At 63.3% G+C, this 55438-nt stretch carries 43 protein-coding genes and 1 tRNA gene (1 of these 44 cut by a window edge); 25 read left to right on the top strand and 19 right to left on the bottom strand.

From position 1 onward, the window contains the following. Positions 1-1704 carry the 3' portion of a PhoX family phosphatase gene (locus tag BTW08_RS03365; protein WP_075561103.1) on the top strand. The gene continues 426 nt to the left of window position 1, outside the view, so the window shows 1704 of its 2130 coding nt (coding positions 427-2130); the start codon falls outside the window, past its left edge; the stop codon is at positions 1702-1704. A 119-nt stretch (positions 1705-1823) separates the two neighbouring features. Here the strand turns inward: BTW08_RS03365 and ppk1 are convergent, their stop codons facing one another. From ppk1 to BTW08_RS03445, 15 genes are all read right to left on the bottom strand, one after another. Beyond that, positions 1824-4034 (bottom strand): polyphosphate kinase 1, encoded by a 2211-nt coding sequence (gene ppk1, locus BTW08_RS03370; protein ID WP_075561104.1) that lies wholly within the window; start codon positions 4032-4034, stop codon positions 1824-1826. Between the two features lie 38 nt (positions 4035-4072). Beyond that, on the bottom strand, positions 4073-5080 hold the full coding sequence (gene hemB, locus BTW08_RS03375) for a porphobilinogen synthase (RefSeq protein WP_075561105.1): 1008 nt from the start codon (positions 5078-5080) through the stop codon (positions 4073-4075). A gap of 183 nt (positions 5081-5263) precedes the next feature. Continuing rightward, positions 5264-6037 (bottom strand): twin-arginine translocase subunit TatC, encoded by a 774-nt coding sequence (tatC, locus tag BTW08_RS03380; protein ID WP_075561106.1) that lies wholly within the window; start codon positions 6035-6037, stop codon positions 5264-5266. Beyond that, positions 6034-6513 (bottom strand): Sec-independent protein translocase protein TatB, encoded by a 480-nt coding sequence (gene tatB, locus BTW08_RS03385; protein ID WP_075561107.1) that lies wholly within the window; start codon positions 6511-6513, stop codon positions 6034-6036. The genes tatC and tatB overlap by 4 nt, the downstream gene beginning before the upstream one ends. Positions 6514-6518: 5 nt before the next feature. Then, positions 6519-6797 carry a Sec-independent protein translocase subunit TatA gene (gene tatA, locus BTW08_RS03390; protein ID WP_075561108.1) on the bottom strand — a complete coding sequence of 93 codons (279 nt, stop codon included), beginning with the start codon at positions 6795-6797 and terminating at the stop codon, positions 6519-6521. 39 nt (positions 6798-6836) lie between these two features. After that, the gene (locus tag BTW08_RS03395) at positions 6837-7178 is read right to left on the bottom strand and encodes a phosphoribosyl-ATP diphosphatase (RefSeq protein WP_075561109.1); all 342 of its coding nucleotides are present in this window, start codon (positions 7176-7178) and stop codon (positions 6837-6839) included. A gap of 108 nt (positions 7179-7286) precedes the next feature. Next, on the bottom strand, positions 7287-8909 hold the full coding sequence (gene ubiB, locus BTW08_RS03400; protein ID WP_075561110.1) for a ubiquinone biosynthesis regulatory protein kinase UbiB: 1623 nt from the start codon (positions 8907-8909) through the stop codon (positions 7287-7289). Beyond that, complete coding sequence (locus tag BTW08_RS03405) at positions 8906-9529, bottom strand: SCP2 sterol-binding domain-containing protein (protein ID WP_075561111.1); 624 nt, start codon at positions 9527-9529, stop codon at positions 8906-8908. Before BTW08_RS03405 ends, ubiB begins: the two co-directional genes overlap by 4 nt. A gap of 13 nt (positions 9530-9542) precedes the next feature. Next, complete coding sequence (gene ubiE / locus BTW08_RS03410; protein ID WP_075561112.1) at positions 9543-10289, bottom strand: bifunctional demethylmenaquinone methyltransferase/2-methoxy-6-polyprenyl-1,4-benzoquinol methylase UbiE; 747 nt, start codon at positions 10287-10289, stop codon at positions 9543-9545. Positions 10290-10595: 306 nt separating this feature from the next. After that, positions 10596-10979 (bottom strand): DUF971 domain-containing protein, encoded by a 384-nt coding sequence (locus tag BTW08_RS03415; RefSeq protein WP_075561113.1) that lies wholly within the window; start codon positions 10977-10979, stop codon positions 10596-10598. 106 nt (positions 10980-11085) lie between these two features. Beyond that, positions 11086-12402, bottom strand: a complete 1317-nt coding sequence (gene hslU, locus BTW08_RS03420) for an ATP-dependent protease ATPase subunit HslU (RefSeq protein ID WP_075561160.1) — start codon at positions 12400-12402, stop codon at positions 11086-11088. Positions 12403-12520: 118 nt separating this feature from the next. Further along, positions 12521-13039, bottom strand: a complete 519-nt coding sequence (gene hslV, locus BTW08_RS03425) for an ATP-dependent protease subunit HslV (RefSeq protein ID WP_075561114.1) — start codon at positions 13037-13039, stop codon at positions 12521-12523. A 400-nt stretch (positions 13040-13439) separates the two neighbouring features. After that, positions 13440-14147, bottom strand: coding sequence for an SPOR domain-containing protein (locus BTW08_RS03435; protein ID WP_075561116.1), 708 nt, complete (start codon positions 14145-14147; stop codon positions 13440-13442). 3 nt (positions 14148-14150) lie between these two features. After that, entirely contained in the window at positions 14151-15836 is a 1686-nt protein-coding gene (gene argS / locus BTW08_RS03440) for an arginine--tRNA ligase (RefSeq protein WP_075561117.1), read from the bottom strand. Positions 15837-16085: 249 nt separating this feature from the next. Next, positions 16086-18329, bottom strand: coding sequence for a primosomal protein N' (locus BTW08_RS03445; protein WP_075561161.1), 2244 nt, complete (start codon positions 18327-18329; stop codon positions 16086-16088). A gap of 247 nt (positions 18330-18576) precedes the next feature. Between BTW08_RS03445 and rpmE the strand changes: the two genes are divergently transcribed. Both rpmE and BTW08_RS03455 read left to right on the top strand, forming a co-directional pair. Continuing rightward, positions 18577-18801 carry a 50S ribosomal protein L31 gene (gene rpmE, locus BTW08_RS03450; RefSeq protein WP_075561118.1) on the top strand — a complete coding sequence of 75 codons (225 nt, stop codon included), beginning with the start codon at positions 18577-18579 and terminating at the stop codon, positions 18799-18801. Between the two features lie 320 nt (positions 18802-19121). Then, a complete protein-coding gene (locus BTW08_RS03455) occupies positions 19122-20393 on the top strand; it encodes a malic enzyme-like NAD(P)-binding protein (RefSeq protein WP_075561119.1) in 1272 nt (423 codons plus the stop codon). A 151-nt stretch (positions 20394-20544) separates the two neighbouring features. Here BTW08_RS03455 and BTW08_RS03460 read toward each other — a convergent pair whose 3' ends face one another. Both BTW08_RS03460 and BTW08_RS03465 read right to left on the bottom strand, forming a co-directional pair. Further along, positions 20545-21327 (bottom strand): DUF481 domain-containing protein, encoded by a 783-nt coding sequence (locus tag BTW08_RS03460; protein WP_075561120.1) that lies wholly within the window; start codon positions 21325-21327, stop codon positions 20545-20547. Positions 21328-21487: 160 nt separating this feature from the next. Further along, positions 21488-24010, bottom strand: coding sequence for a penicillin-binding protein 1A (locus BTW08_RS03465; protein WP_075561121.1), 2523 nt, complete (start codon positions 24008-24010; stop codon positions 21488-21490). 271 nt (positions 24011-24281) lie between these two features. Between BTW08_RS03465 and pilM the strand changes: the two genes are divergently transcribed. From pilM to eno, 14 genes are all read left to right on the top strand, one after another. Continuing rightward, the gene (gene pilM / locus BTW08_RS03470; protein WP_246837630.1) at positions 24282-25310 is read left to right on the top strand and encodes a type IV pilus assembly protein PilM; all 1029 of its coding nucleotides are present in this window, start codon (positions 24282-24284) and stop codon (positions 25308-25310) included. Then, on the top strand, positions 25307-25876 hold the full coding sequence (locus BTW08_RS03475) for a PilN domain-containing protein (protein WP_075561123.1): 570 nt from the start codon (positions 25307-25309) through the stop codon (positions 25874-25876). Before pilM ends, BTW08_RS03475 begins: the two co-directional genes overlap by 4 nt. Next, complete coding sequence (locus BTW08_RS03480) at positions 25873-26559, top strand: type 4a pilus biogenesis protein PilO (protein ID WP_075561124.1); 687 nt, start codon at positions 25873-25875, stop codon at positions 26557-26559. Before BTW08_RS03475 ends, BTW08_RS03480 begins: the two co-directional genes overlap by 4 nt. Then, positions 26556-27128 carry a pilus assembly protein PilP gene (locus tag BTW08_RS03485; RefSeq protein ID WP_075561125.1) on the top strand — a complete coding sequence of 191 codons (573 nt, stop codon included), beginning with the start codon at positions 26556-26558 and terminating at the stop codon, positions 27126-27128. The genes BTW08_RS03480 and BTW08_RS03485 overlap by 4 nt, the downstream gene beginning before the upstream one ends. Next, on the top strand, positions 27125-29236 hold the full coding sequence (pilQ, locus tag BTW08_RS03490; protein ID WP_348638908.1) for a type IV pilus secretin PilQ: 2112 nt from the start codon (positions 27125-27127) through the stop codon (positions 29234-29236). Before BTW08_RS03485 ends, pilQ begins: the two co-directional genes overlap by 4 nt. Next, positions 29236-29796, top strand: coding sequence for a shikimate kinase AroK (gene aroK / locus BTW08_RS03495; protein WP_075561127.1), 561 nt, complete (start codon positions 29236-29238; stop codon positions 29794-29796). The genes pilQ and aroK overlap by 1 nt, the downstream gene beginning before the upstream one ends. A 29-nt stretch (positions 29797-29825) precedes the next feature. Further along, entirely contained in the window at positions 29826-30974 is a 1149-nt protein-coding gene (aroB, locus tag BTW08_RS03500) for a 3-dehydroquinate synthase (RefSeq protein ID WP_075561128.1), read from the top strand. 706 nt (positions 30975-31680) lie between these two features. Beyond that, positions 31681-36132: a glutamate synthase large subunit gene (gene gltB, locus BTW08_RS03510; protein WP_075561130.1), complete on the top strand. Its 4452-nt coding sequence runs from the start codon at positions 31681-31683 to the stop codon at positions 36130-36132. 76 nt (positions 36133-36208) lie between these two features. Further along, a complete protein-coding gene (locus tag BTW08_RS03515) occupies positions 36209-37639 on the top strand; it encodes an FAD-dependent oxidoreductase (protein WP_075561131.1) in 1431 nt (476 codons plus the stop codon). Positions 37640-37830: 191 nt separating this feature from the next. After that, entirely contained in the window at positions 37831-38070 is a 240-nt protein-coding gene (locus BTW08_RS03520; RefSeq protein WP_075561132.1) for a hypothetical protein, read from the top strand. A gap of 271 nt (positions 38071-38341) precedes the next feature. Then, positions 38342-39649 (top strand): solute carrier family 23 protein, encoded by a 1308-nt coding sequence (locus tag BTW08_RS03525; RefSeq protein WP_075561133.1) that lies wholly within the window; start codon positions 38342-38344, stop codon positions 39647-39649. A gap of 144 nt (positions 39650-39793) precedes the next feature. After that, on the top strand, positions 39794-40516 hold the full coding sequence (locus BTW08_RS03530) for a gamma-glutamylcyclotransferase (RefSeq protein WP_083627655.1): 723 nt from the start codon (positions 39794-39796) through the stop codon (positions 40514-40516). 139 nt (positions 40517-40655) lie between these two features. Next, a complete protein-coding gene (locus BTW08_RS03535) occupies positions 40656-42314 on the top strand; it encodes a CTP synthase (protein WP_075561134.1) in 1659 nt (552 codons plus the stop codon). A 201-nt stretch (positions 42315-42515) separates the two neighbouring features. Next, a complete protein-coding gene (eno, locus tag BTW08_RS03540) occupies positions 42516-43808 on the top strand; it encodes a phosphopyruvate hydratase (RefSeq protein WP_075561135.1) in 1293 nt (430 codons plus the stop codon). A 315-nt stretch (positions 43809-44123) separates the two neighbouring features. On the opposite strand, the gene fdxA is transcribed toward eno, so the two are convergent. Further along, a complete protein-coding gene (gene fdxA / locus BTW08_RS03545; protein ID WP_075561136.1) occupies positions 44124-44447 on the bottom strand; it encodes a ferredoxin FdxA in 324 nt (107 codons plus the stop codon). Between the two features lie 277 nt (positions 44448-44724). After that, on the bottom strand, positions 44725-47307 hold the full coding sequence (gene mutS / locus BTW08_RS03550; RefSeq protein WP_075561137.1) for a DNA mismatch repair protein MutS: 2583 nt from the start codon (positions 47305-47307) through the stop codon (positions 44725-44727). A gap of 299 nt (positions 47308-47606) precedes the next feature. On the opposite strand from mutS, the gene BTW08_RS03555 reads away from it, so the two are divergent. The 8 genes from BTW08_RS03555 to BTW08_RS03590 all read left to right on the top strand — a co-directional run bounded on the left by BTW08_RS03555 (position 47607) and on the right by BTW08_RS03590 (position 55403). Continuing rightward, positions 47607-47795 carry a hypothetical protein gene (locus tag BTW08_RS03555; RefSeq protein WP_075561138.1) on the top strand — a complete coding sequence of 63 codons (189 nt, stop codon included), beginning with the start codon at positions 47607-47609 and terminating at the stop codon, positions 47793-47795. A gap of 332 nt (positions 47796-48127) precedes the next feature. Then, complete coding sequence (locus BTW08_RS03560; RefSeq protein WP_075561139.1) at positions 48128-48655, top strand: CinA family protein; 528 nt, start codon at positions 48128-48130, stop codon at positions 48653-48655. A gap of 206 nt (positions 48656-48861) precedes the next feature. Further along, a complete protein-coding gene (gene recA / locus BTW08_RS03565) occupies positions 48862-49926 on the top strand; it encodes a recombinase RecA (RefSeq protein WP_075561140.1) in 1065 nt (354 codons plus the stop codon). 21 nt (positions 49927-49947) lie between these two features. Further along, on the top strand, positions 49948-50457 hold the full coding sequence (locus BTW08_RS03570; RefSeq protein WP_075561141.1) for a regulatory protein RecX: 510 nt from the start codon (positions 49948-49950) through the stop codon (positions 50455-50457). 282 nt (positions 50458-50739) lie between these two features. Continuing rightward, complete coding sequence (alaS, locus tag BTW08_RS03575) at positions 50740-53349, top strand: alanine--tRNA ligase (RefSeq protein WP_075561142.1); 2610 nt, start codon at positions 50740-50742, stop codon at positions 53347-53349. 72 nt (positions 53350-53421) lie between these two features. After that, on the top strand, positions 53422-54666 hold the full coding sequence (locus BTW08_RS03580) for an aspartate kinase (RefSeq protein WP_075561143.1): 1245 nt from the start codon (positions 53422-53424) through the stop codon (positions 54664-54666). A gap of 230 nt (positions 54667-54896) precedes the next feature. Further along, positions 54897-55094 carry a carbon storage regulator CsrA gene (csrA, locus tag BTW08_RS03585; protein WP_075561144.1) on the top strand — a complete coding sequence of 66 codons (198 nt, stop codon included), beginning with the start codon at positions 54897-54899 and terminating at the stop codon, positions 55092-55094. Between the two features lie 216 nt (positions 55095-55310). Beyond that, a tRNA-Ser gene (locus BTW08_RS03590) sits at positions 55311-55403 on the top strand. The last annotated feature ends 35 nt before the right edge of the window (positions 55404-55438 follow it).

Below are 55438 nucleotides of genomic sequence, written 5' to 3' on the forward strand. Positions count from 1 at the left end.
GCGCTCAATAACGAATACATCGATCAGGATGCGCTATGGGCACCGCAAGGTGGCCCGACCCGGCCTGACGGCGTTCGACCGGCCGATGAAGTGCGCACCGAGATCAACGCCCACGGCGTCACCATCGTCGAGATCCAGCGCCAGGACGACGGTGGCTGGGCGCACGTGGTCGATTCCCCCTACAACCGCCGAATCACCACCGCCACGCCGATACATCTGTCCGGACCGGTGGCGGGCAGCGACTATGTCAGGACGCGCTACTCCGCCGACGGGACTCGAACGCGCGGCACCAACAACAACTGCGCCAATGGCTATACCCCCTGGGGCACCTATCTGACCTGCGAGGAGAACTGGCCGGAAGTGTTCGTCAACACCGGCGAGCGTTTCAGCGACGACGCCCGGCTGGGGCTGCCGACCGACCGCGGCCGCTATGGCTGGGAGACGGCGGCCGGCGACGGCGAGCAGGACGACGAATTTGCGCGATTCGACATCACGCCCGGCTCGGGAGAGGCGACCGAAGACTACCGTAACGAGGCTCGGACCTTCGGCTACGTGGTCGAGATCGATCCCTATACCCAGGCCACGGCGATGAAACGCACGGCGTTGGGGCGTTTTCGCCACGAGGGCTGCTGGCCGGGGCCGGTGCGCGCCGGAGAGCCGCTGACGTTCTACACCGGTCATGACTCGCGCAACGAGTACATCTACAAGTTCGTCAGCGCCGCCAAGTGGGACCCCGCCGATGAGCCCGAGCCGGGCAGCGAGACGGATCGTCTGACGATCGGCAGCAAGTACCTCGACGAGGGCACGCTCTATGCGGCGCGCTTCGACGAGGATGGGCGGGGCGAGTGGCTGGCGCTGACGCCGGAGGCCCTGACACCTTCAGGGCGCACACTGGCCGCCGCATTGGGGCTGGAGGCGGACGACGCTGCCGGGATCATCATTCATACTTGCGACGCCGCCGACCTGATGGGGGCGACACCGATGGATCGTCCGGAGTGGTCGAGCGTCGATCCCGTGTCCGGCGAGGTCTATTTCACGCTGACCAACAACTCGAAACGCACCGCGGACGGCACCGAGCCCACTTTCACCAACGACGGCGAGGCGCTCGAGGCCTCAGGCGTGGGCTATGCGACGGCGCCGACCAACGCTGCCAACCCGCGAGCCAGCAACGAGAGCGGCCATATCATTCGCTGGCGCGAGCAGCCGGACAACCGCTTTGCCTGGGAGATATTCCTGTTCGGCAGCGATGCTGACGCCCAGACGAATCGGTCCGGCCTGACACAAAGCAATCAGTTCGCGAGCCCCGATGGCCTATGGTACGACGAGCGTGGCGATGGCCAGGGCATTCTGTGGTTCCAGACCGACAACAGCGATAACGCGGTCGCCGAATACACCAACGATCAGCTGCTGGCGGTAGTGCCAGGAGCACTGGCTATCGGTGATGGATCGGGCTCGGTCCTCGATGCGCGCAACCAGAACCAGCTCAAGCGTTTTGCCGTGGGTCCGAATGGCTGCGAGGTGACCGGCATCTTCGCCACGCCGGACCGCACCGCGTTGTTCATCAACATCCAGCATCCCGGCAACTGGCCGGCAGATGGCGATGCGCTGAGTCAGGATGCGACGAAGATTGCCGACGGCAAGGTGCGCCCGCGCGCGGCGACGGTGGCGATCTGGAAAGAGGATGGCGGCCAGGTCGGAGTCTGAGTCGGGCTGGCCCGCAAGCGACAGCCACGAGAAGGCCGGAGGCGCTAGCCTCCGGCCTTCTCGTATCGGTTGAACACTACCCGCCAACCACCACTACCGGTCGATGACCGGGGATGCGCTCAGGTCTGGCTGGCGTAGGCGTAAAGCAGCGTCTCCTGCGCGCTGATCGGTTCGGCCTCGCCCGGATCGCGGAGATGGTACTGCCCCTCGGTGTCGAGCTCCCAGCTCTGGCAGTTGTCGAGCAGATAGGTGTCGAGATCCTTGCGTACCTGCTGCGCGAGCTTCTTGTCCAGCAGCGGGAAGCAGGTCTCCACGCGATGGAACATGTTGCGTTCCATGGCGTCAGCACTGGAGCACCACACTTCGTGCTTGCCGTCATTATTGAAATAGTAGACGCGGGTATGCTCGAGGAAGCGACCGATGATCGAACGCACCCGGATATTGTCGGAAATACCCGGTATGCCGGGGCGCAGGCAGCACATCCCGCGAATGATCAGATCGCAGGTCACGCCTGCCTGCGAAGCGCGATAGAGCGCACGAATCAGCTTGGGCTCGGTGATCGCGTTGCACTTGATGACGAGTCTGGCCTTCTTGCCGCTCTGGGCCAGCTTGGCCTCACGATCGATCATCTCGACCAACGTCTTGTGCAGCGTGAAGGGGGCGTGCAGCAGCGTATGTATCTTGCGTGGTTTGCCCATGCCAGAGAGCTGCTGGAACACCTTGTGGACGTCGTCGCATATCTCGTCGTTGGCAGTCATCAGGCTGTAGTCGGTATACAGCTTGGCGGTCTTGGCGTGGTAGTTGCCGGTGCCGAGATGGACGTAATGGCTGAGCGCGCCTTTCTCGCGGCGCACAATATGCATCATCTTGGCATGGGTCTTGTAGGCCATCACTCCGTAGATGACGATGGCGCCCGCTTCCTGCAGGCGGGAGGCCAGCGCCAGGTTGTCGGCCTCGTCGAAGCGCGCCCGCAGCTCGATGACCACGGTCACTTCCTTGCCGCCACGTGCGGCTTCCACCAGGGCGCCCACGATCGAGGAATCGGCACCGGTGCGATAGAGCGTCTGCTTGATCGCCATCACGTCAGGGTCGCGTGCGGCCTGGCGCAGCAGATCCTCTACCGGGCTGAATGACTGAAACGGGTGATGCAGCAGGATATCGCCCTGGCGAATGGCGGTGAACAGATTGACCTCGCCGCGCACCGGCCTGGGCAGGCCAGCCGTGAACGGCCGGTAGCGCAGATCGGGGCGCTGGACATCTCCCAGCACCGCCATCATCCGGGTCAAGTTGACCGGACCATTGACCCGATAGAGATCGTCTTCGCCCAGTTCGAACTGCTTGAGCAAAAAATCGATCAGGCTGTCGGGGCAGTTGTCGGCGACTTCGAGCCGAACCCCGCTACCGTAGCGCCTCGCCAGTAGTTCGCCGCGCAGCGCCGAGGCCAGATCGGAGACCTCCTCGGGATCGACCGACAGATCGGCATTGCGGGTCAGCCGGAACTGATAGCAGCCCTCCACCTCCATGCCGGGAAAGACCTCGTGAGCATGGGCGTGGATCATCGATGACAGGAATACGTAATCGGTGAAGCCATCTTCACATAGCGCCTCCGGCAGGCGGATCAGCCGGGGCAATGAACGCGGTGCCGGCAGGATCGCCATGCCGCCCTCGCGACCGAAGGCATCGGTGCCATCGAGCTCGACGATGAAGTTGAGGCTCTTGTTGACCAGTCGCGGAAACGGATGCGAGGGGTCGAGCCCGATCGGACTGATGACCGGCGCGATCTCCTCCTCGAAATAGTCGGCCACCCACGAGGCCTGCTCGGGAGTCCATTGAGCACGCCGGCGAAACCGGATCTTCTGCTCTTCCAGCGCGGGCACCAGCACATCGTTGAGGATCCGATACTGACGCTCGACCTGTTCGTGACCGATGCGCGAGACCTCCGCCAGCACCCGTGCGGGCGTCATGCCGTCGGCGCCGGTTTCGTCATGGAACGATGCCAGCTGATGTTTGAGCCCGGCAACCCGGATCTCGAAGAACTCATCGAGATTGGAAGAGACGATCAGCAGGAACATCAACCTGTCGAGCAGCGGATGCGACGGATCCAGGGACTGTTCGAGCACGCGAATGTTGAACTGCAGATGCGACAGTTCGCGGTTGAAGTAGAGCGTAGGGTCGTCGAGATCCGCCTGAGAGGAGGGCGTCGCCTTGGCATGAATGCCCTTGCGCGTACGATTGACGCGCAACGGCGCGGCGTTGATCTCTTCACCGCTGACCGACAGCAGCGTGTCGGCAGAAGCGTTGGGCGTGTCTGGCGTGCCTGAGTCTGTCATCACGAATCTCCGGTACCGGGGCAGACACGCCCGGCACCTCAGGTTTTGAGCAATTGCGCGGCGCGTTTGGCGAAATAGGTCAGGATGCCGTCGGCGCCGGCGCGTTTGAAGCAGGTCAGCGATTCCAGAATCACGCTGTCCGCATCCAGCCAGCCTTTCTCGAAGGCGGCCATGTGCATGGCGTACTCACCGCTGACCTGATAGGCGAAGGTGGGCACCCCGAACGACTCCTTCACCCGCTGGATCACGTCCAGATATGGCATGCCCGGCTTGACCATCACCATGTCGGCGCCTTCCTGAATGTCCAGGGCGGTTTCGTGCAGCGCCTCGTCGGTGTTGGCCGGATCCATCTGGTAGCTGAACTTGTCGGCCTTGCCCAGATTGCCACTGGAACCGATGGCATCGCGAAACGGGCCGTAATATTTCGAGGCGTACTTGGCCGAATAGGCCATGATCTGCGTCTCGTGCAGCCCCTCGCGCTCGAAGGTGTCGCGAATCAGACCGATCCGGCCATCCATCATGTCGGAAGGTGAGATCACGTCCGCGCCGGCCTCGGCGTGGGAGAGTGCCTGCTTGATCAGCGCCTCAATGGTGCGGTCGTTGATCAGGTAGCCGTTCTCGTCGGGTACCCCGTCCTGGCCGTGGGTGGTGTAGGGGTCGAGTGCCACGTCGGTGATGATGCCGAGATCCGGGAAGCGCTCGCGCAGCGCCCGAATCGCACGCTGAATCACGCCATCCGGATTCCAGGCTTCGGCGCCATCGACGGTCTTCTTTTCCGGCGGGATGAACGGGAACAGGTCGATCGCCGGGATGCCGAGCGCGACCAGCTCTTCGGTCTCGCGCAGCAGTTCGTCGATGGACAGGCGTTCGACGCCGGGCATGGAAGCGACCGGCTCGCGCCGGTTCTCCCCCTCGAGCACGAATACGGGAAGAATCAGATCGTCCGTCGTCAGTGCCGTTTCTCGGGCCAGACGGCGGGAAAAGTCGTTCTTGCGCAGGCGCCTCAGGCGGGTGGCCGGGTACTGACGTGACAGGGAATAACGCATGAATCTCTCCACAAAAGCGGCGAACGCGCCTTTCGACACGCTCGCGGCGCCGACAGCTACGCTATCAGCGACGAATGACAAGACGATGACAGTGGGTTTGAAGCCCCAGTATAGCAACCGCCATGGCGGGTCGTGTGGGGGCGATTGTCGCAGCGGCTGGCATGGAAATGCCGCGCAGAGGCGTCAATCCGCGGGATCGGGCTCGTCGTGCCGGCGGCGCTGGACGATGCGCCCGAAGATGATCCCGACTTCGAACAGCAGCCACATGGGCACGGCCAGCAAGCTCTGCGAAATGATGTCCGGCGGGGTGAGCAGCATGCCGATGATGAAGCAGATCAGGATCACGTAGGGCCGTTTCTTGCTCAGGCTCGCGACATCGGTGATCCCGGTCCAGATGACCAGGAAAGTGGCGATGGGAATTTCGAACGCCACGCCGAAGGCGAAGAACATCTTCAACACGAAATTGAGATAGGCGTTGATATCGGTCATCACCGTGACGTCCTGCGGCCCGGTATGCACGAAGAAGCTGAACAGCAGCGGGAACACCACGTAGTAGGCGAATGCCGCTCCGCCGTAGAACAGCAGGATACTCGAGGCGAGTAGCGGAAACGCCAACGCTTTCTCGTGCTTGTAGAGCCCCGGCGCGATGAACGCCCAGGCCTGGTAGAGAATGAACGGAATTGCCGCGAAGACGGCAACCACCATGGTCAACTTGAACGGCGCCAGAAAGGGCGAGGTGACCTCGGTGGCGATCATCTTCGACCCCACCGGCAGCAGAGCCACCAGCGGGTCGGCAACGAAACGGTAGATGTCGTTGGAAAAGGCGTAGAGACCGATGAAGATCACCACGACGATGATCACCGCCTTGAGCAGGCGCGAGCGCAACTCGATCAGATGCTCGATCAAGGGGGCCTGCGACTGCTGTTCTTCTGGCGGTGGTGTGGAGGCGTCGCTCATCGAGAAGCCGAATCCTTGTCCGCGGGAGAAGAGGTGGCGTCGTCGGGCCGGGTTTCCGGCGCCGCTGGGCGATCGTCACGCGAAGACGATGCGGCGGAATCGGGTTCCGTGCCCCGGTCATGACTATCGGGAGTGGCGGACGGCGGCGTCGAAACGGACGGCGGCGTCGAAGCGGGCGGCGGCGTCGAAGTGCGGGAATCACCGGGCTTCACGGTATCTCCAAGGCTCGCTTCGAAGCCGCGGCGTGCCTGATTGACGCCTTCGTCGAGCTTCTTCTGCTGCTCGGCCAGCTTCTGGCGCAGCTCCTCGGCTTCGAGCTGGGAGGTGATTTCCCGCTGCATGGTCGAGACGCTGCGCTTGATGCGGCCGACCCACAGGCCGGCCGTGCGTGCAGCCTTGGGAAGGCGCTCGGGTCCGAGTACCAGCAGGCCGACGATGCCGATCAGTAACAGCTCGAAGAAACCGATATCGAACATAGGGGTTACTGGCGCCCGGCCTTGTCGCTGGACGACGATTTGGTCTCGCCGGGGCGATTATCGAAGTTGACGTCGTGAGTCGTTTTCGAGTTCTCGTCCTCGGCATGGTTGATGCTGTGCTGCGTCGTGCTCTCTTTCTTGTCGTCGTCATCGATGGCTTTCTTGAAGCCTTTGACGGCGCCGCCCAGATCGCTGCCGACGTTGCGCAGTTTCTTGGTACCGAAAATCAGGATGATGATCCCGAGAACGATCAACAACTGCCAGATACTGATCCCACCCAGCATGACTTTCTCCTTACCGGTGCGCCGTGGCGCGATGTTGATTCAGGCATCCTGCCGACGCGAGGCTTTTTCGTCCAGTCCCGAAACATTGAACCGTCGCGCCAGCTCCGCGAGCACCTCGCGATGATCGATGTCGAGATGCGACAGCATGACCAGACTATGAAACCACAGATCGGCGACCTCACCGACCAGATCCTGGCGACTCCGAGCATCATCTACCTCGACATCCTTGGCGGCAAGCAGCGTTTCCGTGGCTTCTTCGCCAATCTTTTCCAGAATCTTGTTGAGGCCACGCTGATGCAGCTGAGCGACGTAGGAGCTGTCCGGGTCCGCGCTGCGACGGGCGTCGAGCACCGCCGCCAGTTGCTCGAGAGTATCACTCATCAGATGACATTCCTGCTTTAGGGCAAGTTCAACCGGGCGTAGGGCGCCCGGTGCTCATTCGGCGCCCCGGTGCTCGACGATTTCGGACATCGGGTCATGATCATACACTCAGCGCCAGGCCAGCAGCACTATCCCCAGGCCGGCCGCGACCAGTACCGGCCACGGCTGCTGTTCCGCCCACGTCAGCATCGGCTGCCACGCCAGCGCCACGGCCAGCAGAACGGCGCCGAGGCGCAGGCGTCTGGCACGAGGCGCGGCTCGCTGGAAGCGGGCTTCGAGGCCCGTCAGCGCCTCGGTCTGCTGGCGGTTGAGCCGACGCTGCTGTTCGCGATCGGAGAGCGCCTGATAAGCGAGCACCGGCAGCTCCGGAATCTGGTGAGCCAGCTCGGGGGCGTGTTTCTGCAGGGCTTTCCAGAATCCCTTGGGTCCGGCGCGCTCGCGCATCCAGCGTTCGAGATAGGGTCTGGCGGTGCTCCACAGATCCAGGTCCGGGTAGAGCTGACGACCCAGGCCCTCGATATTGAGCAGCGTCTTCTGCAGCAGGACCAACTGCGGCTGGACCTCCATGTTGAAGCGTCGCGCGGTCTGGAACAGGCCCAGCAGCACCTGGCCGAAAGAGATGTCCTTGAGCGGCTTCTCCAGAATCGGCTCGCAGACGGCACGAATCGCCGAGGCGAACTCGTTGGCGCGGGTGCCTTCGCCGACCCAGCCAGATTCGATGTGCAGCACCGCGACCTCGTAATAGTCCTGACGGAAGAAGGCCAGCAGGTTCCGCGCCAGATAGTCCTGATCCTCGCGGGTCAGGCTGCCGACGATGCCGCAGTCGATGGCGATATAGCGGGGCTCGGTGGGGTTTTCCCGCGAGACGAAGATATTGCCGGGGTGCATGTCGGCATGGAAGAAGTTGTCGCGGAAGACCTGGGTAAAGAAGATCTCCACGCCGCGCTCGGCCAGCTTCTTGAGATCGGTACCCTGGGCGCGCAGGGCGTCGATATCGGCCACGGGAATGCCGTTGATGCGCTCCTGGACCATCACCTGACGATGGGTCAGCGACCAGTGAATGGCCGGCACGTAGAGCAGCGGCGAACTCAGGAAGTTGCGCTTGAGCTGGGAGGTGTTGGCGGCTTCCTTGTTGAGATCGAGCTCGTCGAACAGGGTTGCCTCGTAGTCCTTGATCACCTCGACCGGACGTAGGCGGCGCGCCTCGGGGATTCTGCGCATCAGACGCGCGAAGGTGTACAGCAGCCCGATATCTTCGCGCATGATGCGGTCGATGCCGGGGCGGATGATCTTGACCACCACCTGCTCGCCGCTATGCAGCTCGGCGGCGTGGACCTGGGCGATCGATGCCGAAGCCATGGGCTCGGTCTCGAACGCGGCGAAGGCCTCTTCGACGGTCTTGCCGAGCTCGACCTCGACCATGGCGCGGGCGGTCTCGCCGGGGAAAGGCGGCACCTGATCCTGAAGCCGCTTAAGTTCGTCGGCGATATCCGGTGGCAGCAGATCGCGGCGGGTCGACAGCATCTGGCCGAACTTGACGAAGATAGGCCCGAGTGACTCCAGCGCCAGGCGCAATCGCTTGCCACGGGAGTGGTCGCCGATCGGAATCAGACGGACGGGCGCGAAGCGCCATAGCCAGCGGATGACAGGCGGAAGCTTCTCCTGGGGAACCAGACTGTCGAGACGGTAGCGCGAGATGGTCCAGGCAATGCGAAATAGCCGCAGGCTCATGAACGAGACTCCTGGCGGCGTTGCAATCGAGCGATTCGGGCGCCGAGGCGATCGACGTTCTGCTGGAGCTCGGTCAAGTGGTCGCGGGCAACGGCGAGCTGGTCGCGCCCGGTCAGCCAGCGCCGCTCCTCGAACAGATAGTCGCGCATGTCCTGGTGCCACTCGCTGGCCATGAAGCGGGTCTGCCGATCCAGATGATGAATGCCCGCGGCGACACCGTGGGCGGTATGGCTACCCAGCCCCTTGGCCAGCGCGCCTTCCCAGTCGAGATCGAGATCCATGAACAGGGCCTGGATGGTCGGGAGGAGCGCTGTCTGGCCGGTGACCGGCAGCTGCCCGCTGAACAGCAGGCGCTCGAGCGAGTCGCCCGCCATCAGGCGCGTCATGGCGTGTCGGTTCAGGGTAATCTCGAGATCGTCCGTGTCCTGCCACTGCTGTGCCCGACTCAAGGTGAGGCCGTCGGCGTGGAATCCTACCCGCAACCCGAGGCGAGCGTCGGCAAGATTCAGCCGCAGGGTCTTACCGGACAGCGCCGCCAGTCGTGCGGGTGCCGCCGGGTCGCGGCGCAGCAACGTCGTCAGCGAACGCTCGAGGGCGACCAGGGCAAAGGTATCCAACATATGACGCCAGCCCTCAGAGCTTGATGCCGCGATGCAGCGCGACGATGCCGCCGGTCATGTTGGTATATTCGACACGTTCCAGCCCGGCCGCCTGCATCATGCCTTTCAGGGTTTCCTGATCGGGATGCATGCGGATCGATTCGGCCAGATAGCGGTAGCTGTCGGCGTCGTTGGCCACCAGCCGACCCATCTGCGGCAGCAGTCGGAACGAATACTGATCGTAGGCTTTCGACAGCAGGCCGTTGACCGGCTTGGAGAATTCCAGCACCAGCAGGCGACCGCCTGGCTTGAGGACGCGAGTCATCGAGCGCAGCGCAGCGTCCTTGTCGGTGACATTGCGCAGACCGAAGGCGATAGTGATGCAGTGGAAGCTGTTATCGGGGAACGGCAGGCTTTCCGCATTGGCCTGCACGTATTTGACGTTGTCACCGACGCCGTGGTCGATCAGCTTGTCGCGGCCCACACGCAGCATCGACTCATTGATATCTGCCAGGACGACACGGCCCTTTGGTCCGACACGCTTGGCGAACTGACGCGTCAGGTCGCCGGTGCCGCCGGCGATATCGAGCACGCTGTGGCCGGGACGGATACCGCTGCGCTCCAGCGCGAGCTGTTTCCAGAAGCGATGGATGCCGAACGACATCAGGTCGTTCATGACGTCGTAGCGCGCGGCCACCGAATGAAAGACGTCGGCCACGCGGGCGGCCTTCTCGTCGACCGCGACCTTCTCATAGCCAAAGTCGGTCGTGCGCTTGTCCATGTGCTTTTCTCCGAGATGACGCGAGCGGCGATCGTGGCGCTTTATAAGCGATCGCTACGCTGTCGAGAGGATGTGCCGAGCGGTTCGAGTCGAGACCACTGTCGTCGATACCACTGCCGAACGGTTCGAGCCAGTGCCTAGCGATTCAAACCAGTGCCGCGCTCGAGACCGAAAAAACGATATGAGTCGACCGAGCCGAGCATCGTGGCGTCTGGCATTGTAGCGTCTGGTCGCAAACTTGTCTTTGCACATCACTGCCGGTCGTCACGGAGAGCCAGCCGAGGCTCGACGATCCTCGAGCTCGCTTCAGACCTGATGAATCTGGATCACGCTGGCATCGCGCGAGGCGCCGGCGCGCTCCAGTCGGGCGAGATAATCGTCCCACCAGGCCTGGCGGTGAATTGCCATGTCGTAGAGGTATTCCCAGGTGTAGAGCCCGGTATCGTGACCGTCGTCGAAGTGCAGCTTTAGCGCATAACGGCCGGTCTGAGAGATGTCGAGCAGCCCCACATGGCGCTTGCCGGTTTGCAGCACGGCTTCGCTGGGATGATGGCCCTGGACTTCCGCCGACGGCGAGTAGACGCGCAGCAGCTCGATCGGCAGACGATAGGTCTGGCCTTCGGGATAGCCCAGTTCGAGCTCGCGCTCGCCCTTGTGATAGTGGACTCGGTTGGGAGTCGGCGCGGGCATGGAGAATTCTCCTGGATTCGACCGCGCCGGAGTCGGCGCGCGATAGAGAGCGGCTTCGAGCGCCACTTGCACTAGCAGCAAGTGGCGATCATCGTTGGCTCGCGGCTTAAAGAATATACCGCGACAGATCTTCGTCCACGGCCAGCTCGCCCAGTTTGTCGTTGACGTAGTCCGCATCGACGACCAGCGGGCTCTCGAAATCGCCACCCTGGAAGGAGGCTTCCTCGAGCAGGCGCTCCATCACCGTATGCAGACGGCGGGCGCCGATGTTCTCGGTGCCATCGTTGACCTGCCAGGCGATCTCGGCGATCCGCGAGATACCGTCTTCAGTGAACTGCACCTCCAGCCCTTCGGTGCCGAGCAGCGCCTGATACTGCTTGGTCAGCGCCGCCGACGGTTCGGTCAGGATACGCTTGAAATCGTCCGGGCTTAGTGCGGTCAGCTCGACCCGGATCGGCAGGCGACCCTGCAGTTCCGGAATCAGATCCGACGGCTTGGCGAGGTGGAAGGCGCCGGAGGCGATGAACAGGATGTGGTCGGTACGGACCATACCGTGCTTGGTGGAAACGGTGGAGCCCTCGATCAGCGGCAGCAGGTCACGCTGCACGCCTTCGCGGGAGACGTCGCCGCCGCTGCCGGACTCACCGCGCTTGGCGACCTTGTCGATCTCGTCGAGGAACACGATACCGTTCTGCTCGACCGCTTCCAGCGCGCGCTGCTTGATCTCTTCCTCGTTGACCAGCTTGGCGGCTTCCTCGTCCTGCAAGAGCTTCCAGGCATCCTTGACCGTCACGCGGCGGTTTTCGGACTTCTGCTTGCCCATGTTGGCGAACAGGCTCTGGAGCTGGTTGGTCATCTCCTCCATGCCCGGCGGGGTCATGATGTCGACGCCCTGGCTGGCCGGCGTCACCTCGATGTCGATCTCCTTGTCATCGAGCTGGCCTTCGCGCAGCTTCTTGCGAAACACCTGACGCGCCGATGAATCATCGCGGCCGGCGTCATATTCGCTGCCTCGAGGACGCGGCAGCAGCGCATCGAGGATTCGATCCTCGGCGGCGTCCTCGGCCTTGTGACGAACTTCGACCTTGGCCTGCTCGCGGACCATCTTGATCGCCATTTCCATCAGATCGCGAATGATCGATTCGACGTCGCGGCCGACGTAGCCCACCTCGGTGAACTTGGTCGCCTCGACCTTGAGGAACGGCGCGCCGGCGAGCTTGGCCAGACGCCGCGCGATCTCAGTCTTGCCGACGCCGGTCGGGCCGATCATCAGGATGTTCTTGGGCACGATCTCGCCGCGCATGTCCTCGTCGAGGCGCATCCGGCGCCAGCGGTTGCGCAGCGCGACGGCCACGGCACGCTTGGCATCGTGCTGGCCGATGATGTACTGGTCGAGCGAATGCACGATCTCGCGCGGGGTCATCGAAGACTGGGTCAGTGCCGGTACGGCGCCGGCGCTTTCCTGACCGGCACCGTTCTGAGAAGGACTCTGGGACGGGGTGTTCGCAGATGTAGTGTTCGCAGACATGGAATCGGCCTCTTTACAGCTCTTCGAGCGTGATCTGGTGATTGGTGAAGACGCAGATGTCGGCGGCGATAGCGAGCGACTTCTCGGTGATCTCGCGGGCGCCGAGCTCGGTATTCTCGAGCAGCGCTCGCGCAGAGGCCTGGGCGAAGTGACCGCCGGAGCCGATGGCTATGATGCCGCGCTCGGGTTCGACCACGTCGCCGTTACCGGTAATGATCAGCGACGCCGTCTTGTCGGCCACGGCCAGCATGGCTTCGAGACGACGCAGGGCACGATCGGTGCGCCACTCTTTCGCCAGCTCGACAGCGGCCTTGGTCAGATGGCCCTGGTATTTTTCCAGCTGCGCTTCGAAGCGTTCGAACAGGGTAAAGGCATCGGCGGTACCGCCAGCGAAACCGGCCAGAACCTGGCCGCGGTAGAGGCGGCGGACCTTGCTGGCGTTGCCTTTCATCACCGTGTTGCCCAGCGATACCTGGCCATCGCCAGCCAGGGCGACCTGGTCGCCACGGCGCACGGATACGATTGTGGTCATGCAATTCACTCCCAATGGCGCGCCGCCAAACCTCATTGGCGGCGCCGAAAACGGGTGCCATCGCGGCGGCCGACAGGCTCTGGAGAGCGTGATCGGGACGAGGCGATGCAGCATGAACCATCAAGTGTGGGCGAGAAGCGGGGAAATCAAGCCGATGACGAACGCCGACGACCTCGAATGGGCGGCCGGCAAGGCGTGCCGGCCGTCGTGGTGTCCTGTGGCCGCGCCTGATGGCGGGCCCGTCGGCCGTGCGAGCTGTCGGCCAACGAGGCTGCAGGTATCGATGTTACCGGTGCCGATGAGGCAGGCGGATTTTTTGCCGACGTCGTGCTGAAGTGTCAATCCTGCAGGCGTTGAGTCCTGCAGGCGTTGAGTTTTGCAGGCGTGAGCTTTGCGGGCTTTAGTTCTGCAGGCGCAGCAGTAGCGGCTCGATGCCCTGGGTCACCATCAGGTCCTGAGCGCGTGACAGTTCGCGCTTGTCTTCGTAGGGGCCGACCTGAACACGGTGCCATAGCTGATCGCCATTGGCGCGCACGTCGGTGATCTTGGCCAGCAGGCCGAAGTCCTTGAGCCGGTTGGCAAGGCGTTCGGCATCGCCGAGATCGCGGAACGAGGCCGCCTGCAGGACGTAGCGGCCGCCGCTGGGCGTCGGCTGCTTGGTCTGATTCGCGGCATCGTCGGCCGCCGCTTCCTGGGTCGCCTTGGCCGATGGCTCCGGAGAGGCACTATCGCTGTTGGGGGCGATGACCTCGGTTTCCGGCAGCAGGGTGTAGAACTCGAACGTGGGCGTCGCCGGCTGCTGGGCGCCGCCGTCACCACTGTCAGTACCACCGCCTTCGGCGCTACCGGCGTTCTGGTCGCCACCACTGCTGGCTGTCTGATTGGACGTGGGCCGAGGCACGACCGCGGCCACCGGTTCGGGCGAAGAGCGATCCAGATACTGCGACAGGACGAAACCGGCGATCAGGCCGACAATGGCCCATAGCCACCCCGGGATTCCTCCGAGGCCACCGCCGCTTGACGGGCGTGATCGAGATTTCGTCGTCGCGCCTTTGGGGGGCGGACGGCTGGCGGTCGAGCGGCTGTTCTGAGCGGGTCGGCGTGCCATGTTCTACATCTCCTCCGGGGCGCTGACGCCGAGCAGCGCCAATCCATTACCGATGACCTGGCGAGTCGCCAGACCCAGTGCCAGGCGGGCGTTGCGCAGCTCGCCATCATCGACCATGACTTTCTGGGCGTTGTAGCAGGTGTGGAAATCGCTGGCGAGATCGGTCAGATACTGCGCGATCTGGTGCGGTTCGCGAGCGCGGGCGGCACGCTCGACAGTCTCCGGGTAGCGTGCCAGCCGGTTCATCAGCGCCTTCTCCTGGGGGGCGTCGAGACGCTCCAGATTGGCCATGGCGATCGCATGATCGAACGCCAGGCTGTCGCTTTCGGCCTTGCGCAGCACGCTGCAGACGCGGGCATGGGCGTACTGGATGTAGTAGACCGGGTTGTCGTTGGTCTGCGAACGCGCCAGATCGATATCGAACGTCATCTGGGAATCGGCGCGACGGGCGGCCAGAAAATAGCGCGTGGCGTCGCGGCCGACTTCGTCGATCAGATCACGCAGGGTGACGTAGCTGCCGGCGCGCTTGGAGAGCTTGACCTCGACGCCAGAGCGGGTCACCAGCACCATCTGGTGCAGCACGTAGTCCGGCCAGCCCTGGGGAATCCCAACTTCGAGGGCCTGCAGACCGGCCCGAACACGGGTCACGGTCGAATGGTGATCGGCCCCCTGTTCATCGATGACGGTGGTGAAGCCGCGCTGCCACTTGTTGAAATGGTAGGCGACGTCGGGCACGAAATAGGTGTAGTCGCCGTCGCTCTTGCGCATCACGCGGTCTTTGTCGTCGCCGAAATCGGTGGTGCGCAGCCACAGTGCGCCGTCCGATTCGTAGGTGTGTCCGCCGGCGATGAGCGCCTCGACGGTCTCTTCGACCCGGCCCTCGGCATACAGCGAGGATTCGAGGAAGTAGACGTCGAATTCGACCCCGAATGCCTTGAGGTCGAGATCCTGCTCGCGACGCAGATAGGCCACGGCGAAGGCGCGGATGGCGTCGTCATCCTCGGGGTCGGCCTTGGCGGTGACCTCGCGGTCGTCGGCGGTGACGGTCTCGCCGGCCAGATAGGCCTTGGCGACATCGCCGATGTAGTCGCCACGATAGCCGTTCTCCGGCCAGCCTGCGTCGTCCGGCGTCAGACCCTGGACTCGAGCCTGGACCGAAAGCATCAGGTTGTTGATCTGGGCGCCGGCATCGTTGTAGTAGAACTCGCTGGTGACATCAAAGCCGGTCGCTTCCAGCAGGCGGCAGAGGCAGTCGCCGATGGCGGCGCCGCGGCCATGGCCGACGTGGAGCGGCCCGGTGGGGTTGGCGGAGACGAACTCGACCTGAACTTTCTCCCCGGCGCCGATCATGCTGCGGCCGAAGGTGTCACCCGCATCCAGGATCTGGCTGACGATGCCGGCGATGGCATCGGTGGCGGCGAAGAAATTGATGAACCCCGGGCCGGCGATTTCGGTCCGGCGGATGACGTCGTTGGCGGGCAGCGCCGCGACCAGCTTGTCGGCCAGGTCGCGCGGCTTGCCGCCGGCCGGCTTGGCGAGGACCAGTGCCAGATTGGTGGCGTAGTCGCCGTGGGCCTTGTCGCGGGTCGGGTCGACCTTGATCGAGGGACGCACGTCCGCCGGAAGATCGCCGGCCTGTTGCAGGGTGGCGACGGCGGCGTCGAGCAGTTGGGTAATCGTCTCTTTCATGGGCTACTTCGTCATCGTGGGGCCAGGCGTGGGGCTCGCAGCCCGACCCGGCGCGGGGTTCCGCGGATCTGAACGCCGTGATCCTGCCGCCACGACGCTGGAAAAAGGCGGCCATTATCAGTGATTGCGCCAACGCTTTAAACCCTAACCGGCGAGCTTCGAGCTTCCAGCGTCGAGGTTGCAGGGTCGAGCTTGCAGAAAGATTGCGAACTTTCTGAGTTGGCGAGGATTGCTTTTGCGGCTGCGGCGTCAGCTCAAGGTCATCGGATCGATATCCAGCGACCAGCGAACCTTGCGTGATGTGCTGCTCTCCAGCCAGCCGACCAGCCAGGCGCCGGCTTCATGCAGGGCGCTGCGTTTTTCCGACGACAGCATCAGCTGCAAGTGGTAACGGTTCTGACGCCGCTCCATCGGAGCGGGTACCGGGCCCAGGCAGTGAACGGAAGACCGTCGTTCGCTGAGCCACTCCCGCAGCGCCTCGCCGGCGGCCTCCGCGGCCTCGAGGGCGTCCTCCTCGCGGGTCGCCTCGAAACGCGTCAGCGCAAGGTAACGGTAGGGCGGCAGGCCGGCCAGGCGTCGCTCCTCCAGCATCTGGTAGGCCAGGGCGTCGTAACCGCTATCGGCCAGCAGGCGCAGATTCGGGTCATCGGGATGCAGCGTCTGGACCAGCACGCGGCCCGCGCGGTCGGCGCGTCCGGCGCGTCCGGCGACCTGGACCAGCAACTGGGCGCTCTGCTCGAGAGCGCGAAAGTCGCTGGCGTAGAGGCCGGCATCGGCATTGACCACGACGACTAGCGTCACGTGAGGTAGATGGTGGCCCTTGGCCAGCATCTGGGTGCCCACCAGCAGGCTCGGTTCGCCGCGCCGAATCTCGGTCAGAATCTGGTCGAACGCTTCCTTGCGCCGCGTGCTGTCGCGATCGATACGGTAGACCGGAATATCGGGGAACAGCGTGGTCAGGGTCTCTTCGCTGCGCTCGGTGCCGGCGCCGAGTGGCCTCAGGTCGGCACTGCCGCAGCCGGGGCAGGCGTCCGGCTGCGGAGTCTGGTGTTCGCAGTGGTGACAGACCAGACGCGGGGGCTGGCGGTGCAGCGTCATGCGCGAATCGCAGTGGCGGCATTCGGCGATCCAGCCGCACTGGTGACAGGCGAGCGAAGGCGAAAAACCGCGCCGGTTGATGAATACCAGCACCTGGCCTTCGGCTTTCAGCGCCTGGCGAATGGCGTCGATAGCCGGTGGAACCAGGCCGCCCTGACGCAGGCGTCCGCGCAGGTCCACCAACTCCAGTTTGGCCGGCGCGTGGCGGCTGGGGCGCTGGGTCAGTCGCAGGTGCCGATAGCGGCCGCTGCGGGCCTGGGCCAGCGTTTCGAGCGACGGTGTGGCGCTGCCCAACAGAATCGGTACGCCATCGTGATGGGCCCGCGCGATGGCCAGGTCGCGGGCGTGATAGCGCAGCCCATCCTGCTGCTTGAACGAGCCGTCATGTTCCTCGTCGACGATGATCGCGCCGGGGCGCGCCAGCGGCGTGAAGATGGCCGAACGCGTACCGATGACGATGGGCGCGCGGCCGCTGCGGGCGGCTTCCCAGGCGTCGAGGCGTTCCATGTCGGTCAAGCCGGAGTGGAGCGCCACCACCGGCGCCCGAAAGCGCTTGCGGAAGCGCGACAGCGTCTGCGGCGTCAGGCCGATCTCCGGGACCAGAACCAGGGCCTGACGCCCTTGGCCGAGTACGCCCTCGATCAGTTGCAGGTAGACCTCCGTCTTGCCGCTGCCGGTAACCCCATGCAGCAGGCACGGATGAAAGCGGTCCAGTCCTTCGTGCAGGGCGGCCAGCGCTGTGGCCTGTTCCCGGTTGAGCGGCAGCGACGGTTCGGCCAGCAGCGCGCCGGACCAGCCCTCGCTGGCGGTCAGGGGTTCCTCCGTGCGGATGATCAGTGCCTTGTCGAGCAGGCCTTGCAACTGAGCGCGCGTGTACCCCTGAGCCATGATGGCAGCGCTGATCATGCCGTGGCGATGCTGGGCCAGCAGCTGGATCAGTTCACGCTGGCGCGGTGCGCGTGCCAGCGCGTCCAGAGCGCTGGATTCGGTGGTGTTCAATTGCCAGCGCTCGCGAATTCTGGCTTCGCGTGGCCGCCCTTGGCGCAGCGGCCCGGGCAGCGCGTGATGCAGCGTATCGCCCAGCGAGTGCTGATAGTAGCGGGCGGTGAACTGGCACAGCCATAGCCAGTCCGAGGGTAGCGGCTCGTCGTCGAGGCGAGCGCTGATCGGTTTCAACTGGTGTGCGGGCAGCTCGCTGTGCGCCGCGCACTCCATCACGATGCCGACCAGATGGCGTCGGCCAAACGGCACCTTGACCCGAATGCCGGCACGCCAGCCCCCCGCGGGCGGCTGACCGGCGGGGCGATAGTCGAACAGGCGCCGAAGCGGAGTGGGAACGGCAACCCGAAGCACCCTGGGCGCCGGTGGCGGTGCTGTGCGGTCATCGGCGGGCATCGGGGAAGGGGCGGTCTGGGAAGAGCCTGCCTTGGAATCAGCCAATTGGCCTCCATGAAGAGTTCTGCTAAAATACGCCGCCTTCCGACGTAGGGCGCGTCTTTTATCCGGGGTGTCATCGTCTTCGAACGGTGTACTTCGGGATTCCAGGCGTTCCGGTCGCGCGGGAGTGAACCGCGATTCCCTATCCGTGTACGGTGCCTGGCGAGAGATCAGGTGGCGGTACACCGCAAAGCGAGGCTTCACGATGAAACAGTCTATTCATCCCGAATACAAGACAGTCACGGCGACTTGTTCCTGTGGCGCGACCCATTCGATCGGCACGACAGCGAGTGAAGATTTTCACGTCGACGTCTGCTCCGAGTGCCACCCGTTCTACACCGGCAAGCAGAAGCAGGCGACGACCGGTGGCCGCGTCGAGCGTTTCAACAAGCGCTTCGGTGCTGCCGTGCGACCGACCAAGAGCTCGTAATATCGGCATCGATCGGTTATCGGAAAGGCCCGCCATTATGGCGGGCTTTTTTGTGCCTGCTCGGCGGTTTTTAGCGTTAAAAGAAGTAGGGCGCATGACTTGGGTCGCTCCGGCGGCAGTGAGCGATAAGCAATATTTTATGGCTGAAGGCTTAGGTATAAGTGTCGCCAAATGCATCGAAGTGTTTCAAACAGGCGCTTAAAATTCGTGAAAGTTTAAAAAGTGGCATAAGTTGTGTGGCCGATTGTTTTTCGATAATCTGATCCGACTTCGCGGCGAACGATGCCGAAAATACCCTCATTGCCTTTGGATAAGCCTTCATGAATGACGAGAAGAGACAGGCAGCGCTCGATTATCACGCCAAGCCCATTCCGGGCAAGTTGTCGGTCGAACTGACCAAGCCCACCGAGACTGCCAAGCATCTGGCCCTGGCCTACAGTCCCGGCGTAGCGGAACCGTGCCGGGAGATCGCTCGGGATCCCGAAAATGCCTATCTTTATACCGGCAAGGGCAATCTGGTGGCAGTGGTTTCCGACGGCAGTGCCATTCTCGGCCTGGGTAACCTGGGGCCTTTGGCCAGCAAGCCGGTCATGGAAGGCAAGGGCGTGCTGTTCAAGCGTTTTGCCGGCATCAACTCCGTCGATATCGAAGTCGAGGCTGACTCTGCCCAGGCGTTCATCGATACCGTGGCCAGCATTGCCAACACCTGGGGCGGTATCAATCTGGAGGATATCAAGGCGCCGGAGTGCTTCGAGATCGAGGCCGCCCTCAAGACGCGTTGCAACATTCCGGTGTTCCATGACGATCAGCATGGCACGGCGATCGTGACCGCGGCCGGTCTGCTCAACGCGCTGGAGATCGCCGGCAAGACGTTGGAGAGCGCACGCATCGTCTGCCTTGGCGCCGGATCCGCCGCCATCGCCTGCATGAAACTGCTGATCGAATGCGGAGCCAGGGCCGAGAACATCTTCATGCTGGATCGTAACGGCGTGATTCATAGCGGTCGCAGCGACCTCAATCCGTACAAGGCGCAGTTCGCCACCGAAACGCCGTTGCGTACGCTGGACGACGCGATCGAAGGCGCCGACGTTTTCGTGGGGCTGTCCGGGCCGGATCTGTTCAAGCCTGAACAGCTCATGAAGATGGCCGCCAATCCGGTGGTCTTCGCCTGCTCCAATCCGGATCCGGAGATTCATCCCGATCTGGCGCGGGAAACCCGTAGCGACGTGATCATGGGAACGGGGCGTTCCGATTACCCCAACCAGGTCAACAACGTGCTCGGCTTCCCGTTCATCTTTCGCGGTGCCCTCGATGTCCGGGCCACGGCCATCAACGAGCGGATGAAAATCGCCGCCGTTCACGCGTTGAAGGATCTGGCCCGTGAGCCGGTGACGAAAGAGGTGCTGGATGCCTACGAGATCGATTCGCTGACGTTCGGCCGCGATTACATCCTTCCGACCCCGGTGGATTCGCGCCTGCTCGACAGAATTCCGGCGGCGGTGGCGCAGGCTGCGGTGGAGTCCGGAGTGGCCGGGAAACCGTATCCCGCGCACTACCCGCTGAAGAGCGTCAAGGAGATCTACGGCAAGTAATCGCTGGTCTGTCGGGTCAAGACGATGCCGCCCTCGGGGCGGCATCGTGCTTTTCAGCGGGCGTTATGTGGCGACCCGAAGCCGTCGCTCGATGGTCTTTTATAGCGACCCGAGGCCGGCTTCTTACAGCGACTCGAGGTCGTCGCCGGGGCTACCAGCCGTAGAGAATCGAGACCGAGGTCGTGGTGTCGGTGCGTGCTTCCGCGCCCGGCGGCGGATGGGTGTTGCTTCTGACGTCGTAGGAGACGCGCAGAGCAAGGTGCGAGTTCAGCTGCGACGTGATCGACGAGAGTGAACGGGTGGTGACACTGATGTGAGTCGCTTCCGCCGACAGCTCCTGATCGAAGGAGATGTCGTCGCTGAAGTTGTAGGTGTAGTCCAGCGCCGCGTAGGCCAGCGCCAGATCGTCGCTGCTGCCGCCTTCGTAAGCGTCGTCATCGTCATCGTCACTGTCGTCGGCATAGACGTCATGACGATAGCCGGGGCCGGTTTCGGCCGAGAGCGTATGCGTCGGCCCGGTCAGGATCTGGCGGCCGTAACCCGCGATGGTGGTGAACTGCGAGTCATAGCCGCTGAAACGGTCGCGTTCCCAGCGCGCGAATCCGAACAGATAGTTGTTGTCCGCGAGCTCATAGCGCTCACGAGCGCCGATCAGGTAGCGTTCCGAGGTGGTGTTGTCATTGTCCTGGACACTGCGGGTCTCGGCCCGAAACGTATGCGTATTGCGCCCGGTCAGCCAGGTCAGCCGAGCCTTGGCAAGCAGGGTCTGGGTATTGGTGTTGCCGGTCAGCTTGGTATAGCCCAGCTCGACGTTGCCGCTGAAATTGGGCGCGTTTGCATCCGGCGCCGGTGGCGCATAGAAAAGCTCCGCGTGGGACGGTGACGCCATCAGGCAGGTGGTCAGTAGCCACCATCGGCAACTGGGCAGGGGCATGACTTTTCTCTCAGCGTCGCTGCGACGTCCTGTTGCGGTGAAGAGTGGATCCGAAGCCTCAAAGCCCTTGAATGAGCCCTGGCGCGAGTCCTGGGACGAAACAGTCGGGGCACGAACCCCGACTGGCTAGGTCTCGATCAACCAGATTTCGACCAATGTATCAGAAGATGGCTTCGTAGGTACCGGTGCCCTGAGACCCACTCTCGTCCTCGAGTTCCTGTTTGACGCCGCGCGGCTGGTATTCGGGCAGATGATCCTTACGGAAGATCTCGCTGATACCGCCGGACTGGTCGTCGTGTAGCCGTTTACCGGTATCCGGATCGATACGTACGGTCACGATGTCGTCCGGCGCTTCCGGAATCACTTCCGGTGTCCCTTTCAGGGCCGGACCCATGAACGCCTTCCAGATCGGCAACGCCGCCTGGGCGCCGTATTCGGCCGTGGTGGTGTTGTCGTCCTTGCCGACCCACACGGTGGTCACGATCGAGTTGTTGAAGCCCGAGAACCAGGCATCGCGCTGATCGTTGGTGGTACCGGTCTTGCCGACGATGTCGCTGCGGTTGAGCGATAGCGCCCCGCGGCCGGTGCCATGCTCGATGACATCACGCAGGATGCTGCGCAGGATGTACAGCGCATCCGGTTCCACCACGCGAGGCGCGATGCGCCGCGGTTCGCCGTCGACTTCGGTCTGGGTGGCCCCGGGCGCGCAGTCGCGGCAGGCCACCAGCGGGTTGGCTTCCTCGACGACGGTATTGTGGCTGCCCTGAGTGACCTTTTCGATATACCAGGGCGAGACCTGGAAGCCGCCGTTCGCCAGCACCGCGTAGGCATTGGCGATCTCCAGCGGTGTCAGCGAGGCGCTGCCCAGTGCCAGCGAGAGGCCGTGGGGCAGGCGATCCCGCGAGAATCCGAAGCGTTCGAGGAAGTTGAGCGCGTTGTCGAGCCCGAGTGATTGCAGCACGCGAATGGTCACCAGGTTACGCGAGGTGTAGAGCCCGACACGGAGGCGAGTCGGCCCCTGGAACTGGCGTTCGGCGTTTTCCGGGCGCCAGTCGTCGCCGCTGAACTGCGACATCACTACCGGGGCGTCGTTGATGATGGTCGCCGCGGTCATGTCGCCTTCCTGCAGCGCCGCCAGATAGATGAAGGGCTTGAAGTTGGAGCCGACCTGGCGCTGGGCCTGGATCGCCCGATTGAACTTGCTGGCGGCGAAGCTGAAACCGCCCTGCAGCGCATCGATCGCGCCGGTCTGCGGGTCGAGCACGACGATTGCCCCTTCCGCGCCAGGACGTTGCGATAGACGCCAGTGGTCACCGTCTTTCATGATGCGGACCAGATCGCCGCGGTCGGCGATGGCGGCGGCATTGGCGGGTTCGCCGCCGCGCCACTTCGCGCTCTTGTACTCGCGTGCCCATTTCAGGCCGTCCCATTCGAGGTCGATGATCTCGCCATCGGCGTCGAGCACCTGCATCTGCTTGCCATCGGTAGCGGTGACGATGGCGGGTTTGAGCGGGCCGTAGGCTGGCGTGCGTTCGAGAACCTTGAGCCAGTTGCTGACATCGCCGTCGACGCCATCGATCTTGGCCTCGCTGCTCTGGGCTGCCTGGCGGGCGGTCTCGATGACTTCGGGAGACTCAGACAGCTCCTCTTCCAGGCCCTGGCGTTCGGTACGGTCCTGCGCCTCGACGAGACTTGGCGGAACGTCCTTCTCTTCCGGTCCGCGCCAGCCGTGACGGGTGTCATAGTCGATCAGCCCCTCGACCAGGGCGTCGCGTGCCTCGGCCTGCAGGCGGCTGTCGAGCGAAGTGGTGATGCGGATATTGTCGGTATAGGCCTTGTCGCCGAAGCGCTCGACCGCATAGGCGCGTGCCATCTCCGCGACATAGGGCGCATCGACTTCCGCCTGGGCGATGTGTCGGCTGGCGGTGATCGGCGCCTTGACGGCCTCATCGTAGGCGGCCTGATCGATCGAGCCGAGCTGGCGCATCCGGTAGAGAATCCAGTTGCGGCGGATCAGCGCCCGTTCCGGATTGGCCAGCGGGTTGAAGCTCGAAGGTGCCTTGGGTAGACCGGCGATCATCGCGTACTGGGGCAGGGTCAGGTCGGCCAGCGGCTTGCCATAGTAGGTGTTGGCCGCGGCGGCGATGCCGTAGGAGCGATGACCCAGATAGATCTTGTTGACGTAGAGCTCGAGAATCTCCGGTTTGCTCAGAATCTGTTCCATCTGCAACGCCAGCAGAATTTCACGGATCTTGCGGGTGAAGGTCTGATCCAGTGTCAGCAGATAGTTCCTGGCAACCTGCATGGTGATCGTGCTGCCCCCGGACTGGATGTCGCCCGAAGAGGCGAGCTCGACGGCGGCGCGTAGAAGGCCTTTGGGATCGACGCCCGGGTGGTTGTAGAAATTGGCATCCTCGGCGGCCAGTAGCGCGTCGATCAGGGGCTTGGGAATTTCGTCGTAGCTGACCGGCATGCGGCGTTCCTCGCCGTACTCGCCGATCAGCTTGTCGTCTTTGGTATAGATGCGCAGCGGCGTCTGAAGCTCGTAGTTCTGGAGCTGACGCACGTCCGGCAGACCGGGGGCAAAGTAGAGCCCCGCGCCGACGACTGCCATTACCACGCTGGCGCAGAGCGCCAACAGTAGCCAGAACGCGGACGTCAGTAGGCGAGTAAAGAGCTTCATATAAAGGGATGATCCTTGACTGGTGGCGGTCCGGCCGCGTGCGTGCTCGCTATCCCTAGCGTCGGACATGATTCAGCATCGGGGCATTATATGGATGCGACAGAGCCGGGGCCAGTTTCGTCCGCGTCACTTCCTGCAAGCAAGACGAATTAGTGTAACGAAATGTCTCAAGTTGGTGGTCGTGCCGCCGTTAACTTCGATTAGGATTTTCGAGTTCCGGCGAGGTGAGACAGTGTTGCGCTTGAAAAGATCCTCTCAAGGATTGGTGGGAGTGGACATCACGTCCGCCACCGTCAAGTTGCTGGAGTTGGGGCGTCACGCCGGCGGCTTGAGAATCGACAGCTATGCGGTACGGCCGCTACGCGAAGGGGCTGTCGTCGAGCGGCGGATCCGCGACAAGAGCGAAGTCGTCGACGCATTGCAGCGGGCGGTGGAGCACGCGCAGCTGCGGTCTCGGCGTGCGGTGGTGGCCGTGCCCAACTCGGCGGCCATCACTCGGGTCGTGTCGTTTCCGGCATCGCTCAGTGACGATGACATCGAAGCGCGGATTCAGATGGAGTCCGACAAGCATATCCCGTTTCCGCTCAACGAAGTCGCCTTCGACTTTCAGCGCCTGGGGCGCCACCCCCGTTACGACGATCAGCAGGAGATCATGCTGGTCGCCTGCCGCCTGCAGGATATCGACACCCTGACCTCGACGCTGGACGCCGTGGGGCTCGAGGTAGTAGCGGTGGATGTCGAGGGTTTCGCGCTGGAGCGGGTCTGTCGGGCGCTGCAGGCTTCCCAGGACGACGAGGACGATGAGGACGGCGGCAGTACCGCGCTGGTCGACATCGGCGCCAATCTTTGCGCGTTTCACGTGCTCAAGGGCGGACGGATCGTCTACAGCCGCGACAGTCTCTGCGGTGGGCGCCAGCTCACCGACGCCATCAGCCGGCACTACGACATGAGTTTCGATGAAGCCGGCCGAGCCAAGCGGCGCGGCGGGCTGCCCGACGACTATCGCCAGGCCGTGCTGTTGCCGTTCGTCGATACCCTGATCCAGCATATCGGCCGCTCGCTGCAGCTCTATTACACCTCGGCAGGCCAGCAGCAGGTCCGGCGGCTGATCCTGGCCGGCGGGTCGAGCGCATTGCCGGGCTTTGCCGAACGGCTGCGTGCTCAGAGTGGCCTGGAAGCCACGCTGGCCAACCCCTTTACCCATATGCGAATCGATTCCCGGTTGAACGTCGGTGCACTGGCCGCTGACGCGCCGGCGATGCTCACGGCCTGCGGCCTGGCGATGCGGGCGCTGTCATGACGATCGAGATCAACCTGCTGCCATGGCGAGAGCAGCGTCGTTTCCGCAGTACTCGGCGTTTCAAGCAGGGCCTGCTGCTGACGCTGCTGGTGGGGCTATTGGTCGGGTGGGGCATCGCCGAGTACGAGAAGTCTCAGGTGCGGGCGGGGCAGGCGCGTCTGGCGATGATCCAGCGCGACACGGAATCGCTGACCCGCGACATCCAGGCGATGCGCAATTATCGCGAGCTGCGAGAGCGGATGCTGAAGCAGATCGACGTGATCGGCGAGCTGCAGTCGAGCCGCCCATTGACCATCCGCGTTCTCGATCAGCTGACGGCGACCCTGGTCGATGGCGTTCACTACACCGAGCTTGACCGCAAGGGGAGTCGGCTCGAGCTGAGTGGCATTGCGGCCTCGAATCGGCAGGTGTCCGATCAGATGCGAGCGCTGGACAACAGTGCCTCGTTCGAGGTCCCGCTGCTCTCGGACGTCCAGTCCGCCGAAGGGGGCGTCGTCGCCAAGCGCTTTCATCTGAGCGTCGACGAGCATCCGCTCGACCCGCCGAAGCCGGAGGCCGGGACATGAGCCGCCTGGTGCAGGCCCGTCTGCGTCCGAGCAACGTTCGAAACGCTGCCAGGGATCAATGGCGTCAGCTGCGCGAACTGCAGTGGCGCGAACTCGACGTCAGGGAAGCGGGTACCTGGCCGGTCGGTCTGCAGGTGGTGATTGCCCTGCTGGTACTGGTGGTATCGATCTGGATCGCGCAATGGCTGTTGGCGTCTACGCCACGGGAGACCCATCAGCGCTTAGCGGTGCAGGAGCAGCAAGCGCTGCAGCGCTACGAGACGCTGTCCTATCAGGCCGTCAATCTGCCAGCGATGAAAGCCCAGATGGGTGAGCTTCAGGCGCGCATGCAGAGCGCACTCGAAATGTTGCCGAGTGATGCCGAAGTGCCGGCACTGCTGGACGCCATCAGCGACGCCGCGCGGGAGCAGCAGCTCGATATCGACAGCATCACTCTGCGTCCGGCCGTGACGCAGGATTTCTACATCGAACAGCCCTTCGATATTCAGGTGCGCGGTGATTTCCATCGGATCGCCGCGTTCCTGGCGCGCGTGGCCGCGATGCCGCGCATCGTCACGCTCCACGATTTCACGTTGACGCCGGTGGAGGATCATCTGCGCCTTGCCATGCTGGCCAAGACCTATCGCTATCGTGAGGAATCCGATCCGGAAGGCGATCCCAAGAAGGGAGGGGGCAAACCGTGAGATCGAAACATTCGCGTCTCGCCGGCCTGATGGTCGGATTGTTCATCGGCGGTGGTCTGGCCGGTTGCGAGAGTGCCGATCTGGCGTCGCTGCAGGCCCATCTCGATACGCTGCGGCACAAGCCGCAGGGGCAGATTGCCTCGCTGCCGGAAATGCCGGGGTATCTGAGCGCAAGCTACGACCAGGGCAGTCGACGGAGTCCGTTCGTGGCCGAGCAGGCCGACGAGCCGGGTCCCGAGGAGACCGCGCCGCTGCCGGATGCCGAGCGTCCCCGCCAGCCGCTGGAAGCCTTCGAACTCGACAGCCTGAGCCTGGTCGGCACGCTCACCGTGGGCAAGACCCCCTCGGCGCTGGTTGCCGCGCCGGATGGGCGAGTTCATCGGCTCTTCCGGGGAAATTATCTGGGTCGCGACTACGGCCGCATCGTCAGCGTCGAGCCACGGGGTCTGACTCTGGTCGAGACCGTGCGCGATTCCGCAGGAGGCTGGACCGAACGTCGCCAGCAGCTGGAAATGGCCAAACAGGAATCCGACGGTGCCAGCCGACGGCAAAGTAACAGGGGAACATGATGACTCGTCGAGGGCGTTTCGCCGCGTGCGTGGCACTACTGACATTGTGGGGGCTGGCGCTCTCTGCCGGGGCGGCACTGGCGCAGACGCAAGCATTGGCGACGCCGACGCTGACGGCGATGACGTTTACCGACCGCGGCGCCGGGCGTCTGGATGTCGGGCTGAATTTCGTCGGGGGGTTGCCGGAGATTCGCGGTTATCGCACCGACTCCCCGCCGCGATTGGCGCTGGATCTGCTGCAGGCTCAGAGTGGTCTGTCGCAGTCGACGTTTGCCGTCGGCAGTGGTGGCGTCGATTCCGTGCGAGTGCTGGGCGCGGGCGGGCGCACACGGCTGGTGTTCGATCTGACCTCGCCCACCGGCTACCGGCTCGAGCAGCGCGACGGCAAGATCGTCGTCCATCTGGGCGGTGACGCCGACATCACCACGGGTACCGTCGGTGAGACGCGCCCGGACGGCGCGGCCAACGGGGGAGCTTCGGCGATGAGCGCTGCCGAACCCGAAGTGACCTCGATCGACTTCCGTCGGGGCACGAATGGCGGCGGGCAGCTGCAGCTGGCGCTCAATCGCGCCGGTGTGGCGGCCGAAGTCTCAGGCCAGGGGCGTCAGGTGTCGATCACGCTGCCCGGTGTCTCGTTGCCCGACGATCAATATCAGACGCTGGATGTCGGCGATTTCGGTACCGCCGTGCAGCGCATCGTGCCTCGTCGCGGGTCGGATGGCGTCACCTTCGATATCACCGCCTCCGAGGCGGTGGAACCGCTGGTGACCCAGAATGGACGCCGTTTCACCGTCGAGCTGGCCCCCGCCGGCAGCCTCGAACGGCCCGAGACGGAGCAGCGACCCAGTTATAATGGCCACCGCATCTCCCTCGATTTCCAGGACATTCCGGTTCGCGACGTGCTGTCGATCATTGCCGAGGAGTCCGGGCTCAACGTGGTCGCCAGCGACGGCGTGCAGGGCAACGTGACTCTCAATCTGACCGACGTGCCCTGGGACCAGGCGCTCGATCTGGTGCTGCGCAACCACGGCCTGTCGTCGCGACGGGAAGGCAACGTGATGATGGTGGCACCGACCGGTGAACTGGCCAGTCTGCAGCGTCAGACGCTGGAGACCCGCGAGCAGTCGCAACAGCTGGCCCCGCTGACCACCGAGTTTCTGCAGATCCGTTACGCCAAGGCCGATACGCTGGCGGCCTTGCTGCAAGGCGGCGAGGGCGCCGGGATGATGTCCGAGCGTGGTCGCGTCAGCGTCGATCCGCGCACCAATACGCTGATTCTGCAGGACACCCGTGACCAGCTCGACGCCATCCGCCGGACCGTCGATCACCTCGACGTGCCGGTGCGTCAGGTCCAGATCGAAGCCCGAATCGTGATCGCGCGAGACAGCGCGACCCGCGAGCTCGGCGTCAACTGGGGGTTGTCAGGCAATGGCGGGCGCCACTTCGATCTCGGTGGCGCGGCCGATGGCAATGCCTCGACGGTGCCCACGACGTCGGACGATCCGGCCTCCTATGGCGGCGGGCTGGCGGTCGATCTGGGCAATGCGACCAATCCCGCCAGTGCGTTCAGCTTCGGCTATCTTTCCGGCGACGTGTTGATCGACCTGGAGCTTCGGGCACTGGAGAGTGAGGGCAAGAGCCAGACGATCTCCCAGCCCAAGGTAATCACCGCCAATCAGCGCACCGCGGTGATCAAGCAGGGCCAGGAGGTGCCGTATCAGGAGGCGTCGTCCAGCGGGGCGACCACCACCGAGTTCAAGGAGGCGGTACTGTCGCTGGAGGTGACACCGCAGATCACACCGGACGACCGCATCATCATGGATCTGCGGGTCAACAACGACGATATTTCCGATACGCGTTACGATGGCGCGCCGGCCATCGACACCAACGAGATCCAGACTCAGGTGCTGGTCAACAACGGTGAGACCGTGGTGCTGGGCGGCATTCTGACCTCCGAGCAGTTGCGTACGCTGTTCAAGACGCCGTTCCTGGGTGACATCCCGGTGCTCGGCAATCTGTTCCGCTATACCCAGGAAAGCAACGAGAAGGTAGAATTGCTGGTATTCATTACGCCCAAGATCATCGAGGACGGACTGGCCATTCGCTGATGCGGTCGCTTCCCAATCTTTTTCTCGTCGGCCCCATGGGGGCGGGCAAGAGTACAATCGGCCGCCTCCTGGCGGCCGAATTGCAGCGCGAATTCCTCGATAGCGACCATCAAATTGAAGGCCGCTGCGGGGCGAATATCCCATGGATTTTCGATGTCGAGGGCGAGCAGGGCTTTCGCGATCGCGAGACCGCCATGATCGATGAAATCAGTCAGCGCAGCGAGATCGTCCTGGCGACGGGTGGCGGTGCGATCATGCGCGAGGTCAACCGTCAGCTACTGCGCGAGCGGGGCACGGTGATCTATCTGGCCACGACCGTCGAGCAGCAGATTCGGCGCACCTCGCGGGATCGCAACCGGCCGTTGCTGCAGACCGCCAATCCCGAGCAAGTGTTGCGCGATCTGTTCGCGATCCGCGATCCGCTCTATCGTGCCACCGCCGATATCATCGTACGTACCGATCGGCGAGGACCCCGAAGCGTGGTGGGGGATATCCTGCGCCGGGTCTCGCGGCTGGCGGAACCGCTCGGCGCTTCGGTCTCGCTTTCGCAACACAGGTAATGTCTCTCTCATATCGAAGGTAACGTCTCATGTCGTCAGTCTCGTCGCTTCCCGTGGAATCGCTGAACGTCTCGCTGGGCGAGCGTAGCTATCCGATCCATGTCGGTGCGGGGCTGCTGACGAGCCGGGAGCACCTGCTGCCTTACCTGGCCGGACGTCAGGTCATGATCGTGACCAACGAGGTGATCGCGCCGCACTATCTTCATGCGCTCAAAGAAACGCTGGCGGGCGCCCTCGATGCGCCCAAGGAAGAGACGCTGGCGGGTGCCGAGCTGGAAATCCGAGAAGTCATCCTGCCCGACGGCGAGGCGACCAAGACGTTGTCCTCGGTCGAGAGGATCTGGGATGCGCTGCTGGCCGCCGGGTTCAATCGTCGCTGCACGCTGATCGCGCTCGGCGGCGGGGTGATCGGTGACATGACCGGCTACGCGGCCGCGAGCTACCAGCGCGGCGTCGCTTTCATTCAAATTCCCACCACGCTGCTGGCCCAGGTCGACTCTTCCGTGGGCGGCAAGACCGGGGTCAACCATCCGCGCGGCAAGAACATGATCGGCGCGTTCTGGCAGCCGCGGGCAGTGCTGGTCGATACCGACACGCTGACGACGTTGCCGCCCCGCGAGCTTTCCGCCGGGCTGGCGGAAGTGATCAAGTACGGCCTGATCTGGGATCTGGAATTTCTTGCCTGGCTGGAGGCCAATCTCGGCGCGCTGCGTGGCATCGAGGAAGGCGCGATCCGTTATGCCATCCGTCGTAGCTGCGAGATCAAGGCCGAGGTGGTGGCCGAGGACGAGACCGAGCAGGGCGTGCGAGCGCTGCTCAATCTGGGCCACACCTTCGGGCATGCGATCGAGGCGCACCAGGGCTACGGCAACTGGCTCCACGGCGAGGCGGTGAGCGCCGGCATGATGATGGCGGCTTGGCTATCCGCCCAGCGCGGCTGGCTGAACGAGGCTGATGTCGAACGTGTCGCTGCGATCCTGTGCGCGGCGGACCTTCCGGTGACGGCACCGGCCAGCATGCAAGCCGAGGATTTTCTCTCTCGAATGCGGCTCGATAAGAAGAATGTCGACAGTCGCCTGCGCTTGATCCTGCTCGAGACGTTGGGGCGGGCCTGCATTCGAGACGATACCGACCCCGAGCAGCTCGAGCGCCTGCTGACGGATTTTCCCCGAACCTGATTTCTGATCGGGCCTCGTCTCCCTTTCCCGGGATACCGCCTCTAGCCCACCCGATTCCGGCCGCTGTCGCCGGCTGTCTTCTCCGGCGGCGTCAGTTGCCGTCGGCTCTCTTTCGTCGTGGCTCGCCTCTCTTTCATTGTGGCCAGCATCACCTTCATCCTGGTCAGCCTGTTTCGCAGCGACTTGGCTTGATCGCCGCCACCGACCCGGGCGATCACGTCCGGTTCGCAGGTCCAGAAGCTTGTCGCGTTCTGAGGCATCCGGCATCGACGATCTTGCTGAAGGGTTCGTTTGAGGGAACGTTATCCCTATAATTGGTATGCTCCATGCCGTATCGGTATGGCCGCCGGGCGTCGATTTCAGCATGATCCAGCGATGGCGGCAGTTGATAAGACTTTCGTCTAAATAAGTCTCTAAGCCTTTGTGTTAGCTGCGTATTTTTATAAATTTAAAGCTAAGTCTCGGATTTTCAATGCGTTTGTGGGTTGCTCGGTGGGGCGTCGGATTGCGCTGGGGCAGGTAACTGGCTATTCTGACCGGCCTTTTGGCGACCGTCAGCGGTAAGATTTGGGTGCGCTGAGACGCAAAATAATCCGCTCGTTCAACGCTGAATGCGGCTATAAAAATAACAAAACCTGCAATTATCTCTTTTTACTAGACCGGATACAAGACCCTGTATTCTGACACTGCTTTGTGAGGCACGCCCATGATGAGAGGTCTTCACCAGCCTGGCGAATTCCGCGACAACTGCGGATTCGGCCTGATTGCTCATATGGAAGGGCAGGCCAGTCATGATCTGCTCAAGACGGCGATCGAGTCCCTGACCTGCATGACCCATCGCGGCGGTATCGCGGCGGATGGCAAGACCGGTGACGGCTGCGGTCTGCTGCTCAAGATGCCGATGGGCTTCATGCGAGCGCTGGCCGAGGATCAGCTCGGCGTGACGCTGGGCGAGCGCTTCGCGGTCGGCATGGTGTTCTTCCCCGACGACGACGCCCGGGAGCAGCGCGCTCGGGAAACGCTGGAAGGCGAGCTGGCCGAACGCGGTCTGAGCGTCAAAGGCTGGCGCGACGTGCCCACGGACCCGAGTGTCTGCGGGCCGATGGCGCTCGAGTGCCTGCCACGCATTCGTCAGGTGTTCGTCGAAGGGGATAAGTCCCAGTCCGACGCCGCTTTCAACGTCGAGCTGTTCATGGCTCGTCGTCTTGCCGAGCAGAAACTCAGCCGGGAAGAAGAGTTCTACGTCTGTTCGCTGTCGTCCAAGGTGGTTTCCTACAAGGGGCTGATGATGCCCGCGGACCTGCCTACCTTCTATCAGGATCTGGGCGACGAGCGTCTCGAGACCGCCGTCTGCGTCTTCCATCAGCGTTTCTCGACCAACACGGCGCCGCGCTGGCCGCTGGCGCAGCCGTTTCGCTTCATGGCGCACAACGGCGAGATCAACACCATCGAGGCCAACCGCAGCTGGGCCAATGCGCGCAAGGCCAACTTCGTCAACGAGCTGTTGCCGGATATCGAAGGTCTCGACGAGATCGTCAACACCACCGGCTCCGACTCGTCGAGCATGGACAACATGCTCGAAGTGCTGCTGACCGGTGGCATGGATCTCTACAACGCGGTGCGGATGATGGTGCCGCCGGCGTGGCAGAACGTCGAGACCATGGACGGCGATCTGCGCGCCTTCTATGAATACAACTCCATGCACATGGAAGCGTGGGACGGCCCCGCCGGCATCGTGATGACCGACGGCCGTCACGCCGTGTGCATGCTCGATCGTAACGGCCTGCGCCCGGCGCGCTGGGTGATCACTGACAATGGCTACATCACGCTCTCTTCCGAGATCGGGGTGTGGAACTATCAGCCGGAATCCGTGGTGGCCAAGGGTCGCGTCGGGCCGGGTCAGATTCTCGCCGTCGATACCCAGACCGGCGAAGTGCTGCACACCGACGACATCGATCAGCGGCTCAAGTCCGCCTATCCCTATCGTCGCTGGCTCAAGGAACACGCCCACTATCTGGAGTCGGCGCTGACCGAGCTGGCGCGCTTCCAGCCGTTCGAGACCGACGAACTCAACGTTTATCAGAAGATGTTCTCGGTGACGTTCGAGGAGCGCGATCAGCTGCTGCGTCCGCTGGCCGAGAGCGGTCAGGAGGCGGTGGGTTCGATGGGCGACGACACGCCGATGGCGGTGCTGTCGCGCCAGAATCGTCTGCTCACCGATTTCTTCCGCCAGAAATTCGCCCAGGTCACCAATCCGCCGATCGACCCCCTGCGCGAAGCGATCGTGATGTCGCTGGAGACCTGCTGCGGTGCCGAACTCAACGTGTTCGAGGCAACACCCGAGCACGCCCATCGGCTGATCCTGACCACCCCGGTGCTGTCGCCGCGCAAGTTCACCGCGCTGGTCACCCAGGAAGATCCGGCATTCGCCTCGATCACCCTGCCGCTGCAGTACGATCCCGAGACGACCTCGCTGCGCCAGGCGCTGATGGCCCTTTGTCAGCAGGCCGAACAGGCCGCCCACGACGGCAAGGTGATCCTGGTGCTGTCGGATGCCGAGCTCGAAAAAGGCAAGCAGCCGATCCAGGCGCTGCTGGCGACCGGAGCGGTGCATCATCATCTGGCCAGGCTGGCGCTGCGTCCGCGGGTCAATATCGTGGTCGAGACCGGCTACGCCCGCGATGCGCATCAGATGGCGGTGTTCTTCGGCGTTGGCGCCACCGCGGTCTACCCGTATCTGGCTTACCAGGTGATGGCGGACATGCACCGCACCGGCGAGCTGGTCGGCAACCCGGCGGATGCCCGCGAGAACTATCGCAAGGGCATGCAGAAGGGGCTTTACAAGATCCTGTCGAAGATGGGCATCTCGCAGATCTCCTCCTACCGTGGCTCGCAGCTGTTCGAAGCCGTCGGGCTGGGGTCCGAGGTCATGGAGATGTGCTTCGACGGCATGATGTCGCGTATCGAAGGCACCGGATTCAGCGAGCTGCAGATGCAGCAGGAACTGGCGGCACGCGATGCCTGGATTCCGCGCAAGACCATGCGTCAGGGCGGGCTGGTCAAGTTCGTTCACGGCCACGAGTATCACGCCTACAATCCCGATGTGGTGATGACGCTGCAGCAGGCGGTTCAGCAGGGCGACTACGCCAAGTGGAAGGCGTTCGCGCGGCTGGTCAACGAGCGCCCGGTGGCCACGATTCGCGATCTGCTGAGGCTCAAGCCGGCGGCCGAGCCGCTGCCGCTGGACGAGATCGAACCGGTCGAGGATCTGCTGCTGCGCTTCGATAGCGCCGGGATGTCGCTGGGCGCGCTGTCGCCCGAGGCGCACGAGGCGCTGGCCCAAGCGATGAACGAAACCGGCGGGCGCTCCAACTCCGGCGAGGGCGGCGAAGATCCGGCCCGCTACGGCACCATTCGCTCGTCGAAGATCAAGCAGATCGCCTCAGGGCGCTTCGGGGTGACCCCGGCTTACCTGGTCAACGCCGAGGTGCTGCAGATCAAGGTCGCGCAGGGCGCCAAGCCCGGCGAAGGCGGCCAGCTGCCGGGCGGCAAGGTCAACGAGATGATCGCGCGGCTGCGCTATGCCGTGCCCGGCGTGACGCTGATCTCGCCGCCGCCGCATCACGACATCTATTCGATCGAGGACCTGGCCCAGCTGATCTTCGATCTCAAGCAGGTCAACCCGAGCGCTCAGGTGTCGGTCAAGCTGGTCTCCGAGCCGGGTATCGGCACTATCGCCACGGGCGTTGCCAAGGCCTACGCGGATCTGATCACCGTCTCCGGTTACGACGGCGGCACCGCGGCGAGCCCGATCACCTCGATCCGGCACGCCGGCAGCCCGTGGGAGCTGGGTCTCCCGGAGGTCCATCAGGCGCTGCGCATCAACGGTCTGCGCGACAAGATCCGGCTGCAGACCGACGGCGGCCTCAAGACCGGTCTCGACGTGGTCAAGGCGGCGATCCTCGGCGCCGAGAGTTTCGGCTTCGGCACCGCGCCGATGGTGGCGCTGGGCTGCAAGTATCTGAAGATCTGCCACCTCAACAACTGCGCCACCGGCGTCGCCACTCAGCACCAAGAGCTTCGCGACGAGCATTTCCGCGGCACGGTGGACATGGTCAAGCACTACTTCCGCTTCATCGCCGAAGAAGTGCGTGAGCTGATGGCGCTGCTCGGCGTGCGCCAGTTGACCGACCTGATCGGGCGTACCGATCTGCTCGAAGCGCTCGAAGGTGAAACGCCCGCGCAGCGCAAGCTCGACCTGAGCCCGCTGCTGGCCAACGACTTCGTGCCCAAGGACGCGCCGCAGTTCTGCCAGGTCAGCCGCAACGTGCCGCACGATCCGGGCGCCAAGAACCAGGAAGTGTTCGACGCGCTGCTGCCGGCGATCGAGTCGAAGTCCGGCGGCGAGTTCTCGTTCAAGATCACCAACTGCGATCGTTCGGTAGCCGCAAGGGTCTCCGGCGAGATCGCCAAACGCTACGGCGAGGCGGGGCTCGAGGATGCGCCGATCACGGCGCGCTTCACCGGCGTCGCGGGCCAGAGTTTCGGGGTGTGGAACGCCCGCGGCTTGAATCTGTATCTGGAAGGCGATGCCAACGACTATGTCGGCAAGGGCATGAACGGCGGCAAGGTGGTGATCGTGCCGCCCAAGGCCAGCCGCTTCCTGAGCCACGAGACCGCGATCATCGGCAACACCTGTCTGTATGGCGCCACCGACGGCAAGCTGTTCGCCGCGGGGATGGCCGGCGAGCGCTTCGGCGTGCGCAACTCCGGCACCCATGCGGTGATCGAAGGCGCCGGGGACCACTGCTGCGAATACATGACCGGCGGGCTGGTCTGCGTGCTCGGCAAGACCGGGATCAACTTCGGTGCGGGCATGACCGGCGGCTTCGCCTACGTGCTCGACGAGGATCGGGGTTTCGTCGATCGCTACAACCATGAACTGGTCGAGATCCACCGGATCAATACCGAATCGATGGAAGCCTATCGCCGTCACCTGCGCGAGGTGATCACCGAGTATGTGGAAGAGACCGACTCGCCACGCGGGCATGCGATTCTCGAGGATTTCTCCGACTTCATCCGCCATTTCTGGTTGGTGAAGCCCAAGGCCGCAAGTCTCAACGGTTTGCTGGCCCAATCCAGGCGACAGCCTGAATGAGGCATGACGGCAACTTGAGCAAGCACAGTGGCAGTCAGAGTCAGCGAGCGTCGTCGGCCCAGTGAGGAGATAAGACATGGCAAACCGTTTGAGTAACGATTTTCAGTTCATCGATGTGGGTCGCCGCGATCCGCAGAAGAAGGATGCGCGTAGCCGCTCTCGGGAATTCGCCGAGATCTACGAGCCGTACAAGCCCAGCGAGGCGGCCAGCCAGGCCCACCGCTGCCTGCATTGCGGCAATCCGTACTGCGAGTGGAAATGCCCGGTCCACAACTACATTCCCAACTGGCTCAAGCTGGTCAGCGAGGGCAACATCCTCGAAGCCGCGGAGATGTCGCACCGGACCAACTCGCTCCCCGAAGTCTGCGGTCGCGTCTGTCCGCAGGATCGGCTGTGCGAAGGCGACTGCACCCTGAACGACGGTTTCGGTGCCGTCACCATCGGCTCGGTGGAGAAGTACATTACCGATACCGCGTTCGCCATGGGCTGGCGCCCGGACATGTCGCAAGTGGTGATGACCGACAAGCGTGTGGCCGTGATCGGCGCGGGGCCGGCCGGGCTGGGCTGTGCCGATGTGCTGGTGAGGAACGGCGTCAAGCCGGTGGTGTTCGACCGCTACCCGGAAGTCGGCGGTCTGCTGACGTTCGGGATTCCCGAGTTCAAGCTCGAGAAGTCGGTGATGGAGCGTCGGCGGGCAGTGTTCGAGGAGATGGGCGTCGAGTTCCGACTCAATACCGAAATTGGCCGCGATATCACTTTCGAACAGCTCTCTGATGAGTTCGACGCGGTATTTCTCGGCATGGGCACCTACAAGTACATGGTCGGCGGTTTTCCCGGCGAGGAGACGGACGGCGTCTACAAGGCGCTCGATTTTCTGATCGCCAACGCCAACCACCATCTCGGTTTCGAGCAGGCGTCCTCCGACTATGTATCGATGGCCGGCAAGCGCGTCGTGGTGTTGGGTGGCGGCGATACCGCGATGGACTGCAACCGCACCTCGATCCGTCAGGGAGCGGCCAGCGTGACCTGCGCCTACCGCCGCGACGAAGAGAACATGCCCGGTTCCAAGCGGGAGGTGACCAACGCCCGCGAAGAGGGCGTCGATTTCCTGTTCAACCGCCAGCCGGTGGCGATCGTCGGCGAAGACAAGGTCGAAGGCGTCAAGCTGGTGCGCACCCGCATGGGCGAACCGGACGACAAGGGCCGGCGCAGTGCGGAAGTGGTGCCGGGCTCCGAGGAAATCCTGGCCTGCGACGCAGTGGTCATCGCCTTCGGCTTCCAGCCCAGCGAGATCGAGTGGTTCGATACCCACCAGATCCAGGTGGACGAACGCGGCCGGGTACTGGCACCGGAAATTCCGGCACAGATGGAGCGCTTCGCCTATCAGACCAGTAACGAGAAAGTGTTCGCCGGGGGCGACATGGTGCGCGGCTCCGACCTGGTGGTGACCGCGGTCTATGAGGGGCGTCAGGCAGCGGAAGGCATTCTCGATTATCTCAAGGTCTGATCGCCACGCTGTGGGTGAGTGAACCGCTGTGGGTGAGTGAACCGCTGTGGGTGAGTGAACGGTTGACTGAACGGTCGCGTAAAATCGGTCGATGGCTGGCACGATCGATCGTGATCAGCGATGGTATATAGATCAGGGAGCCTTTACAGTGGCGCGCTCGAATCGAACCGCAATCTTTGGAAGGTCAAACCATGATCAGGCTTGAACGCAACATCCTCGACCAGGCAAACACCCAACTGCGAGCGCTGGAAGATCATGTGCTGGATCAGGAAGGTGGTGATCAGGCGATCATGATCAGTGGCCAGCTGAAGGCGCTTTTCTCGCTGGCCAAGCTGCACGACAGCGGGATGTCGGACGAATGTGCCGGTATGCTAGAGGAGATCGAACGGCGCTCGAATATCCTCACGTCGCGCCTGCCGGAGCGTGGCTGAGGCATCTCGGCGACGCCTGGTGTCTCCGTTGCCCTTTGCTTGTCTCTCGCTCCCGGCGACGGTGGCAGCCTTCCGGTCGATGACCGTGAGATAGCGAAAAAGCGCCAACGTCGCCGTTGGCGCTTTTTTATTGGCCGATTTCTCGATCGGACAGCCATTCGGCGTAACGCTAGAATGCGCGCCGAAACGCCGGCGGCGCCGCGATCATCCCTCGGCAACGCCGGCTGCCCGTGCCCTCGTTCGGGGCACCTCATTGTGGAGAACGTTACCCATGTCATCCTGGTTTCCCCGTTGGCAGCGCGTCGATGCCAGCCTCGGTGGTCTGGTCGCGCCTGACCAGACGCTGCCGCCAGCGCAAACACTGTTGATGGGCGTTCAGCACGCCGTCGCGATGTTCGGTTCCACCGTGCTGGCGCCGCTGTTGATGGGGTTCGATCCCAACCTGGCCATCCTGATGTCAGGAATCGGCACGCTGCTGTTCTTTTTGGTCGTCGGCGGCCGGGTGCCCAGCTACCTGGGTTCGAGTTTCGCCTTCATCGGCGTGGTCATAGCGGCGACTGGCTACGGCGGTAGCGGCGGTAATTCCTCGATCGGGCTGGCGCTGGGCGGCATCATCGCCTGCGGGGCGATCTACGCGGTCATCGGTCTCATCGTCATGGCTTCGGGCACGCGCTGGATCGAGTTCCTGCTGCCGCCGGTGGTGACCGGTGCCATCGTCATGACCATCGGTCTCAATCTGGCGCCGGTGGCGGTCTCCAGCGTCAAGGGGGCCAATTTCGACGCCGCGATGGCGCTGGTGACTATTCTCTGCATCGGTCTGGCGGCCGTGCTGACCCGCGGCATGCTGCAGCGGCTGTTGATTCTGGTGGGGCTGGTCGTGGCCTACGCGATCTATGCGCTGGTCACCAACGGCCTGGGCTGGGGCGCGCCCATCGATTTCTCGATCATCGCCAACGCGGCCTGGTTCGGAATGCCGGCGTTCACCGCCCCCGAGTTCAGCCCGCACGCGATGGTGCTGATCGCGCCGGTCGCGGTGATTCTGGTGGCGGAAAATCTGGGGCATATCAAGGCAGTGGGCGCGATGACCGGGCGCGATCTCGACCCCTACATCGGCCGGGCCTTTCTGGGTGACGGGCTGGCGACGATGGTCTCCGGGGCCGCCGGCGGTACCGGCGTGACGACCTATGCCGAAAATATCGGCGTGATGGCGGTGACCCGGGTCTATTCGACGCTGATCTTCGTCGCGGCCGCTGGCTTCGCCATTCTGCTCGGGTTCTCGCCGCGCTTCGGGGCGCTGATCCAGACGATTCCCGGTCCGGTGCTGGCCGGCGCCTCGATCGTGGTGTTCGGCCTGATCGCCGTTGCCGGCGCACGCATCTGGATCCAGAACCAGGTCGATCTGGGTGACAACACCAACCTGATCGTCGTGGCCGTGACGCTGGTGCTGGGGGCAGGCAACTTCTCGATCGACGTCGGCGGATTCACGCTCGACGGCATTGGAACGGCCACCTTCGGGGCGATCCTGCTGCATCTCGTTCTGCGCCATGGCGCCAATCTGGGCCGGGGCGTTTCAGACTGAAGTCTAACTCGCGCTTCGCTTTGTGCGTCGTGGGCGTTAGGCTGTAGCGACGGTATCGGCCGCGTCGATGCCGCTACCGTCGCATCCTCGAATCCCAGCGTCAGCGTCCCTGAATAGCGTCAGCGTCCCTGAATAGAGCCCCCAATGAGTGACCCGCAATCCGGCCATATCAGCGCCGATGAAGACACGTCCGCCGAGAAGTCGATCGCCATGACCCGCGAGGTACTGGAGCAGGACCTGATTCGTCGTCACTTCGAGCAGGTCTACCCCGAGGTGGCCTTGAAGAGTCATCACGACCTGCATGGCTCCATTCAGCACATTCTGGATACGGCGCCGCCCGAGGCCCGGACCATCGACGGCGTCTATCTGTTCGCCGACGGCTCGCTGATCTGGAACCCGTGTGTCGAGGTGGCCGAGCGCCATACCTGCCGGCTGTACGGTTATCATCGCGATTTCTGCCTCAAGCTCGATCACGGTCGCGGCACGCCGGAGACGCCGGGACTGATGCTGGCGCTGGCGCCGGGCGGATCGTGTCATGGCGTCGCGCTTCGTGTACCCGGCGACAATCTCGAGCGCGAGCTGACCCTGGTGTGGCGACGCGAGATGTTGACCGGCGCCTATCAACCGCGCTGGATCAAGCTGAAGACGGACGTCGGCCCGATCTGGGGCGTCGCCTTCGTGATCAATCCGCATCACGACCGCTATATCGGCCGTCAGCCGGACGAGACCGTGGTGCATCTGTTGCGCACGGGCCGTGGCGTGCTGGGCTCGTGTCGCGAATATCTCGACAACACGGTGGGCGATCTCCATGCGCTCGGCATTCGGGATCGACGTCTGGAATCGCTGCAGCGCGCCGTCGCCAGCTGATTCGCGGCCCCGCCAGGGCGGCCGCGCGATCCAAAATTGAGCCTTCCGAGCGAGTCTGGTAATCTGACGTCCCATCCTGGCCCGACTTTCTCCCCCGGGTCTCTTTTCACGGCTACGACCACGATTCGACAGGTTTTCCATGACACGATATATCTTCGTGACCGGCGGCGTTGTGTCCTCACTGGGCAAGGGTATTGCATCCGCCTCGCTGGCGGCGATCCTCGAGGCTCGCGGCCTCAAGGTCACCATCCTCAAGCTGGATCCGTACATCAACGTCGATCCGGGCACCATGAGTCCGTTTCAGCATGGCGAGGTATTCGTCACCGAGGATGGCGCGGAAACCGATCTCGATCTGGGGCATTACGAGCGCTTCATCCGCACCAAGATGACCCAGAGCAACAACTTCACCACCGGTCGGGTCTACGAGCACGTGCTGCGCAAGGAGCGCCGTGGCGACTATCTCGGCGGCACGGTGCAGGTGATTCCGCACATCACCGACGAGATCAAGCATCGGGTGATCAAAGGGGGAGAGGGTTACGACGTGGCGCTGGTGGAAATCGGCGGCACCGTGGGCGATATCGAGTCGCTGCCGTTTCTGGAATCCATCCGTCAGCTGCGCAGCGAAGTGGGCGCCAACCGCGCCCTGTTCATGCATCTGACGCTGGTGCCCTACATCAAGACCGCCGGCGAGACCAAGACCAAGCCGACCCAGCACAGCGTCAAGGAGCTGCGCTCGATCGGTATTCAGCCGGACATCCTCATCTGTCGCAGCGAAGTCGAGCTCGAGGAGAGCGAGCGGCGCAAGATCGCGCTGTTCACCAACGTCGAGGAGCGCGCGGTCATCCCGCTGCAGGATGCCGACACCATCTATCGCATTCCGCTGATGCTGCACGAACAGGGTCTCGACGAGATCGTCTGCGACAAGCTGCGTCTCGAGGCGCCCCAGGCCGATCTCGCCGAGTGGATCCATGTCCTCGACGCCAAGCTCAACCCGCTCAAGACGATCAACATCGCCATGGTCGGCAAGTACATGGAGTTGCTCGACGCCTACAAGTCGCTCAACGAGGCGCTGATCCACGCCGGCATTCAGACCCGCGTGAAGGTCAACGTCGAGTATATCGACGCCGAAGTGATCGAACGTCACGGCACCGAGCGCCTGGCCGGCAAGGACGCGATCCTGGTCCCCGGCGGTTTCGGTGAGCGGGGCGTGGAAGGCAAGATCCAGGCTGCGCGTTTTGCTCGCGAGAATCATGTGCCCTACCTGGGCATCTGTCTCGGCATGCAGGTGGCGGTGATCGAGTTCGCACGCCACGTGGCGGGATGGGAAGATGCCAATTCCACCGAGTTCACCCGCGAGACCCGGCATCCGGTGGTTGGCCTGATCACCGAGTGGATCAACCCGGAAGGTCAGATCGAACTGCGTGACGAGGCTTCCGATCTGGGCGGCACCATGCGCCTCGGCGGCCAGGAGTGCCGCCTCAAGCCGGGCTCCAGGGCGCAAGAGGTCTATGGGCTGGACACCATCACCGAACGTCACCGTCATCGCTTCGAGGTCAACGAGCAGTTCGTCGAACAGCTCGAAGCCGCCGGTCTGATCGTATCGGGCAAGAGTGGCGATCAGTCGCTGGTCGAAATGATCGAACTGCCGGACCACCCCTGGTTCGTGGCGTGCCAGTTCCACCCCGAGTTCACCTCGACGCCCCGCGACGGGCATCCGCTGTTTACCGGCTTCGTCAATGCGGCGCTGGAACACAAGGCAAGCCGCCAGCGCCAGCATGGCATGGCGCATCAGGAGTGATCGACTGATCACGGCGGGGGATGAAGCGATTCATCCCCCGCTGTCGTTGGGGGCGCTGGACCCGGCCTGCCAACACTGGCAAAACTGCTAACATGATCGAATCATCGCGTCCGCGGCGAGCAAGCCAAGGTCCGGACGCTTCACGCTCGATGTGGTGAGTGATTCAACCGCTCGAGTTTTCAACCGACAGGACGACGTAACATGGCTGAGATCGTTGATATCCGTGCCCTCGAAGTGCTCGATTCCCGCGGCAACCCGACCGTTCAGGCCCAGGTCACGCTGAGCAGCGGCATTACCGGCAGCGCCTGCGCCCCCAGCGGCGCTTCCACCGGTTCCCGTGAAGCGCTGGAACTGCGAGACGGTGACAAGTCACGCTATCTGGGCAAGGGCGTATTGAAGGCCGTCGACGCCGTCAACGGCAAGATTCGCGAGCGTTTGATGGGCATGGATGCCAGCGATCAGCGCGCCCTCGATGACGCCATGCTGGCGCTGGACGGCACCGACAACAAGGCGAGCCTCGGTGCCAACGCGATTCTCGCGGTATCGCTGGCTGCGGCCAAAGCCGCGGCGACCGAGAAAGGCGTGCCGCTCTACGCGCATATCGCCGAGCTTTACGGCCAGCCGGGCCAGTACACCATGCCGGTGCCGATGATGAATATCATCAACGGCGGCGAGCACGCCGACAACAACGTCGATATTCAGGAGTTCATGGTCCAGCCGGTGGGCGCGCCCAACTTCCGTGAAGCATTGCGCATGGGTGCCGAGATCTTCCACGCGCTGAAGAAAGTGCTGACGGCCAAGGGGCTTTCCACCTCGGTCGGCGACGAGGGCGGCTTTGCGCCCAACCTGTCTTCCAACGCCGAAGCGCTGGCGGTGATCAAGCAGGCGGTCGACGACGCTGGCTACGTCCTGGGCAAGGACGTCACGCTGGCGCTGGACTGTGCGGCCAGCGAGTTCTTCAAGGACGGAGTCTACGATCTCGCCGGGGAGGGCAAGCAGTACGACGCCGCCGGCTTCACCGACTACCTGGCCGATCTCTGCGACCAGTATCCGATCGTCTCGATCGAAGATGCCATGGACGAGTCGGACTGGGACGGCTGGAAGGCGCTGACCGACAAGCTGGGCGACAAGATCCAGCTGGTCGGCGACGATCTGTTCGTCACCAACACCCGGATATTGAAGCGCGGCATCGACGAGAAGATCGGCAACTCGATTCTGATCAAGTTCAACCAGATCGGCTCGCTGTCCGAGACCCTGGACGCGATCAAGATGGCACAGGACGCCGGCTTCACCGCGGTCATTTCGCACCGCAGCGGCGAAACCGAAGACACCACCATCGCCGATCTCGCCGTGGGCACCGCCGCCGGCCAGATCAAGACCGGTTCGCTGTGCCGCTCCGACCGTGTCTCCAAGTACAACCGCCTACTGGTGATCGAGCAGGAGCTGGGTGACAAGGTGGCCTATCCGGGCCTGAAGGCGATCAAGGGGCAATAAATGCCTGCGCGGGTAAATCACTTCGTTGTGCGGTGCGCGGAATCCTCACCTATACCCCATAGGCTCCGGTTCCTGTGCGCCGTACGCCTCGTGCTTTACCCCGCTCGGCTATTTATTCAGCGTTTCCCAAGCAAAGTTTTATGATGCCGGCCGGTTAGACGACATCAATAACGGTCTTAAACTGGTTCGTTGAAACGTTGCAGCGGAAACTTGGTCTGACCTGAACGAAGAAGGCCGCTCATTGAGCGGCCTTCTTCGTTGGATACTGGCATTCGGTCAGCACCATATGGTCAAACGCAACCGTCAAGCAACTTCCTAGCGTTCCAGCAGCTCGATCTTGTTCGGCTTGCCATCCCACGCCTTGGCGTCTTCCGGCGGATCCTTCTGCTCGGCGATGTTCGGCCACACCTCGGCGAGTTCGGCGTTGAGCTCGATGAACTGCTGCTGACCTTCGGGCAGCTCGTCTTCCGAAAAGATCGCCTCGGCGGGGCACTCAGGTTCGCATAGCGCGCAGTCGATGCACTCGTCGGGATGGATGACGAGGAAGTTGGGGCCCTCGTAAAAACAGTCCACCGGGCAGACTTCGACGCAGTCGGTGTATTTGCACTTGATGCAGTTCTCGGTGACGACGAACGTCATGGGTGTTCTCTCCTGATTGACGGCCCGGTCGTGGCCCCTGTCTCGGTCTCTCGCTATCACGATCTCGGCGGATAGGATTTTTCGTGTTCACCGCACGCGCAGTGCCGCCGACACTATTCGAATGGCGCCATATTCTAGGCGGCCGGCGCCAGGCCGGGCAAGCGGGCGTTGTGAACATCGAGGAATGGCCTTATAGCTACCCATCCCTCGGCGTGATTCGCGCCAGACTTGGAGTTAGACGAAAACTCGGCTGGCGCAGGCAGTTTTCGTACCCATCCTAGTGTTGCTCGCGCCAGGCATAGAGAAGCTCCAGCGCCGCCCGCGGCGTTAACGAATCGATGTCCAACGATTCCAGCGCCTCGAGAACCGGATGCGGCGTCGCGGCAAACAGATCCGCCTGCTGTGGTCCGCCGGCCGCGGGGCGGCTGTCGGACGACGGCGGCAGCGTTGTCGGCTGCTCGAGGCTGGCCAGCTTGTCGCGGGCGCGGGCGATGACGTTTTGCGGAACGCCGGCGAGCTGGGCGACCTGCAGGCCATAGCTCTGGCTGGCCGGGCCTTCCTCGACGCGGTGCATGAAGACGATGCCGTCCTTGTGCTCGGCGGCGGTCAGGTGAACGTTGGCCACCGTTTCCTGCTGCTCGGCCAGCGCGGTCATCTCGAAATAGTGGGTTGCGAACAGCGTGAACGCGCGCTGCGCGGCCAGGTGCTCGGCGCTCGCCCAGGCCAGCGACAGGCCGTCGAAAGTGCTGGTGCCGCGGCCGATCTCGTCCATCAGCACCAGACTTTCGGCCGTGGCGTTGTGCAGGATGCTGGCGGTCTCGGTCATCTCCACCATGAAGGTGGAACGTCCGCCGGCCAGATCGTCGCTGGAACCGATCCGGGTGAAGATGCGATCCACCGGGCCGATCTCGGCGCTGTCGGCGGGCACGAAACTCCCGGTGTGGGCGAGCAGGGCGATCAATGCCGCCTGGCGCATGTAGGTCGACTTGCCGCCCATGTTGGGGCCGGTGATGACCAGCATGCGGCGGTCATCGTCGAGAATCAGGTCGTTGGGCACGAACGGATGCTGGCTGACGTGTTCCACCACCGGATGGCGGCCGCCCCGAATGTCGAAGCCTGGCGTTTCCAGCAGATGCGGGCGCACGAATTCCAGATGCTGGGCGCGCTCGGCAAAGGCGCAGAGCACGTCCAGCGCGGCCAGCGCGCGTCCGGTGGCCTGCAACGCATCGAGATCGGCGTTGAGCGTGTCGATCAGGCTTTCGTAGAGCAGCTTTTCCCGTGCCAGTGCGCGCGACTTTGCGGACAGCGCTTTGTCCTCGAACTCCTTGAGCTCGGGAATGATGAAACGCTCCGCGTTCTTTAGCGTCTGGCGCCGAATGTAATCGGCGGGCACGTCGCGGGCCTGGGCACGAGGAATCTCGATGTAGTAGCCGTGGACGCGATTGTAGCCGACCTTGAGGCCGGGCAGACCGGAGCGCTCGCGCTCGCGCAGCTCGAGCTGGATCAAGTAGTCGCCGGCGTGTTCGGCGAGGCCACGATACTCGTCGAGCTCGGCATCGAAGCCTTCGCGAATGACACCGCCTTCGCGGAGCACGACCGGCGGATTGTCCATCAACGCCCGGGTCAGGGTGTCGGCCAGCTCGGGGTAAGGACGAATGTGGCGGCCGAGATCGTTCAGCGCGCTCTCGCCCTCGACTCGCCCTAGATCCTGCTGCAGCGTCGGCAGTACCTCGAGCGCGTCGCGTAGCCGGGCCAGATCCCGGGGGCGGGCGCTGCGCAAGGCCACGCGAGCCAGAATGCGTTCGACATCGCCCACGGCGTTGAGCGGCTCGCGAAGCAGCAGATACTGATCGTCGTCGAGCAGCAGCTGCACGGCGGCCTGACGCGCGCTGATTTGGGCGCGATCGCGCAGCGGCCGATTGAGCCAGCGCTTGAGCAGCCGTGACCCCATCGGCGTGACGCTGGTGTCGAGCACGCTGGCCAGGGTGTTGTCGCCGGTGCCGCCGAGATTGATGTCGATCTCGAGATTGCGCCGGCTGGCGGCGTCGATCACCACCGCTTCGTCGCGGCTCTCCACCCCCAGCGCGGTGACGTGTGGCAGGCGGGAGCGCTGGGTGTCGCGGGCGTAGTCGATCAGCACGCCAGCGGCGACCAGGGCGGTCTCGAGGTGCGTGCAGCCAAAACCGCGCAGATCGGCGACCTCGAACTGATCGCACAGCAGCCGGTTGGCGGTCTCCAGATCGAAGTGCCAGTCGTTCTGGCGCCGCAGCCCGGACCGCTCGGCAAGTGTCGGCGGCAGGTCGAGACTTTCGGCAGCCAGCAGCTCCGCCGGTTGCAGGCGGTGGATCTCGGCCAGCATGTCGGCCTCGCCGTCGACTTCCAGCACGCTGAAGCGGCCGCTGGAGAGTTCGAGCCAGGCGATGCCCCAGCGTTCGCCGGCACTGTGCAGCGATACCAGCAGGTTGTCGCGGCTAGCATCCAGCAGCGCTTCGTCGAGCAGCGTGCCCGGCGTGACGATGCGTACGACGCGACGTTCCACCGGGCCCTTGGAGGTAGCGGGATCGCCGATCTGCTCGCAGATGGCCACCGACTGGCCGGATTTTACCAGCCGCGCGAGATAGGACTCGGCACTGTGATAGGGGATGCCGGCCATGGGAATCGGCTTGCCCGCCGACTGCCCGCGTGCCGTCAGCGTGATATCCAGCAGCTGCGAGGCGCGCTTGGCATCCTCGAAGAACAGCTCGTAGAAGTCGCCCATGCGGTAGAAGAGCAATACGTCGGGATGCTCGCGTTTGATCTTGAGGTATTGCGCCATCATCGGCGTATGCTGGGTGCTCTTGCTGGCGGCCGCGTCCTGCATGGTATCTCGGTAAGCTCCGTCGATTCCGGGGGCCGATGAGACATCGGCGTGCCGGGTGCTGAGAGGAACGCCAAGGTTACCACGGCGCTACTGGGTCCAACACGGCGTGCCGCGATGGCCGAGCTTGTTTCGGTGATCGGTGAAGATCATGATTGGCTTGTCGACTCTACACGCTCATGGCTGCCTTACCCTCTCATGGCTGCCTTAGAGGGGATCAGGCATCAGGTCTAGTGATTTCAACCTGAGTGCCTGCCGATAACTCGTTACAGTGTTGAAAACCGGCTACCGAGGACCCCCATATGGCCCGGTTGGTGCTCAACCATCTCAGCGACTCCACCTATCGGTTACTGGCGATCGAGGCCAGTCAACGCAACGTCAATCTCAGTGAGTTGGCCGTTGTGCTGCTGGAAATTGCGGTGGCCGAGCTGGCCGCGCGTCATCCGGCCGTGCTGCCGCCGCCGAACGAGGGCTCCCACGGTTCGCGTTGAAGCGGCCGCTATCGTCTCGTTGCCGATCTCAACGTCATTGCCACCACGTCACTATCGACAAGGTCACTATCGCCAAGGTCGCTGTCGTGGAATTCACGGCCGCCATCGATGACTGCGGTTTCCCGAACCCGTTTTCCGAACCCTTGGTCGATACGGTCGAGCGCTGCGTTGCATCAATGCCGATTCCCCGCATACTGGGAGGCAGCCGGTTTCCATCGGCGTGGAGGTCGCGGTTCGCGTGCGGGCCATTGCCGGACGTGCGTCCCAATTTTCACGTCTCGCTGGCACACGCCATTTGCACACGCGCGATTTGCCCAGAAGGAGAGCCACGCATGCCGCAATCCAGATTGCCTGTCGATATCGAGCTGGGCGCAGACGAGCTGTCGCGGCGCCTGGGCGAAGCCTGTCTGGCGCGAGGTATTCGAGTGACGACGGCGGAATCCTGTACCGGCGGCGGCGTTGCCAGTGCGATCACCTCGATTGCTGGTAGCTCGGCATATTTCGAAACCGGTTACGTCACCTACGCCAACGTCGCCAAGCAACGGCTGCTGGGCGTTTTGCCCGATACGCTGGACGTTCATGGCGCCGTCAGTGAGGAGACAGTGCGGGAAATGGTGGCCGGCGCCTGCCGCGGTAGCGGGGCGGAGCTGGGCGTGGCGATCAGTGGCGTTGCCGGCCCCGGTGGCGGGACTCTCGACAAGCCCGTGGGCACGGTGTGGTTTGCCTGGGGTGACGAACGTCGCCAGCGGGTGAAATGTCATCATCTGCCCGGCGACCGGCGGGGCGTGCGCGATCTGGCCGTTGCGGTGGCGCTGGCCGGGTTGCTCGATTCGCTGCTGGAGAGCGGCACCGTTGCTTAGTCCGCATGGCAGAGGCCCTGCCCATGGCTTTCCGTGAAGACATGGTCGAAAATCTCGGGCCGGGGATAGGCGCGCAAGGTTTTTTTCGCCATACTACTGTCTAACCATACAGTGCATGATAAACAGTGCACGATAAATCAGTACGTGAGCCGATCGCCGTGAGCGGCGCTACCCCGACTCACCCTGCGCATTCATAGGAGACGTTCATGGCACAGGACGAAAACCGCAGCAAGGCACTCAATGCGGCTCTGTCACAGATCGATCGCCAATTCGGCAAGGGCACCGTGATGCGTCTGGGTGATACCCCGCGTACCGCGATTCCGGTCGTGTCGACGGGGTCTCTGGGGCTGGATATCGCGCTGGGTGTCGGCGGGCTGCCGTACGGCCGTGTCGTCGAGATCTTCGGGCCCGAATCCTCGGGCAAGACCACGCTGACGCTATCGGTCATCGCTCAGGCCCAGAGAGACGGCAAGACCTGCGCTTTCATCGATGCCGAGCACGCACTCGATCCCAGCTACGCCGAGAAGCTGGGCGTCAATCTCGACGATCTGCTGGTCTCGCAGCCGGACACCGGCGAGCAGGCGCTGGAGATCTGCGACATGCTGGTGCGCTCGGGGGGGGTCGATGCCATCATCATCGACTCCGTTGCGGCGCTGACGCCACGTGCCGAGATCGAAGGCGAGATGGGCGACTCCCACGTCGGCCTGCAGGCGCGTCTGATGTCGCAGGCACTGCGCAAGATCACCGGCAATATTAAGAACGCCAACTGCATGGTGGTGTTCATCAACCAGATCCGCATGAAGATCGGCGTGATGTTTGGTAGCCCCGAAACCACCACCGGTGGTAATGCGTTGAAGTTCTATTCCAGTGTTCGCCTCGACATTCGACGCATCGGTGCGGTCAAGCAGGGCGACGAGGTCACCGGTAACGAAACCCGGGTCAAGGTGGTCAAGAACAAGGTGGCGCCACCGTTCCGCCAGGCGGAGTTCCAGATTCTGTACGGAAAGGGCATCTACCACGCGGGTGAGGTGATCGATCTGGGCGTACAGTGCAACCTGGTCGACAAGGCTGGTGCCTGGTACAGCTACAACGGCAGCAAGATCGGTCAGGGCAAGGCCAACGCCGCGCAGTATCTCGAGGAGCATCCCGAGATCATGACCGAAATCGAGACCCAGATCCGGGCCCAGCTGTTGGCCACACCGGAACCCAAGGAAAAAACGCCCGAAGCTGCCGTCGCCGAAAGCGACGACGCCAGCGATACGCTGCTGTAAGCCAGCGGGCGGTTGTCTTCGATGTTCGATCGTGACGATGGGGATTCCCCCCGGGGCGCTTCTCCCGGGGGCGGCTCTTCCAGAGACGCCTCCCCTCGAGATGTGGCCATCCGATTTCTGGCTCGGCGTGAGTACTCTCGCGTCGAGCTGGAAAGCCGGCTGCATGCCAAAGGGGTGGAAAGCGAAGAGATTCGTGCGACGCTGGATGACCTGGCTCGCGACGGGCTTCAATCCGATGCGCGCTTCGCCGAGGTGTTCGTGCGCTCGCGTGTCGCGCGGGGTCAGGGGCCGGTCAGGATCCGAGTCGATCTGGGACAGCGCGGAATCTCCGAACCGCTGATGACGTTGGCTTTTGAGACGGAATCGCCTGATTGGCAAGCATTGGCCTGCCAGGCGCTGGCCAAGCGATTCGACGGCCCGGGCGCCGCGCCTCGCGAACGGGCCAAGCGCGAGCGCTTCCTTGCGGGGCGCGGGTTCGAGTTCGACCACGTTCGTCATGCCATGGCTTGTGCCTGGCAGGACGATGCGTGATATCGAGACGCTGATACGCGAGTCGCGTGTCGCTCGATTCTCTTCCTCTTCCTCTATCTTCTCCTTTCCCTTCCTGCCTTATCTCTAGTCGCGCACGATCGCCGGGAGCGCCAAATTTCGGCGACAGCGGTGTCGCACTCGACAGACTATCGGCCGACCACGTTATACTAATGCGCTTTGCGATGGCCGGAGAGGTGCTCATGGCGCCTTTTCGATGCCGGATTTTGCGTTGCCACGTGGTCTGCTAGCCGCCGTGGGCGCGCCTATCGCCACGGATTGTTTATGAAAAGTGCAGAAATCAGACAGGCTTTCCTGAGCTACTTCGAGGAGCGCGGACACACCATCGTGCCTTCCGCCTCTCTGGTGCCGGAAAACGACCCGACGCTCCTCTTCACCAACGCCGGCATGGTGCCGTTCAAGGATGCGTTTCTCGGCCGGGATCAACGCCCGTACGTGCGCGCCACCTCGGCGCAGCGTTGTGTGCGTGCCGGCGGCAAGCATAACGACCTGGACAACGTCGGCTACACCGCCCGTCACCACACGTTTTTCGAGATGATGGGCAACTTCAGCTTCGGCGACTACTTCAAGGCCGACGCGATTCGCTATGCCTGGTCCTTCATTACCGACGTGCTGGGATTGCCCAAGGACAAGCTCTGGGTGACCGTCCATATCAGCGACGATGAAGCCGCCAGGATCTGGATCGACGACATCGGCGTCGATCCGGCGCGGCTGTCGCGGCTGGACGAAGACAACTTTTGGCAGATGGGCGATACCGGCCCCTGTGGCCCGTGTTCGGAAATCTTCTACGACCACGGTCCCGAGGTCTGGGGTGGCCCGCCGGGGAGTCCGGAAGAGGACGGCGATCGCTACATCGAGGTCTGGAACCTCGTCTTCATGCAGTTCGATCGTGACGCTTCCGGCAACATGAACCCGCTGCCCAAGCCGTCGATCGATACCGGCATGGGGCTGGAGCGCATGGCTGCGGTGATGCAGGGCGTGCACTCCAACTACGAAATCGATCTGTTCCAGAACCTGTTGCTGGCGGCGGCCGAGGTGACCGGTCACGACGATATCAAGACGCCGTCGCTACGCGTCATCGCCGATCATATCCGCTCCTGTGCCTTTCTGATCGTCGATGGCGTGCTGCCGTCCAACGAAGGCCGGGGTTACGTGCTGCGGCGGATCATTCGTCGCGCCGTGCGGCATGGTCACAAGCTCGGGGCCAGCGAACCGTTCTTTCACAAGCTGGTGGCGGCACTGGATGCGGAGATGGGCGAAGCCTATCCCGAACTGCATCAGGCGCGCGATCAGATCGAGCGCGTACTGTTGAAGGAAGAGCAGCAGTTCGCGCGCACGCTGGATCATGGGATGGGCCTGCTCGAAGAGGCGCTCTCGGCGCTCGAGGGCGAGGTTCTGCCTGGCGAGACGATCTTCAAGCTCTACGATACCTACGGCTTCCCCTATGATCTGACCGCGGACGTCTGTCGCGAGCGTGGCGTCACGCTCGACGAGACCGGGTTCGAACGCGAGCTCGAAGCTCAGCGGCAGCGGGCACGGGCCGCTAGCCAGTTCGGCGGTGACTACGGTGCTGCGCTCGAGCTCGAGGGCAGCACCGAGTTCACCGGTTACGACCGTCTCGAGGATTCGTCGGTGGTAAAGGCGATCGTCGACAGTGAGGGCAATGCGCTGGAGGCCCTCGAGGAGGGCCAGAAAGGCGTCGTGGTGCTGGATCGCACGCCGTTCTATGCTGAATCGGGCGGCCAGGTGGGCGACACGGGCTATCTGCAGGCGAACGATGGCCGCTTTCAGGTCACCAATACGCGCAAGCAGGCCGGGCATCATCTGCATGAAGGGCTGATGGTCGGCGGTCGCCTGGCCGTCGGCGAGCGTCTCGCGCCGCAGGTGGATCCTTCACTGCGCCAGGCAACGATGCGCAACCACTCGGCAACGCATCTGATGCACGAGGCGCTACGTCTGACCCTCGGCGATCACGTACAGCAGAAAGGATCGCTGGTCAGCGCCGAGCGTCTGCGTTTCGACTTCAGCCATTTCGAGCCGGTCACCCCGGATCAGTTGGCGCAGGTCGAGCGGATCGTCAATGCTCAGATCATGGCCAACGCGCCGACCCGGACCGAGTTGATGACGCTCGACGAGGCGAAGGCCAAGGGCGCGCGAGCGCTGTTCGAAGCTAAATACGCCGATAGCGTTCGCGTGCTGACCATCGGCAGCGACGACTTTTCGATCGAGCTTTGCGGGGGCACTCACGTGGCGCGCAGTGGCGATATCGGCCCGTTCCATATCGTCGCAGAGTCGGGTACCGCGGCGGGTGTGCGTCGCATCGAGGCGGTCAGCGGAGAAGGGGCCCTGGCCTGGTTCGATGCCCAGGAGCGTGAACTGAACGCCGTCGGCGAGCGACTCAAGGCCAAGCCCGAGCAGGTCGTCGAGCGTCTGGACGCCGTTCTCGAGCGTCAGCGATCGCTGGAGAAAGAGCTCGAACGGCTCAAGGCCAAGCTGGCGAGCGCGGCCGGTAATGACCTGTTGGAGGAAGCCTGGGACGTGGCCGGCATCAAGGTGCTGGCGACCCAGCTCGAGGGCATCTCGGGCAAGGAGTTGCGGGGCCTGCACGATCAGCTCAAACAGAAGCTGGGCTCGGGTGTGCTGGTACTGGCGACATCCCAGGATGGCAAGGTCAGCCTGATCGCCGGGGTCACCGACGATCTGACCGCCAGGGTCAAGGCGGGCGAGCTGGTCAATCACGTCGCCGCGCAGGTAGGCGGCAAGGGCGGTGGTCGCCCGGACATGGCCCAGGCGGGCGGTAGCGATCCGTCACAGCTGCCAGCGGCGCTGGAAAGCGTGCCGGCCTGGGTCGCGCAGAAGCTGAGCCAGGACTGAGAGGCTCGGCTAAATGCATTCACGTCCGGCGTTCGCGCCGGACGTCAACGCTAAGGAGCGATAAGCAGACTCATGGCGCTATACGTACAGAAGTTCGGAGGCACATCGGTCGGCTCGGTCGAGCGGATCAAGGCGGTGGCCGAGAAGGTCAAGCGTGATCGGGATGCAGGTCACCAGGTGGTAGTGGTGGTCTCGGCGATGAGCGGCGAAACCAATCGGCTCATCGGCCTGGCCAGTCAGATCAACGAGGATCCGACGCCGCGCGAGATGGATATGCTGGTTTCGACCGGCGAACAGGTCACCATTTCCCTGCTGGCCATGGCCCTGCACCAGCTGGGCGTGCCGGCGACGTCGTATACCGGCGCCCAGGTAGGCATTCGCACCGACAGCGCACACACCAAGGCGCGGATTCAGCGGATCGAGACCGATGAGATCCAGGAGGATCTGGACGACGGCCAGGTCGTGGTCGTGGCGGGTTTCCAGGGTGTCGATGAGGAAGGCAACATCACCACCCTCGGACGTGGCGGTTCGGATACGACCGGTGTCGCCCTGGCCGCGGCCCTGAAAGCCGACGAGTGCCAGATCTATACTGACGTCGACGGTGTCTACACCACCGACCCACGGGTCTGTTCCAAGGCGCAGCGCCTTGAGAAGGTCACTGTCGAAGAGATGTTGGAACTGGCGAGTCTCGGCTCCAAGGTGTTGCAGATCCGCGCCGTGGAGTTCGCCGGCAAATACAACGTACCGTTACGCGTGCTCTCGAGCTTCGAGGAAGGGCCTGGCACGCTGATCGTCGCAGACGAGGAATTCGAATCGATGGAAGAACCGCTGATCTCCGGTATCGCCTTCACGGCGAATGAAGCCAAGCTGACCCTGCTCAACACGCCCGACGTGCCCGGTGTCGCCTCGCGGATTCTGGGGCCGATCGCCGATGCCAACATCGAAGTCGACATGATCGTGCAGAACGTGGCGCCGGCCGGTGACTACACCGACTTCACCTTCACGGTGGCCAAGGGCGATTACAAGCAGACCATGCGCATTCTGCAGAACGATGTCATTCCGGCACTGGGCGGGGGCGACCTGCGCGGTGACGAGAACATCGCCAAGGTTTCGCTGGTCGGTGTCGGCATGCGTTCCCACGCGGGTGTGGCCTCCAAGATGTTCCGCGTGCTAGCCGAAGAGAATATCAACATCCGCATGGTCTCCACGTCCGAGATCAAGATCTCCGTGGTGATCGACGAAAAGGCGATGGAGCTTGCCGTACGCGCATTGCACACCGCGTTTGGGCTCGATAAAGACAGTATTCAGAGCGAATAGACGAATAACCCCTTCAACAATGCCTCAAGCGTTCTACGCTTAGGGGGAGTTGGAAGACGGTGAAGGAAAACACACGTTCTTTCAACGACGCCGCGGGTTTTCATGGAAGGCGTCATTGGCCTGATGGTCCGTATGACGCATAATCGCTGCTCGGGTAGGAAATCTGCTCTGCAGGCGGCCCGAGAGCGTGACCCGAGAATGGAAGAAGGCCCTGAGAAGGAGATCAGATAATGCTCATCCTGACCCGACGAGTGGGAGAGACTCTCATGATCGGTGACGACATAACCGTCACGGTTTTGGGAGTGAAAGGGAATCAGGTGCGTATCGGCGTGAACGCGCCCAAGGATGTGGCCGTCCATCGTGAAGAGATCTATCAGCGTATTCAGCGCGAGAAATCCGAAGATGAAGACGGCGGTCCTGGCGCATGAGTGCTGGATAGGCGCTTTGGTACCGTCTGAGCTGGTGAAGTCGTCCCCTTTATCGGCTCGGGCTATTACTGAACCCCTCTTTCATCCTCATGACTTCGCCTTCTGACCTTGTCTCGCGGTAACTTATTCATCCTCTGAGGTTTTTCACGAAAAAAGTTTGGCCTTCGGCTGGACAATGCTCAGCGGAATCGGTAATCTACGCGCCGTGCTGATCGGGGAGAGGTGGCCGAGTGGCTGAAGGCGCTCCCCTGCTAAGGGAGTATAGGGTTTATAGCCCTATCGAGGGTTCGAATCCCTCCCTCTCCGCCATTTTCGAACAATCGAAAATCTCGATCACGCCGTGT

It is taken from the genome of Salinicola sp. MH3R3-1 (assembly GCF_001937155.1).
Lineage (GTDB): Bacteria > Pseudomonadota > Gammaproteobacteria > Pseudomonadales > Halomonadaceae > Salinicola > Salinicola halophyticus.

Excerpts from the sequence above, each read along its gene's own strand:
- ppk1 (WP_075561104.1), bottom strand. The coding sequence starts at position 4,034 with ATGACAGACTCAGGCACGCCAGACACGCCCAACGCTTCTGCCGACACG.
- hemB (WP_075561105.1), bottom strand. The coding sequence starts at position 5,080 with ATGCGTTATTCCCTGTCACGTCAGTACCCGGCCACCCGCCTGAGGCGC.
- tatC (WP_075561106.1), bottom strand. The coding sequence starts at position 6,037 with ATGAGCGACGCCTCCACACCACCGCCAGAAGAACAGCAGTCGCAGGCC.
- tatB (WP_075561107.1), bottom strand. The coding sequence starts at position 6,513 with ATGTTCGATATCGGTTTCTTCGAGCTGTTACTGATCGGCATCGTCGGC.
- tatA (WP_075561108.1), bottom strand. The coding sequence starts at position 6,797 with ATGCTGGGTGGGATCAGTATCTGGCAGTTGTTGATCGTTCTCGGGATC.
- BTW08_RS03395 (WP_075561109.1), bottom strand. The coding sequence starts at position 7,178 with ATGAGTGATACTCTCGAGCAACTGGCGGCGGTGCTCGACGCCCGTCGC.
- ubiB (WP_075561110.1), bottom strand. The coding sequence starts at position 8,909 with ATGAGCCTGCGGCTATTTCGCATTGCCTGGACCATCTCGCGCTACCGT.
- BTW08_RS03405 (WP_075561111.1), bottom strand. The coding sequence starts at position 9,529 with ATGTTGGATACCTTTGCCCTGGTCGCCCTCGAGCGTTCGCTGACGACG.
- ubiE (WP_075561112.1), bottom strand. The coding sequence starts at position 10,289 with ATGGACAAGCGCACGACCGACTTTGGCTATGAGAAGGTCGCGGTCGAC.
- BTW08_RS03415 (WP_075561113.1), bottom strand. The coding sequence starts at position 10,979 with ATGCCCGCGCCGACTCCCAACCGAGTCCACTATCACAAGGGCGAGCGC.
- hslU (WP_075561160.1), bottom strand. The coding sequence starts at position 12,402 with ATGACCCCGCGCGAGATCGTGCATTCGCTCGACCAGTACATCATCGGC.
- hslV (WP_075561114.1), bottom strand. The coding sequence starts at position 13,039 with ATGACCACAATCGTATCCGTGCGCCGTGGCGACCAGGTCGCCCTGGCT.
- BTW08_RS03435 (WP_075561116.1), bottom strand. The coding sequence starts at position 14,147 with ATGGCACGCCGACCCGCTCAGAACAGCCGCTCGACCGCCAGCCGTCCG.
- argS (WP_075561117.1), bottom strand. The coding sequence starts at position 15,836 with ATGAAAGAGACGATTACCCAACTGCTCGACGCCGCCGTCGCCACCCTG.
- BTW08_RS03445 (WP_075561161.1), bottom strand. The coding sequence starts at position 18,329 with ATGCCCGCCGATGACCGCACAGCACCGCCACCGGCGCCCAGGGTGCTT.
- rpmE (WP_075561118.1), top strand. The coding sequence starts at position 18,577 with ATGAAACAGTCTATTCATCCCGAATACAAGACAGTCACGGCGACTTGT.
- BTW08_RS03455 (WP_075561119.1), top strand. The coding sequence starts at position 19,122 with ATGAATGACGAGAAGAGACAGGCAGCGCTCGATTATCACGCCAAGCCC.
- BTW08_RS03460 (WP_075561120.1), bottom strand. The coding sequence starts at position 21,327 with ATGCCCCTGCCCAGTTGCCGATGGTGGCTACTGACCACCTGCCTGATG.
- BTW08_RS03465 (WP_075561121.1), bottom strand. The coding sequence starts at position 24,010 with ATGAAGCTCTTTACTCGCCTACTGACGTCCGCGTTCTGGCTACTGTTG.
- BTW08_RS03475 (WP_075561123.1), top strand. The coding sequence starts at position 25,307 with ATGACGATCGAGATCAACCTGCTGCCATGGCGAGAGCAGCGTCGTTTC.
- BTW08_RS03480 (WP_075561124.1), top strand. The coding sequence starts at position 25,873 with ATGAGCCGCCTGGTGCAGGCCCGTCTGCGTCCGAGCAACGTTCGAAAC.
- pilQ (WP_348638908.1), top strand. The coding sequence starts at position 27,125 with ATGATGACTCGTCGAGGGCGTTTCGCCGCGTGCGTGGCACTACTGACA.
- aroK (WP_075561127.1), top strand. The coding sequence starts at position 29,236 with ATGCGGTCGCTTCCCAATCTTTTTCTCGTCGGCCCCATGGGGGCGGGC.
- aroB (WP_075561128.1), top strand. The coding sequence starts at position 29,826 with ATGTCGTCAGTCTCGTCGCTTCCCGTGGAATCGCTGAACGTCTCGCTG.
- gltB (WP_075561130.1), top strand. The coding sequence starts at position 31,681 with ATGATGAGAGGTCTTCACCAGCCTGGCGAATTCCGCGACAACTGCGGA.
- BTW08_RS03515 (WP_075561131.1), top strand. The coding sequence starts at position 36,209 with ATGGCAAACCGTTTGAGTAACGATTTTCAGTTCATCGATGTGGGTCGC.
- BTW08_RS03520 (WP_075561132.1), top strand. The coding sequence starts at position 37,831 with ATGATCAGGCTTGAACGCAACATCCTCGACCAGGCAAACACCCAACTG.
- BTW08_RS03525 (WP_075561133.1), top strand. The coding sequence starts at position 38,342 with ATGTCATCCTGGTTTCCCCGTTGGCAGCGCGTCGATGCCAGCCTCGGT.
- BTW08_RS03530 (WP_083627655.1), top strand. The coding sequence starts at position 39,794 with ATGAGTGACCCGCAATCCGGCCATATCAGCGCCGATGAAGACACGTCC.
- BTW08_RS03535 (WP_075561134.1), top strand. The coding sequence starts at position 40,656 with ATGACACGATATATCTTCGTGACCGGCGGCGTTGTGTCCTCACTGGGC.
- eno (WP_075561135.1), top strand. The coding sequence starts at position 42,516 with ATGGCTGAGATCGTTGATATCCGTGCCCTCGAAGTGCTCGATTCCCGC.
- fdxA (WP_075561136.1), bottom strand. The coding sequence starts at position 44,447 with ATGACGTTCGTCGTCACCGAGAACTGCATCAAGTGCAAATACACCGAC.
- mutS (WP_075561137.1), bottom strand. The coding sequence starts at position 47,307 with ATGCAGGACGCGGCCGCCAGCAAGAGCACCCAGCATACGCCGATGATG.
- BTW08_RS03555 (WP_075561138.1), top strand. The coding sequence starts at position 47,607 with ATGGCCCGGTTGGTGCTCAACCATCTCAGCGACTCCACCTATCGGTTA.
- BTW08_RS03560 (WP_075561139.1), top strand. The coding sequence starts at position 48,128 with ATGCCGCAATCCAGATTGCCTGTCGATATCGAGCTGGGCGCAGACGAG.
- recA (WP_075561140.1), top strand. The coding sequence starts at position 48,862 with ATGGCACAGGACGAAAACCGCAGCAAGGCACTCAATGCGGCTCTGTCA.
- BTW08_RS03570 (WP_075561141.1), top strand. The coding sequence starts at position 49,948 with ATGTTCGATCGTGACGATGGGGATTCCCCCCGGGGCGCTTCTCCCGGG.
- alaS (WP_075561142.1), top strand. The coding sequence starts at position 50,740 with ATGAAAAGTGCAGAAATCAGACAGGCTTTCCTGAGCTACTTCGAGGAG.
- BTW08_RS03580 (WP_075561143.1), top strand. The coding sequence starts at position 53,422 with ATGGCGCTATACGTACAGAAGTTCGGAGGCACATCGGTCGGCTCGGTC.
- csrA (WP_075561144.1), top strand. The coding sequence starts at position 54,897 with ATGCTCATCCTGACCCGACGAGTGGGAGAGACTCTCATGATCGGTGAC.